Here is a 57,671-nt window from a genome sequence, read left to right as displayed (position 1 = left end):
AATATTGGTAACGGCGACATTCGGGAGACCGTTGATGTGGTGCTGTATCTCTTTGACATGATCGTAGAGGTGGGTCGGGTCCATATCGGGATTGTTGGAATAAAAAGCAACGGAGACAATCGGAATATCGACGTCAATATCCAGCGGTTTGATAATCGGCTGCATGGCCCCTTTGGGGAGGATGCTCATGTTTTGCATGATTTTGTCGTAGATTTTGAGGTTGGAGTCCTCTTTCGCTTCGCCGATGAAAAATGCGGCATTGATGACGGCGACGTTATCCATTGCCATCCCGTGAATATGCTCAATCCCTTTGACCTCTTTGAGTTTACGTTCCAGGGGTTTGACGATAACGTTTTCGACTTCGCTGGCGGTAGCGCCGGGGAGGGCGATAATAACGGTTGAGCCGCTGACGACCATTTGGGGGTTCTCTTCACGGGGCATCAGAATCAGTGCCATATAGCCGATAATGAGGAGAAAAATACCTAAAATAGGGGTGAGAGGATTACGCAAAAAGCCTTTGGCAAGCTTTCCGGCAGAATCGGTGGGCTGGTAGGAGTGGGGAGCGTGCATGGGGCCTCCTAGTTAATTTCGACGGTAGCGTACATTCCGGGATATACGGTTTGTTTGGCACTGAATGAGATTTTGATTTTAAAGGTATGGGTCATCGGATTGGAACTGGGGATGATCGCGCTGACCCGTCCGATACCGACATAACCGACCGAGGGGATAGTCACTTTTACTTTTTGCCCTACAGGGACATATTTGAGACTGTTTTCAGCTACGTCTACTTCTATTTTGAGGGCATTAAGATCGGAGAGGACGATCGCCGGCATCCCCGGCATCGCCATTTCGCCTACTTTGATATTTTTGGACACGACAACACCGTTGTTTGGAGCCGTGATGCGTAGATAGTTGTATTGGTTGTTGACCTCTTTGAGGCGCGCTTTGGCTTGGCTCACCTGACGCTCACTGATATGAATCATATTTTTGAGATTTTTACGGGAGAGTTCGAGGTTTTCGACTTCATATCGGGAGACCATATCTTGTCGCAACAGCCGTTTGTTCCGTTCAAGATTGAGCTCCAGATTGGCGTATTGGTTTTGATACATCTGCAGTGAGAGTTCCGCCTGAGCAATTCCCATTTCCACTTGGGTCTTGGCCGAATCGATCTCTCTGGAATCGATGGTATACAAAAGATCCCCTTTGCGGACGCGGGAACCTTCCGAGACATTGACACTGGTGACGAATCCCATATTGCGGCTGGTAATCATTTTTTGGTTATCGCTGATAACACTGCCTGAGAGGGTAAGTCCTGCGGCACTTAGGGTAGCTCCGAATACGAGTGAGGTGATCCAAAGTTTCATTAGTTAACTCCGTTGCTAAGTTTTTCGAGGGCAAAAATGCGCTCGTTGCGTTGATTTTTAACCATTTGAAGGTTGAGTACTTTTTCGATCTGCTGCGATTGTTTGATGATGACGTCGCTCATCGATGTGAGGTGTTCGTGATAACGTCCCTCATAATTTCGGTAGATTTGATCGGCGAGCTCCAGCTCTTTTTCGAGACTTTTTACCTGGGAGTTCAAACTCTCGATTTCGGTACGGATTTTGTCGTATTGTAACGCAACCCCTTTTTTTGCCAGTTCAATCTGTATCGTTGTTTTGAGCTTTTCAATGCGGGCTTTTTCAAGTCCGTTGTTGTCGATCCCTCCGTTAAACAGGTTCCAGCTCAACTTTGCACCGACGGTAAACGCTTTATGATCGTTAAAATCCCCTAAAAACGTATCGTCTGCACTCGACGCTTCGGCAAATGCGCCGATTTGCGGGAGAAACGGCGCATACGCAACATCAACCATTTTTTCGCGAATCTCTAACCCCTGCGATGCCTTTTTCAGATCGGTATTGTTGGTTAAAACATCGGTTTCGCTGATCGCCGAAGCAGGGTAGTCATGCTCGGGGAGTTCAATTTCGGTGATATTTTCATTGAGCAAAAAGCTGAGATAGTGGTAGAGGAGCTTTTTATTCGCTTCCATCTCGGTGAGGCTCCGCTCAACATTGGCTCTGCGCGCTTCGACTTCGAGAAGATCGACTTTTTTGGCAAATCCCTCTTGGATCATCATCTGCGTGGTCCGTTCCAAGGTCGAGATGTTTTTATGGATCGTTTTGATGTGGTCGATCGAATTTTGCAGGAGTGCCATATCGTAATAGCTTTTGCGTAATTCGTATCGCTTTTCGGTTTTGATCTGATGGGTATCAAGCTGTTTGATCTTCTCCATCTTTTCGGCGATATCGCCGTAAGCACTCAGTTTTCCCCCTGTATAAAGGGGAACCATATAGGTGAGTTTACTCTGGAAATAGTTTTGGTAGCCGGGATAATTTAATCGGTCGGGAGGGGTTACGTAATCACCTGTGCCCGTCGATGTGAAAGTATTCATAAACTCTTCCGCACCGAAATCGCCGAACGTCGCTTCCCGTGAGCTGAGTTTGAAACCGAACACATTTCCCGCATCGTTGGAACGCGTTGCTGTCTGGGTGAAATCGAGGGAGCCGTAGTTATAGCCTTTGGCGATAGCGGTATCGCTTGCGGCGCTTTGGACATCGAAATTGGCGGATTTGATTTCAAGGTTGTTGTTTTCTAAAATTTCCAACGCCGCCGGAAGCGAAAGACCCGCTCCCATAAGATGGCACGAACCGATCAGGAACGATACGGTAAAAATACGTGAAAGAGTTGTCATAAAGATAATCCTTGTGATGTATTTGTGATTATAATCAAACGTATAAGCTTAATTGTACACTTTTACCAATCTATTAGAGTTAAAAATCCTCAAAAGAAGGATAAAATAATTATTACGATCATACCATAAGTTACATCGTGTTTGAAATTCGACGGAGTTTCGGGTAAAATTCGGACAAATAAAGATACAAAAAGGTTTCCTGATGGCAACAATCGGTATGGGTGATATCAAAAAAGGTGTACGTTTGGAGATTACGGGTGTTCCGTACAAAGTAGTCGAGTTCCAACACGTTAAACCGGGTAAAGGGGCGGCATTCGTCCGTTGTAAAGTAAAAAGTTTCCTAAACGGTAAAGTAATCGAGAAAACGATCCACGCGGGGGACAAATTCGAAGTACCTAATTTGGTTCACACAACGATGCAATTCTTGTATGATGATGGCGAAATGCTTCAGTTTATGGACAACGAGAGCTATGAACAGCTTGGTTTGACGTACGATCAATGTGAAGATGCAATGAAATGGATCAAAGACGGCACAAGCGTTCAAATGATCTTCCACAACGGCAACGCGATCAGCGTCGAAGCACCGGAAATCATGGAACTCAAAATCGTTGAAACTCCGCCGAACTTCAAAGGAGATACCTCAAGTGCCTCTAAAAAACCGGCTACTCTTGAAACAGGTGCCGTAGTACAGGTTCCTTACCATGTTCTCGAAGGCGATATTATCCGTGTTAACACCGTTGAGGGTGAATACATGGAAAAAGTAAAATAAGCTTTCTCTTTTCTCCTTTTCTCTCCATCATTCCCGACTAAGTCGGGAATTTGACTCAATGCGGTTTTATTGTTTTACAATCGCTTGAAATCCATTTTCCTGTGTAATTCATCTGTACCGCTTCAGTTCGTCCTTGAGCTTTTGTTTTTACCGTCATTTTCCCTTTATAAGCACTATCTCCGCTAAACGTATATTCTCCTTCTCCGCTGCTTGGAGGGTTTCCTTTGCAGGTAAATTTAAACCAAACACTGTTTCCGCTTTGACGAACAATGGTTTGTCCGCATTGTCCATCCGATGCGGGGATAAACTTTTTAGCAGCATTTTCTTTTGTGACACATACTCTGACACTATTTGCTTTTGAACCTAGAGCAACTCCTTGCGCAGCCATACTCTTTTCCATCATTTTACGTTGTTCTGGCGGGAGTGAAGCCATTTGTTGTTCCATCTGAGCCATCGCTTTTTCTATCTCACCGTTTTGGCTTTTGATAGTAGTGGTGTATTCCCAAACTCCCGGGCGTATGGATGTTCCTTCGACTATTCCTGCGGTTAATAAGAGGGTGATTAAACCGTTATATAAAAATGTGTGTTTCATGGATAACTCCTTTTGTTCTGAGGCTTGGCATCTTTAAAATTTTGAGTCATAAGAGTTGCGCTTACCTCCGATTTTTTGGTAACTTTGTGGCTTTATTGAAAGTCTAACTTTAATCATTGTAGTTTGGTAAGCTTTAAAAATTTATGAAACCTAAATTTAATGTATCTTCAATTATCATAAAGCATAACAAAGTAGTAAATGAAAAGGCGTGCAAATGTCCAAAGTTTTAGTTCCAATTGCCGAAGGATTTGAAGAAATCGAAGCGGTGAGTATCATCGATGTGTTGCGTCGAGCTGGGATTGAGGTTATCATGGGATCGTTGAATGATCAGATGATAGTGAAAGGGGCCAATGGGATCAGTGTCCAATGTGATCGCTCGGTCAAAGGATTGAGTGCCGATGACCTCGATATGATCGTCCTTCCCGGCGGATGGGGCGGTACGAAAGCGTTGGCGCAAGACCCTCACATTCAATCGCTGCTTCAAGAGATGGATGCAAAGAGGAAAAATATCGGTGCAATATGTGCCGCTCCGTACGCTCTTTATACGGCCGGAGTACTCAAAGAGGGGTATACGTGCTATCCCAGCGTTGAAGATGAAATCAAAGTACCCGGCTATCGAGGTTCACAAAGTGCCGTAGTGGAAACGGCCAATATCATGACATCACGCGGTCCGGGGACAGCGATCTGCTTTGGTCTCGCCATCGTTAAGAAACTGGTCGGAACGGAAGCGTATGAAGGGCTTCGAGGCGGATTATTGGCGGATACCTGTGCGCCGCTTTAGTCTGCTTTTCTTTCCTCTTCTCGCCTCGTTGGGATGGGGAGAGGATCGATTCTCTCCTACCGAAACGTATACCCAAGAACAGGCCCATGAATATTGCCGTGCTTTAGGGGCATCGTGGCGGCAAATGTCGATACAAGAATTGTTTGCTTTGCCTTCCAACAGTGCATTGAGCGAGGGATTTAGCTACTGGTCCTATAATCGAGGCCCATCAGATAATACCGAAATCGGGACGGGGAGCGAAGGGGATGGCGGTATTATTGCAATGGTGGGATACAGTTTTTACCCCAAAGAGCGTAATATCACCCTTTCGCCTCCGACGAAAAAAATTGCCGTCGCCTGTACGAATCAGCCCTTAAGTAAACCGGAAAAAGTTTATACGCTTACCCCGCACGGGACGGTATCTAAAGAATCAGGACTTCTTTGGCATTCGCTCGATGCCACCGATAAACGTGCCAAATACACCTATGAACACGCTAAAGAGCAATGCGAGAATCTCACCTTGCATGGACGATCATGGCGTTTGCCGACCACGGAGGAGCTGTACGGTATTGTCGATTATGACCATTTTCGTCCGAGTGTCAATATGCACTATTTCGGGGCAATGATGCACCGCTACTATTGGACACAGGATAGTTTGAATGAGCGTGAAGCGTATGTAGTAGGATTTAAACTCGGTTCTGTCGCAACGGCAAACAAAACCGAACCGGCGTATGTGCGCTGTGTATCAGAATAACTGATCTTAAGCACTTTTTCTAAAAGGGGATAAAAGATCAGTTTTCTCCCGCATCCGAAAGATGCGGGTAGCTTCAGGGGGTTGTACGGGTGAAAAGCGTCAAAAATGCCAACGGCTTGGCTTTTTTAGCTTTGAAACCTATGCCGATGTACGAAGTACCGGTTGGGCGTCTCTGCCACTTTGCGGGCTTTGCCCGAAAAATGTGTAACATTAGTGAATAACAAAGAGAAGGAAGAAATTTGAGTCATGACAGCGAATTAAATAAGAGAGCGTTGGATTACCACGCGTACCCCCATCCGGGAAAAATCGCAACGGAAATCACGAAACCGTTTGCATCGCAGGGTGATCTGAGTTTGGCCTACACCCCCGGAGTAGCGGCGCCGTGTCTGGAGATACAGAAAACTCCCGACGACGCCTACCGTTATACCGCAAAAGGCAATTTGGTTGCGGTGATCTCCAACGGTACGGCCGTATTGGGGCTGGGAAATCTGGGAGCCTTGGCTTCCAAGCCGGTGATGGAAGGAAAAGCGATTCTTTTTAAAAAATTCGGTGGACTCGATTCGTACGATATCGAAGTGGATGAGACCGATATCGACCGTTTTTGCGATGTGGTTGCGGCAATTGCTCCGACGTTCGGGGGGATCAACCTCGAAGACATCAAAGCGCCCGAGTGTTTCGAGATTGAACGGCGTCTGGTTGAGCGGCTTGATATCCCCGTGATGCATGACGATCAGCACGGGACGGCGGTGATCTCTTCGGCGGGAATCATCAACGCGGCTCACATCACCGGGCGTTCTTTGGAAAACATGAGAATCGTTATTGTCGGAGCGGGGGCTGCGGCGATTAGCTGCGGGCGGATTTACCGTTTTATGGGGGTGCGTGAAATCTATATGTCCGATTCCAAAGGGCTGATCCATGCAGGCAGAAGTGATCTCAATCCCCAAAAACGAGAATTTGCGGCACCCGAGGGGATGAGCCTTTCCGAAGCGTTTGAGAATGCCGACGTCGCGGTGGGGCTCTCGGCTCCGGGGAGTTTTACGTGTGATCATATCGCGCGTATGGCTTCCAATCCTATCATCTTTACCCTTGCCAACCCGACCCCCGAACTCTTTCCCGAAGAAGTTCGCAGCGTACGAGACGATGCAATCATTGCGACCGGACGGAGCGATTATCCCAACCAGGTGAACAACGTTTTGGGGTTCCCGTTTATTTTTCGAGGGGCAATGGATGTGCGGGCGAAAACGATCAATATGGAGATGAAAGTGGCGGCATCCCATGCTTTGGCAATGTTGACACGTCAAGAGGTTCCGGCGTATCTTAATGAACTGTACGGAACGCAGTTGGAATTCGGCCCTGAGTACATCATCCCTAAACCGTTTGATAAGCGGCTTATCGTCGAAGTCTCCGCAAGTGTAGCCAATGCGGCGGTAAAAAGCGGTGTGGCACGGGTAAAAGAATTTGATCTTGAAGCCTATAAGCATGAACTCAGCGCGAGATTGGGATAAATGAAAATCCTCGTTGATGCTGATGCGTTCCCCAACGCACTCAAAGAAATTCTCCTTCGAGCCGTACTAAAGAGGCAAATTACGACGATTTTCATCGCCAATAAGCGGATCGGTATTCCGGACGTTCACCATGTTTCGATGGAAGTGGTCGCACAAGGCCCCGACGAAGCGGATCACCGTATTGCCGAACTGTGCGAGGCCGAAGATTTCGTCATTACCGCTGACATTCCCCTAGCTGATCGTATTGTGACGATCGGGGCCGTGGCTCTCGATCCGCGCGGAACGATTTATGATGAGAACAACATCAAACATCTCCTCGCGATGCGCAATCTGATGGAAGAGTTGCGCAATAACGGCGAGATCACGGGCGGCCCCAGTGCTATCGGGGAAAAAACGGTGCGGGCATTTGCAGACGGGCTGAATAAAGTGCTTTCCAAACGGCTGTAAAAGCTCCCCTTTACCGTCGAGATACTATAATCTTTTTACTTTTTTCCAAGGCATTTTTTCATGAGTACAATCCCCCCCTTTACCCACCTCCATCTCCATACCGAATACTCCCTTCTCGACGGTGCAAACAAGATCTCCGCACTGGCCTCTCGCGTCAAAGAGCTGGGGATGACCTCGGTGGCGATGAGCGATCACGGGAATATGTTCGGGGCGATCGATTTTTATCAGCAGATGCGCAAAGAGGGGATCAAACCGATCATCGGGATGGAGGCGTATATCCATAACGGTGAGGAATTAGGGGATAAAACGATCAAACAGCGTTTTCACGTTTGTTTGTTTGCTAAAAACGAAGCGGGTTATAAAAACCTGATGTACCTCTCCTCTCAGGCCTATATCAACGGCTTTTACTATTTTCCCCGCATTAACAAACAGCTTCTCCGTGAGAACTGCGAGGGGATTATCTGTACCTCGGCGTGTTTGCAGGGGGAGGTGAATTGGCATCTCAACACCAACAGCGAACGTAACGTCAAAAACGGGGCGTTAGGGTTTGAAGAGGCGAAGCGGATTGCGTTGGAGTACAAAGAGATATTCGGGGATGATTTTTACATGGAGATCATGCGCCACGGGATCGCCGATCAGCTCTTTATTGACGAGCAGGTGATCCGTATCTCTCAAGAAACGGGGATTAAACTCGTCGCGACCAACGACACCCACTACACCTATGCCGACGATGCGCAGTATCACGAAGCGTTTATGTGTATCGGGATGAATAAACTCTACGACGACCCAAAGCGGATGCGCCACTCCGTTCATGAGTTTTATATCAAATCGCCTGAGCAGATGGCACGCCTTTTTGCCGACATCCCCGAAGCGTTGTATAACACCCAAGAGATTGTCGATAAGTGTCAGCTCGAACTCAAACTCGGTAACCCGACACCCCCAAATTTTAAATTTACGACCGAATACGCTCTCGAAGAGGGGCTTAATATCGAAGAGGATTCGGAGTATTTTATCCACCGCTGCCGTATCGGTCTCGAAGAGCGTCTGATTCACGTTCCTGCCGAACGCCATCAGGAATATCGCGACCGTCTCGAATTTGAGATGCAGGTGATTAACCAGATGAAATTCCCTGGCTATATGCTCATCGTTTGGGATTTCGTCCGTGAAGCGAAACGGATGGGGATCGCCGTAGGACCGGGACGGGGATCGGCTGCAGGGAGCCTTGTCGCCTATAGTCTTGAGATCACCGATATCGACCCGATGAAATACGATTTGCTTTTCGAGCGTTTTCTCAATCCGGAGCGGGTATCGATGCCCGATATCGATATGGACTTTATGCAGGCGCGGCGCGGCGAGATCATCGATTACGTCGTCCGCAAATACGGGCGGGAGCAGGTAGCGCAGATCATTACCTTCGGTTCGCTCCTAGCCAAAGGGGTTATTCGCGACGTTGCGCGGGTTTTAGAGATGCCTCTCTCCCAAGCCGACATGATGGCCAAACTGATCCCCGATGAGCTGGGGATTACCCTAAACGGGAAGACCAAAGGGGGAGAATTCAAACCGGGAGCCTTCCAAAAAGAGCCGAAGATTCAGGAACTCGTCGAATCCGATCCGCAGATCGCGCGGGTGTGGGAGTTTTCTAAAAAGCTCGAAGGGCTTAAACGCAATGCGGGGATGCACGCGGCGGGAGTCGTTATCTCTAACGAACCGCTGTGGAAGAAAACCCCGATCTACAAACCCTCAGGGGAGGAGACGTTTGTCACCCAATATTCTCTGAACTATCTCGAAGACATCGACCTGATCAAATTCGACTTCTTGGGACTCAAAACCCTCGACGTGATCGATAACGCGATCAAACTGATCAAAAAGCGTTACGACGTAGAGGTTAATTGGCATAAAATTGACGAAAATGATCCGAAAGTATACGAGATTATCCAAAGCGGGGATACGATCGGGATGTTCCAGATTGAGAGTTCGGGGATGCAGGATTTGAACAAACGTCTCAAACCCAGCTCTTTCGAAGACTTGATCGCGGTTCTGGCCCTTTACCGTCCGGGACCGATGGAATCGGGGATGCTGGATGATTTTATCGAGCGTAAACACGGCCGTCAGGCGATCAGCTACACGTTTGCATCGATGGAGCCGATCCTCAAACCGACGTATGGGGTCATCGTTTACCAAGAGCAGGTTATGCAGATCGTACAAACGGTCGGGGGAATGAGCCTCGGTGGGGCGGACATCGTTCGCCGTGCGATGGGTAAGAAAAAAATCGAAGAGATGCAAAAATACAATAAAGAGTTCTCGGAAGGGGCAGCCAATCAGGGACTCGATTACAAAAAAGCCTCCGAACTCTTCGATCTGATCGAAAAATTTGCCGGATACGGGTTCAACAAATCCCACTCGGCGGCGTATGCGATGGTTACGTTCCAAACCGCATGGCTCAAGACGTACTATCCGCAGGAGTTTATGGCGGCACTCCTCACCTCGGAGAAAGACAACACCGATAAAGTCGTCAAATACATCGACGAAGCCAAGCGGATGAAAATCTTCCTCGGAGCTCCCGATATCAACCACTCACAGCTCGAATTCTCCGCGATCAACAAAGACGGTCAGGATCAGATCCTTTTCGGTCTTGGGGCGATCAAAGGGGTCGGGGAAGCGGCGGTCGAATCGATTTTGGAAGCGAGAGCCGAGGGGGAGTTTAAAGATATTCAAGACTTCATCAACCGTATCGAGCCTCAAAAAGTGAATAAAAAAGTGATCGAGTGCATCATCAAAGCCGGGGGATTGGATCATTTCGGCTACTCCCGCCGTGCGCTGATCGAGCAGGTCGAAACCCTTGTCGAAACGGCGAAAAAAGGGTCGTCTTTGAAAAAAGATGCCCAATTCAGCCTTTTCGGGGATGATGAAGAGGTAACGGCCGTCGAGCTCAACCTCAAAAACATGGAGGAGTTTGACCTCAAAAGCCTCCTCGATTTCGAGAAAGACACCCTGGGCTTCTACGTCTCTGGTCATCCCCTTGACAACTTCCGCGAGCAAATTGACGCGATCAACTATACCCTCTCCAGTGAAGTTGAAAATATCGAAGATGGATCGAGTGCCATTTTCATTGGTAAGGTCGAAGAGATCACGAAAAAGATGTCGAAAAAAGGGTCGCAGTTCGGATTAGTCAGTCTGATGGACTTTCATGGCAATATCGAGATGATGCTGTTCAGCGATAAACTTGAGCAGCTCGAACAAATGGATTTGGATGAACCGATCGCGTTCAAGGTCAAAGTGACCCACACCGAGATGTTCACCCGCATCAGTGTCACGAAGATTATGACCCTGAACGAAGCGAAAAAAGAGGCGAAAAAGGTGGAGACCAAAATCGTCGAAAACCTTCCGCCGCAGGAGCCGTTGCAGCTGCGACTCCGTCTGAGCGACAACCTTGAGACGTTAGAGAAACTCTATACCCTCGTCCGCCGTCATCCGGGACGCCGTGAGATTAAACTCACCATCGTCTCGAAACTCGCCGATGTCGTCATCGATTCGGCGATACGGGTGGATAATAAGGTGATTGAAGAGTTAAGTGTGCTGGAAGATGTGGATGTTATATAGGAGACAATGATGCGTGAATTTAACGAAGAGATGATCCATTTTATCGATGCTTCCCCGACCCCGTTTCATGCGGTGATGTGGATGGCGAAAACGTTGGAATGCCGGGGGTTTATCCGACTGGCTGAAGATGAGGAATGGGAACTGGAGATCGGGTCTGATTATTACGTCACCCGCAACGATTCCTCGATTATCGCCTTTACCTATCCTCCGTGTGCCGAAAAAGGGTATACCATTGTCGGAGCCCATACCGATTCTCCCCATCTGCGTCTCAAACCGACTCCTCTGACGACCTCTGCGGGGGTAAAACGGTTGGGGGTGGAGCCTTATGGCGGAGTGTTGCTGAACCCGTGGTTTGATCGGGATTTGGGGCTTGCCGGGCGTGTCGTCTATTTGGAAGGGGAAGTGCGCAAAGAGGCATTGATCAATATCAATCTTCCCATCGCCGTTATCCCCTCGCTGGCCATCCATCTCGATCGGGATGCCAACAGCTCCCGCTCCATCAACGCCCAATCCGATATTGTCCCCCTCATTGCGACGGGGGATGTCGATTTTGAGTCGTTTATCCTTTCACATATCCAGGAGGATAGCAGCCATTTGACCCTTTTGGCGCATGAACTCAGTTTCTATGATTGTCAAAAAGGGGGATTTGTAGGGATTAATCAAGAGTTTATAACCTCCGCGCGGCTGGACAACCTCCTCAGCTGTTATGTGGGGCTGCAGGCGTTGCTGGAGAGCTCTTATCCCATGATGCTCGCGTGCATGGATCACGAAGAGGTGGGGAGTGATTCGCACGTAGGGGCAGGGGGGACGTTTGTGGAAGAGACGCTGCGCCGCATTGCGGGTGAAGAGTTCGGGACGCTGATGCGCCGTTCACTGATGGTATCGTGCGATAATGCCCACGCACAGCACCCCAATTTCCCGAGTAAGCATGAGAGCGAGCATGCCCCGATTCTGAATCAGGGGGTTGCGATCAAGATCAACTCCAATCAGCGTTACGCAACGAGCTCACGGACACAGGGACGATTCGTCCAGTGTGCCAGAGCCCTCCATATCCCGACCCAAATTTTTGTGACTCGCAGTGATATGGGATGCGGTTCGACCATCGGCCCCATCAGTGCTACCCACTTAGGAATCGAGACCATCGATGTGGGTGTCCCGACGCTCGGGATGCACTCGATTCGTGAACTCTCAGGGATCAGCGATGCGTATGGACTGTATCGTATTTTGATGCACTTGGGTGATTATTAATGTCAGAATCGATCTCCCCCGCAGAGCTCAAAGCCCTCATCGATCAAACCTATAAGGTTGAAGAGGAGTACGTAGCTCTGCGCCAATCGTATAATCATCTGCAAAGTACGATTGAACAGGTCATCGAGTTTTTGCCCAACGCGATATGGATCGTGGAGTCGGATGGGTCCATTTTTTTGCAAAATTCGCAAGGGAAGGATCTGGAGAAACTTTTTGAAACCCTTCATCTGGACGATGAAGATTACGAGATAACGTTTAATGAACGCTCCTATTTGATCAAATCAGCCCATCATAATGAAAAACGTTTGTTGAGCGCTACCGATATTACGGAGCAAAAGCGAAAAGAAAATCTTGCTACGATGGGGCAGATGGCGGCGCATCTCTCCCATGAAATCCGTAATCCTGTTGGCTCCATCGCTTTGCTCGCCTCCACACTGATGAAGCGGGTAATACCCGAAAATCGTCCGATCGTCGAAGAGATTCAAAAATCGCTTTATCGGATTGAGAGGATCATTAAAGCGACATTGATGTTTTCCAAAGGGGTGAGTGCTCAAAAAAATCCCATAAGATGGTGGCAGATACGCGAAGCGCTGTTGAGCGCTATCGGGTATTACAGTTATGGCAAAAATATTGAGTTTGTTTTTCCGGAAGAGGATTTTGAACTCATCGGGGATCTGGATTTGTTGACGATGCTGTTTAGCAATTTTGTTTTTAATGCGATCGATGCGATTGAACTGGATGAAGAAGAGGAGGGGAAAATCGAAATCACCCACTCTTTCAAGGGGCTTGTCCATACGTTTGAGATTTACGATACGGGGATTGCGATTGAAAATAAAAAGTGGCTCTTTGAAGCGTTTAAAAGTACCAAAGAGCGCGGAAACGGTTTAGGACTGGTACTTTCCAAAAACATTGTTGAATCGCACGGCGGAGAGGTCGGAGTGTGTGAAGGAAACCGCAAAGGATTTCGGTTCACCCTTTCATCCTAGAGGGGCTTAGGTTCCCCCAAATAATACCCTTGCAGATAGTCTACACCCAGCTCTTTACATTTTGCATAGACCGCTTCGGAATGGACAAACTCAGCTACGGTCTGAAAACCTAAATGTTTCGAGAATTCGGTGACGGCGGTTACAATGGTTTGGGCATTGGTATCGGTATCGATATTGCGGATCAAGGAACCGTCGATTTTTAGGATATCCACGTCGAGTTTGATAATATGGGCGAAATTGGAATAGCCGGTACCAAAATCGTCGATCGCGATACGGCATCCGAATTGTTTCATTTCGGCGATAAAGGCAGAGACCTCTTGGTAATTTTCGATCCCCTCACTCTCTAAAAGCTCAATAATGATACGGTCGCTATGGACGGAATCACGGAGTTTGTAAGTTAAAAACTCTTTGGTCGGTTTATCGAAAATATCATCCACCGAAAGATTGATCGAATAGGTATGGGGTGTACTCTCCAACATTTTAAACACGCCGTCAATGACAAACTGAGAGAGTAACGGATAGAGACGGGATTGTTTTGCCGCAGGGAGAAAATAACCCGGGGAGACTATGGACCCATTCTCATCGATCATCCGAACAAGGGCTTCGTATTCCATCAACTCTCCGTTTTTTGCATTAAAAACCGGCTGATAGTGGAGGCAAAAGCGTTTTTCTTCAATGGCCTCTTTGAGCTTTTTGTTCCACAAAATATTGTGTTGGTACTCTTGTTTAATTTGCATGCTTTCATCGTAAAGGAGATAACTCAGGTGTCTTTTTTTAGCCGATTTGAGTGCCATATCGGCATTGGCAAGGAGGTTTTGGGTATGCGTGCGTCTAAGCGCGATGTCCATCCCCATGGTTAGGGTAACATAGATACTGGCCCCGTGCAAATCGTAGTACTGAGACTGAAGATGATGAATGATGCTGAGGCGAGATGCTTCTAACTGGGTGATCCCCATCGGTTCATTGAGGGTAATGGCATATTCATCCGAGGGCATTTTATAAAGCTGCATCGGTAAATCGACAATGGCTTCTTGAATCGATTGGGTTAGGGCTAACAGAGTCTCATCCCCGATCGCATGACCGTAAAAATCGTTAATTTCTTTGAAATTATCGATATTCAGAAGCATAAGAGCGTAGAAATTATTCTTTTCGATGTCTCGAATCAAGGCATTCCGATTGGGAAGAGAGGTGAGATAATCGGTGTAGAGCTGATGTTCGAGTTTTTGATTTAGTTCACGCGTAATTTGGGCATCTTTGTCAATTCGACGAATCAAAATTCGAAAACCGTAATGCAATATAATGCCGATGATGGTCAGTAAAAGCAAACTGATTACAAGAAGATTGCGAATCTCTTTATGATACTCATTGACGTCATTGGTGATGTCAAATGCACACGTCATCATCGCAATCGTGTCATTTTTATAATCGCTTAAGGGACGGGAAGCAATGACATACGTAGCGTTACCGATTTCATAACGGTTGCTTTTGTCAAATCTAAAACCGGCGGGGAGGTGATCGAAGAGGGGATCATTCGAAGAGACGAGAGAATAGCCGCTATACTGAGTTTTAACCACATCCGGCAACAAAACTTTGAGCCGTTTGGAATCAAAGGCAATGGCACTTTTAATGCCGGAGTGGGAATTAAGCCGTTCTTGGACACGGTCGATTTTAGCTACGGTCTGCAGAATACCGACGAAGGTCTGATTGTTAAAGATCGGGATGATGGTCACTACTGCGACATCATAGATCGTGACATCCAACGTTGTAATCGCTTGTCGGGTTTTGATTGCATGCGCCAATACAGGGCGTTTGTGAAGAATATTGTCACCAAATTTGTGAGGATCTTGGATACGGAGGAAATGGACACCATCCGCACCGATAAATCCGCTTAAATCAACCTCTCCGCGCTTTTTTGCCTCACTAAAATAAGGGAGTGCCAGCTGATAGAGCTTCTGGCGATCGTGTGAGGCAAAAGCGTCCACGAGCTCACGGTTTCCCGCCATTTGGCAGGCCAGTTCGGTTAACCCTTTTTGGGTATCCAGCATTGCCAAATCAAAAGAGTTGCGCAATAAGGCACGATGGGAGGATGTTTTTTCATCCAATACTTTTTTTTTGTCTTGGGCAATCGTGATAATAAAAATGATGATGAGTAAGGTAACGAGCGCCATAGCATAGAGTATTGCCCTCTGTTTGATTCTATTCACTACTTTACCCTTCTTCGCCTATTCAATCTTATTATAACATAGGAAACAGGCGATTGTAGCGAAAGAAGGGGGGAAAAGGGGAAAAGTTACCCTTTTGGAAACAGAATAGAGCCTAGTCGGATCAGGTTGGAACCCGATTCGATCGCCAGTTCAAAATCACCGCTCATCCCCATGGAACAAACCGTAGCGTTCGGAAGTGTTTCAAAAATACGGCGGGTTGTTTCAAAGCTTTTGCGAACAATGGTCGGATCATCGACATGCGCTCCGATAGACATCACCCCTTGCAGATGAAGTCTCGGGCACTCTTCGTGTATTTGAGCGTATTTTTCGTTGATCTCTTCAGGGAGAAAACCGCTTTTACTCTCTTCATACGCCGAATTGATTTGAATCAAAGCACGCAAAGTCATATTCTCCCGCTCCAGCCTCTCATTGAGTGCGTGGGCAAGCTCTACAGAGTCGATGGAATGAAGAAGATGGGGACGTACGCTCAAGAGATGATTGATCTTGTTTTTTTGCAGTGTTCCGATGAAATGCCATTCGATGGGGAGATCTTTCAAGGCTTCGCTTTTGGCGATAAGGTCTTGAACTTTGTTCTCTCCAAATGCTCTTTGCCCGATAGCATAAAGAGCGGCAATCGCCTCAGCATCGACGTATTTGCTTGCGGCGACAATCTTGACAATGTGATGATCGTTTACCCGTAAACGGGCTTTTTCAACCCGTTCGATAATCCGGTCAAAGTGAAGTTTTTGTTCCAGTGTAGTCATTGCATCAACCTTGTTATATCGTTATAAAGTCCCAAACTCATGAGAGCGAGTAATAGGATCCATCCACCAATGGTGAGTTGTGCTATCACCGCTTCGCTCGGTGCTTTGCGGCGGATCATTTCATAAAGATTAAACATAATGTGCCCCCCGTCAAGGGCAGGGATCGGAAGGAGATTGAGAACACCCAGATTGACGGAAATCAAAGCGGCAAAGAAACAGAGACTCATCCATCCGTATTCGGCGGCGTCGGCAGTGATTTTTGTGATACTGACGACTCCTCCTACCTCGGAAGCGGGTACGATTCCGGTAAGAAGTTTCTGAACACTTTGAAAAATAAGAAAAGAGGTTTCATACGTTTGCTTGGACGCATAGGCGATGGTTTCGCTAAAACTCAGATCGAGGGTATGGGTGACACCTGCGGGGGCGATCCCGACCATCCGTTGTTGAACCGTCTCTTTAAAAATATTTTGCGTTTCGGTGATTTTTGGGGTAATACTCAGAAGATGAACCATGTTTTGGCGCTCAATCTGCAGTGTCAGTGTCCCGACGGAGGATTTGACCGCATCGGAAAGTTCATTCCATTCGGTAATTCTTTCTCCGTTGATCGAGCGGACGATGTCCCCCTTTTGAAGTCCTGCGGCAGCTGCCGGAGACTCTTTTGCCACACTCCCGATGATAGGAGAGAGAGCTTGCGGCCCCCCTAGGGCGATGGCATAAAAAAAGACCCATGCGAGGGCAAAGTTAGCGAGCGGCCCGGCGAGGAGGATTATGATCCGCTGCCACGGCTTTTTCGTCGTATAGCTGTCATTGTCACTGCTGATCGCGGTAGGATCGGAGTCGTCTTGTCCCTTCATCTTGACGTAACCGCCTAAGGGGATGGCGGAGATTTGCCACTGGGTACCGAGCCACTGAAAGGAGAGAAGTTTTTTACCGAAACCGATGCTGAATACTTCGACGTAAACGCCGAAAAAACGGGCGGCGCTGTAGTGCCCGAGTTCATGGAAAAAAATGAGGGCCGAGAGGACGGCAAGGGCGATTAACCACGACATATTAGAGTTTTCCTTTATAAGCTTTGGCAAATCCGACGAGGTATTCCGCTCCTGAATAGACGGTTAGGGCTACGGCGATCCAGAGGAGTGTATCCCCAAACGGCCAGTGCATCAGCAAAATTCCAATGGCAATCATTTGGGCAACGGTTTTTACTTTACCTGCCCACGAAGCGCTGATATCGATCCCCTCGGATAAGGAAAGGGTGCGCAACCCCGTAATAAAGAGTTCCCGTACAATGATGATATAGATGGCCCATGCAGAAGCATCCCCGCTCATCATAAGACCTAAAAAAGCGGCCAAGGTCAACATCTTATCGGCGAGCGGATCGAGAATCTGTCCGACAATGGTGATTTGATCCAGTTCACGTGCGACGTAACCGTCAAAAAAGTCGGTAATACTGGCGATAACAAAGAGCAAGGAGGCGGTATAGTAGCTCCAACTGATATGCCATCCCATATCGGTGAAGATTTGAGGATTAAGGATGATCCAAAACATCACCGGGGCGATGAGGAGGCGGATAAATGCTAAGATATTGGGAATGTTAAACACCAAGTTTACCTTTAAGGCAGGTTATGTAAAGCGCGGTTAACTGCGCGTGGGCTTTGCGCCGAGCAAAACTCAGCGTTAGCATGAGAACCGTTATGAATGTGAGAAACCTCACATTCATAGGTTCGGAACCAAAGGCGAAGGTTTTAACCCGCCGTCGGCAAAAGGGCTTTGCTCTTTTGGTGTATATAATTAACGAAAAGTAGTTCCACCGTCAACGATGATCGTTTGCCCGGTGATCCAGCTTGCTTCTTCGGTGCAGAGGAAATAGACAGCGCCGGCGATGTCGTTCGGGCTTCCCATGCGATTGAGAGCGGAGCGTTTGATCGTTTCGGCTTTGACCTCTTCGTAGTTCGTGAACGCTTTGAGTGCATCGGTATCAATCGGTCCGCCGGATACGGCATTGACACGAATATTCATTTCACCGAGTTCGACTGCTGCGTAACGGCTCATCGCTTCGACGGCCGCTTTGTTGGTTCCATGTCCAGCATAGTTTTCAATGTAGATCAGGTTTCCGGTACTCGACATCGTCACCACGGCACCGCCGCCTACTTTTTCCATCCGTTTTGCCGCTTCTTGGGTTCCTACAACAAACGCGTTGACGGTTGCGGTATAGATGTTGTTGAGTCCGCGGGGTTTAAGACGCATAAATTTACCGTATCCGCCGACAACGGGACGGCCATAAATCATTGCGTTGCTGACGAAAAAATCGACGCGGTCGAAATCGGCATCAATGGCTTCGAAGAGGGGCTTGAATTCATCGGTTTCTAAAATATTGAGGGGATAGGCTCGTGCTTTAATACCGTATTTGCTCTCCCATTCCTGTGCCAAAATACTGGCTGTCTCCGCATTGGAGTTGTAGGTGAAGGCAATATTGACACCCTTTTGCGCAAATTTTTCAGCAATAGCCTGACCTATCCCTTTGGTAGCTCCGGTGATAACGAGTGTTTTACCTTGCATATTTGTCATTCTTTTATACTCCTACAATGTTGTAATTTTTCATAACGGCTTCGAGCTTTTTCATGTTTTCACTGCTTGGGGGAACCAGTGGAAGGCGATATTCGAGGGTATCAATGAGTCCGGCAATAAACATTGCCGCTTTGATCATGACCGGATTGGATTCGAGAAAGAGGACCTTGTTGATGGGAAATAGAGCGTCATTGATTGCTTTTGAACCGATAAAGTCGCCGGAGAGGGCTTTGGAAACAAGAGCGCTTTTCATATCCGGCAAGAGGTTGGAGGTAACGGAGGTGATTCCGGCACCGCCGCAGGAGAGGATGGCGTAATCGATGGCATCATCCCCTGAAAAGACTTTGAGTTCCGGCCGGCGGGAAAGGAGCTCGATGGATCGCTCGATACTCCCTGTCGCCTCTTTGATACCGTAGATGTTCGGAACATCATCAAAGAGTCGGATGACGGTATCGGCACTGATGTCGACAACGGTTCGCCCCGGCACGTTGTAGAGCATAAACGGAAGTTCCGGAACCGACTCGGCAATCGCTTTATAGTGCTGATAGAGCCCCTCTTGCGAAGGTTTGTTGTAATACGGAGCCACCGAAAAGATAGCATCGACACCGCATTTTTGAGCTGTGCGAGCCGCTTCGATCGCTTCAGCCGTTGAGTTGCTTCCTGCCCCTGCGAGTACTTTGGTTTTGGTCCCCTTGCAAACGCTTACCGCAATTTCCATACAGATGCGGTCTTCATCATAACTGAGGGTTGCACTTTCTCCCGTCGTTCCGACAGGACAAACCGCATCTATCCCGTTGTTGATTTGGCGTTGAACCAGATCAGCGTATTTTTGCTCATCCAATTTTCCGTTTTTAAAAGGGGTTATCAAGGCGGTTGTTGAGCCTGTTACTAGATTCATTTTTGACCTTTTCGTAGGATTATCGTCGTTGATTTTTCAGGGACAAGATAGCGTTTGGCGACCGTTTGAATTTCATCGGGTTTCAGGGCTTCGATCGCCGATTCATACCGCATCAACGGAGAAATGTCTCCGCGGGCGAGATAACTGCCAAACAAATCGGCCACCGACGTCGAACTCTCGAGGGAGTAGATGAAATCGGCTCGGGTATTAATCTTGATTTTGTTCAGTTCAGCCTCTTCTACCGGTTTGTTTTGGAGGCTTCGGATAACGTCCCAGATCTCTTTTTCGACGCTTTCGGCTTGAATGCCGTTATTGCAAACGGCCAAAAATAAAAAGACGCCCGGATCGATATTTTCCATGTTGTAGGCATAGATTTGATTGACAAGCCGTTTTTCATCGACCAAAATACGGTTGAGACGTGAACTTTTCCCCGTACTGAGCATTTCGCTGAGGGCTGAGAGTTTCGGTTGATCGGCATGCTGAAAGTTCGGAATCGGGAAAGAGATGGCTAACATCTCCACTTCCGATTCTTTATTGACGATGACACGGCGTTCACCGTCTTGCTCCGGTTCAATGATTTTTTTCTCAGGGATATCGACCGTATTAGGGACGTTTCCGAAGTGTTTTTGCGCCTCTTCGAAAACTCTATCGGCCGTTATGTCTCCCGTAACGACTAAAATAGCGTTTTTCGGCTGATAATAGGTTTTGTGAAAACTCCGAATATCCTCCAGTGTCCAGGTTTGAATATCGTTCATAAAGCCGATCGGGGTCCAGTGATACGGGTGGTAGACATAGGCGCTGTTAAAGAGGCGGAAATAGAGATACCCCATCGGATTGTTATCGGTTCTCCACCGCCGCTCTTCGGCAACGACGTTACGCTCGGGCTGAAACTCATCGTCTTTGAGATTGAGATTTTGCATCAGCTCCGCAAAAAGGGAGAGTGATTTGGGGAGATTTTCGGTACTGGATTTGATGTAGTAGTGGGTATAGTCAAATCCGGTCGAGGCGTTGTTCAATCCGCCGACACTTTTCACCTCTTCGTCAAATTCACCCGCTTTGAGGTTTTTCGTCGATTTGAAGTTCATGTGTTCGAGCATATGGGCAATACCGCTTTTGCCCATCACTTCGTTTCGGCTTCCTACCTGATAAAAAATATCGGTAGAGATCACCTGCGAGCCGTTATCCATCGGAATGGCAACAACTTGTAATCCGTTGGAGAGGGTTGACGTTTCATAGTGAGGCAGTGATGAGGCCATAAGGGTTCCTAAACTCAAAATTGTAGCGGCGAGAATTTTCATCGCCGATCAGCGCCGATTGCTTCGGTAATGGAGGTATAGCCATCGGATGCCAAGAGATCGATAAGGCCGCTGTTGATCTCTTCGATCACTTCGGGACCTTTGAAAATCAGCGAGGTGTAGATTTGTACGAGTGAAGCTCCTGCACGTATGCGTCGGTACGCTTCTTCGGGGGTACTGATGCCGCCGACACTGATCAAGGTCGTTTTTCCGTAGAGTTCGCGTGCAATCGCATCGAAGATGTAAAAACTCCGTTCGCGCAATACTTCACCGCTGAGCCCTCCCATATCTTCGGGTTCGGAGACGAGGGAATAATCGATCGTCGTATTGGTCGCAATAATTCCGTCCGCTCCGCTTTCCACAGCATGTACACAGAGGGCAACGGCTTGATCTTCAGTCATGTCGGGGGCGATTTTCAACAAAATCGGCTTATGCGTGATCGCTTTGGCTTCGGCGAAAAGCTGACTGATAAACGCTTCGTTTTGCAAATCGCGCAGCCCCGGAGTGTTCGGGGAGGAGATGTTGATAACCATGTAGTCGGCGTATTCATGAAGCGCTTTGATCAACGTTGTGTAGTCTTTGATCGCTTTATCTTCAGGGGTGATTTTATTTTTTCCGATATTGACGCCGATAGGGGTACTGAAAGGGTAGATGTTTTTAAGACGGTGAGAGATGCGGAAGAGTCCGTCATTGTTGAATCCCATCGCATTTTGAAGCGATTCTTCTTCGATGTGTCTCCACAAACGAGGACGGGGATTTCCCTCTTGGGGTTTTGGGGTGAGGGTACCGATTTCACTAAAACCGAATCCCATCGACATCACCCCGTGAAACATCGTCGCATTTTTATCGAACCCTGCCGCCAGTCCGACGGGGTTCAAAAAGGTACGTCCGAAAAGTTCCTGGGTGAGGGAAGGGTGGCTAATAAAATGTTTGGCCATCCAGCCGTTTACAAGCGGGGGACAAAAACTCGCACTGCGCAATACTGCAGCGGCAAGGGTATGGGCACTTTCGGGTTGAAGTTTAAAAAGCCAGGGTTTTAACGATTCGTAATCAAACATACCATCCGCCTCATCAGGATTAAAGTTGACGCGATTATACTCAAAAAAGGTTGAATGGTTTGTTAATAGACTTCAGCATAACAAAGCGTTATGAAAGAACTCTAACGCGCCGAAGCTTCCCCCACTGCAGGAAGAGAAGCGAGGTGTTCCGTGATTTGCAATGCAATCCTTTCGGGTGTAGAACCGCTCAGGGTGAGTGAACGATCATGGATACCCAACGTTCCGTACAAAGCAGGAGCGCTTGCTTTAAAGAGTGCAATCGTCGGAACGCCTGAAGCACTCGCCAAGTGCATCGGACCCGTATCCCCGCAGACAAAAGCATCCATCTGTGAAAGGATTGCTCCGAGCTGCCGAAGATTGGATTCCATAAGGGTATAGAGATCCTCGCTTAATTTTTCGGTAACATCGGGAGAGAGAATATCGATAAAGAGGGTGTCGGGATTGAGGTGTTTCATCTGGGCATACCAAGCTTCCCACCATTCATTATCAATCTTTTTTTCAAATCGGGCATCGCGAAACATACCGATAATTTTTTTCTGATTTCCCCACACATATCCTTGCGCCAAAAGCCGTTTTTTGAGCTCTTCGAGCCCCTGTTTTTTTTCGGATTCACTGAGGGCAATATCCATTTTTTGAGGAAAATCGGTGGGTTGGTTTCCGAATGCCTGCATCAAATACAAAGGTTTGAGCGCTTCATGGACAATGCCTGCAGGAACGGGTACGACATGGGTGGAAGGAGACCAATTTCCTTTTGCATCAAACCCAAGTTTATAGGTTCCTCTGGCCAAGAGGGTTGCCCCTCGATCGCTGGCCGATCCGGTATTGAGATTAATGACCAAATCATAATGATTGGCCCGTAAGTGCTGAATATATTGGTATGCCGCATAAGGATTTTTGAGAAGTTTTCGAGGAAAATCAAAAACATTGCGAACGGTAGAAAAACCTTTCAACAAGGGAGCCGGATAGGCTGCTCCGATAAGGATATCCATCGAAGCTTCCGGAAAACGTTGCTCCAGTGCACGCAGCAAGGGGGTAGTAAAGAGGATGTTCCCGATACGGTAGTTGATTCGAATGACGAGAATGCGTTTGATCTCATCCGCGGGAATCGGCTCGCGTCTGGCCTCTTTTTGAAAAAGAGATACCAGAAGGGTGTTAAGTCCGTTTTTTATTTTTTGTCGCATGCGTGAATGAAGGGGCAATCCCATAAAAATCCTTTTTATTCTTCTGCTAATGTTCGGCTGAGACGCTGGTATGCACTGGAGTGTTCCAAAAGTTGTTCATGGGTCCCTTGGGCGATGATACGACCTTTTTCAAAATATAAAATGAGATCGGCATGAACAATAGTACTGAGCCGATGGGCAATCGTAATGGTGATTTTGTCTTTGGTATACAGCTCAAGTGCGCTTTGAATTTTTCTTTCACTCTCGTTGTCAAGAGCACTGGTTGCTTCATCCAGAATGAGAAGGGAAGATTGGCGATAAATAGCTCTGGCGATGGCAATCCGCTGACGCTGTCCGCCGGAGAGATTGGCACCGAACTCTTGCATGAGTGTGTGAATCCCCTCCGGAAGATTCAGTGCAAATTCTAAAGCATCTGCCATCTGAAGCGCTTCTTTGACCCGTTCATCATCGATAGTTTCACCGTAGGCAACATTGGCGGCCAGGGTGTCTTGAAAGATATACACTCGCTGCGAAACGACAGAAATTTGATGGCGAAGCGAATTTTGGGTGTACTCGGTGAGTGAATGATTATTGATGGATACTTCCCCCTCATCGGGATCGTAAAAACGTAAGAGGAGATTGACCAACGAACTTTTACCGCCGCCGCTTTGCCCGACAAGGGCGATACTTTGCCCGGCATGGATCGAAAGATTCAAATTTTCAAGAGCGGTTTTTTCACCGAATTTTAAGGTAACATTTTTAAAATCGATGGATTGTACACTCTGGTTGAGGCTCAGCGCACCGTCTTGAATTTTGTTTTTCAAATCAAAAATATGAAAGACCCGTTCACTGGCGGCAATGGCGTCTTGAATTCTGCTGTAGATGTTGCTAATCCCTCGCAAAGGTTGGAATACCAATCCGATGGCTGTCAAAAACGCGGTGAATTCACCGACACTCATTTTTCCTTCATAGACTTCATGTCCACCGATAAAAATAACCGTAGCCAATCCGACGGCGGCGATCATTTCCATGATCGGCGAGACCAATTCGCCGGTATAGGTAGATTTCATGTTGATGGCAAAGAAATGTTCGTTTTCCGCCGAAAAGCGTCTCATTTCATGTTTCTCTGTCGCGTTTGCTTTAATGATTTCGCTGTTGTTGAATACTTCCGTCAAACGGGTCATGATATCGGCATTTTTTTCTTGGGAACGGTGCGAGAGACGTTTGAGCCGTTTGGTGATTTTTAGGAGGGGAAGGATGATGAGCGGCATAACGATTAATGCCCAAAATGCCAACGTCATATTCAGGTAGATGACATATCCTATCAATGCAATAACGGTTAAGGTTTCGCGAATAAGTTCAGGAAGCATCGACGAGACAAAATATTGGACCCGGGCGATGTCATTGGTGATCCGTGAGATCAGTTCGCCGCTGCGGTTAACATACAGAAACTGCATATCCAGATGAAGCATTTTCGTGAGTAAATCTTCCCGCAAGCGGGTGATGATGTGAAGACCGATATAAGTCGTAAAGACCGATTGGATATAACGGCCCAGCGATTTAAGGGCATAGATTCCTACCAAAAGAATCGGAATCAGATAGAGCATATCCGGATCACGTTTGATGAACATATTGTCCATTAACGGCTGCATAATATGGGCGGTCGCGGCGGTTGCGGTGACCGTCAGGATAATCCCGATAAAGACGAGGATAAAATAAAATTTATACCCTTTGATATACGGCCAAAATCGTTTGTATATTTCGCTGAATTTCACTCGCGCATCTCCCAAAAGGTTCCGTCGGCAGTATCCATGATAGCGACTCCCATGGAGGTCAGCTCATCGCGCAGAGAATCGGACAAGCCGAAATTTTTGGCGCGTTTGGCTTCAGAACGTTTGGCGACCAAGTCATTGATTTTGATTTTTGTCGTATCATCCAATCCGAATTGAAAATACTCGAAGGGATTTTGTCCACCGAATCCCAATACCGTTTCGACGGTTGCCAAAGCGCTCAGGAGACTCTGGCGATAGGCTTTGTCTTTGGGATTGGTATCCAGCGCTTCATTCGCCTGAGAAATCAGCTCATCGATCAAGGCATAGGCTTTGGAGACGTTCAGATCATCCCCCAGCGCTTCAAGAAGATTTTTTTTGAATTCGGTATCGATGTACTCGGCAGTGAGGCCGAAAAGGCGCTTTTTGAGGCGGTAAAGACGGTCGAGTCGCCGTTTGGAGGAAATGAGATCCTCTTCGTTAAAGTTGAAATCCCCGCGATAGTGGGTGCTGAGGAGGTAAAACCGGAGCACTTCGCCATGATAGGCTTTGAGGGCGTCTTTGAGAAAAAAGCTGTTTCCCAGACTCTTCGACATCTTTTCACCGCCGATGGTGACAAAGCCGTTGTGCATCCAGTATTTTGCGAGTTCACGGTTGGTCGCACAGCGGGTTTGCGCCGCTTCGTTTTCGTGGTGGGGGAAGAGGAGATCGGCACCGCCGCCGTGGATATCGATAGCGTATTCTCCCTCTCCCGAGGTAACATAGCGCTCGATCATCGCCGAGCACTCCAAATGCCATCCCGGGCGACCCCGTCCGAACGGAGAATCAAACGCGACACCCTCACCCGGCACCGCTTTCCAGAGAGCAAAATCGGCCTCGTTACGTTTTTCGGAAACTTTTTCAACCCGGCTGACATTCTCTGAACTTTGGCGGTTGGAGAGGGAGAGGTAGTTTTTGTCGCTAGAGGTATCGAAATAGATATCTCCGTTGCTGATACGGTAGGCATGGCCGCGATCGAGGAGCTTTTGAATCATTTCCGCCATGGCGTCGATCGATTCGGTCGCTTTGGGTTCCAATGTCGGAGCTCTCACTCCGATGGCTGCCATATCGCGGTGATAGGCTGCGGTATAGCGCTCGGCGATTTCAGCGGTACTGATCCCTGAATCCTGTGCTTTGTTGATGATTTTATCATCGATGTCCGTGATGTTACGGGCAAAGAGGACATCGTATCCCTCGGCTTCTAAAACACGGCGGAGAAGATCGAAAACCAACGCACTTTTAGCATGCCCCAAATGGGCATCGTCATAAACCGTCGGTCCGCAGACGTAAAGAGATACTTTCCCTTCTCTTAGGGATTCAAATTTTTGTTTGCTTTTTTTGACGCTGTCATAAATATACATGTATTTCCTATCGTTTTAACGTATCAAGTGTATCAAAAATTGATTTAAAGCGTAAAACGCCGCTCCAAATCCTCCGATACCGAGGATAAAATAGAGGCTGAAACGGGTTTTTAGAAGATCAAAAAAGATTTTCCAACCTACCTCTTTGACCGTGAGGATCAGTTGTACCGCTCCTCCGATACTTCCTGCCAATGCCAAACCTGCCGCCCCCATGGATTGCATTAAAATGACAGAGAAGATGAGGTTAACAACGAGGGATATGACGGCAATTTTTGCCGCTTTAAGATGTTTATGCTGAGCATAGAGATACATCGAAAACAGTTTGGCGAGGCCGAAAGGGATAAGCCCGACCATATACATTTGCAGTACGCCGGCGGTATTAAGGGTATCTCCCTGATCAAAGGCTCCCCGCTCGAACAGGAGCCAGATGATCGGTTCGGCTAAGAGGATTCCCCCCAGTACCGATATTCCGAGCAGTGCGTTTAACAGCCAAAACGATTTGTGGAGGTTCTTGAATGCGAGATCGTTATTGTTGTTATTGATCGCTTTGGCAATGGTAGGAAACAGTGCGGTGGTGATGGCGAGGGCAATAATGGCAAACGGGAGCTGAAAAATACGGTTGGCGTAAAAGAGATACGAGACCGATCCCGCCGCCAAAAACGAGGCCAGAGAGGTATCGATAAACGAAGCGATCTGGGCGGTGGAATTCCCGACGACCGAAGGGAGAAAGAGCGATTTAAATTTCGATTCTTCTTCTTTGACATCTTTGCTTTTACGGTATTTCCATCCCCCTATGAGGATTTTCATCAGTCCTTGCTGACGGATCGCATAGAGATGGGTGGCTACCTGGAGCACCCCTCCGATGAGGATCGAAAAACTGAGGGCATAGACAATCGTTTTCGGATCAGAGTTCGTGAAGAGTATGAGGGCAACGATCATCGCGATATTGAGCCAAACCGTCGAAAAAGCGGTCGTGAAAAAATGCTCTTTGTGCTGCAGCAGCGTCCCTAGAAAAGTGACGATAAAAATGAGGTCCAAATACCAGAAATTGATCGCGGTAAGTGGGGCGGTTTGCGAGATCAGATCATGTCCCCAGTCCCACGCCAGCATTTTCGTAAAAAATCCCGGAAAGAGGGTGACTAAAAAAGAGAGGGCAACGATAAAAGCCATAAAACGGATAAAGATGGCAACGGCAAAGACACTCTTTTGATTGGAGGCGATGTAAGAGGGCATAAAGCTTTGGGTGAATGACCCCTCCGCGAAGATACGGCGGAAGAGATTTGGAAATTTGAACGCCATTAAAAAGATATCACTCCACACATTGGCACCCAAAGCGGACGTCATTAAAATATCTCTTGCAAGCCCTGTAACACGGGAGATGAGGATACCAAAAGAGTTGGAAAATATCGATTTAAACATAGTGTATAGCAAGTCCAAAGATAAATTTTACGCAATTTTAACCGATATGTGATTAAAATAGGGGCACTGATGTAAAGGATCACACAATGGGGTTGTTTAACAAAGAAGACGAGCACAAAGAGATAAAGGCATCGATAAAGCCTATTGTTGTTCGTACTTCCAATGTTGCCAAAGAGCTTTTGCAAGCTTCTACCAATTTTAAAGTATCGGTCCGCTCCCTTGATTTTAATCTCCTCGACACTCAAACCTTTTGCAAAACAACGAAAGAAGGGACTGCGGAAGAGTGGATTGAGCTCTCTTCAGATGAGATGAGAGATTTGGATGAAGCCCTTTTTTTAAACCCCCGTTTTGAACTCAAACAGGTTTATGAAATTGAAATTTTTTCGATCACGGAACCGACTCCGTTTGATACGATGGATATTTCAATAGGGGGGAATTCAACCCTGTGTAAAATTTATCTGACGATCAAAGCCGGGAGTATCGCTCGTTATTACGATCGCTTCCAAGAAGATTTTCTGCAACTCGTCAATAAGAAAAAACTTCGTGCCAATATGATGATCGGATTATTTGATTCCGTGATGCTTTCGAATCTTAGTGCACTTTTGGCAAAAATCAGAGTTCAAGAGGTGTATCGGTTTGAAACGCAAGAACGCTATCTAATCGCACAAGGGTACGAACCGGTTCCAACCGTTAATGATACTTTAATCCTCCATTATGATGCCAAACGCAAAAATATGGATGAACACGGACGGATCGATTACGCAAAACGGGGGTATGTGATCAGTACGGTTGCGGATGAATTGTTGATTGAGTACATCAAACCCCATCCGGGAGAAAACGGGCGTAATTGCCGCGGGGAGTTTATTGCTCCAACAGAGCCGGTTGTCAAATTTGAACCTACGTTTACAATCGGAGAAAAGATAAAAGTCATCGATACCCCTAAAAGTATCGAATACCGAGCGGGAACGGGAGGATACGTCACCTTTGAGGGGGGGATGTACGATATAAAAACCGAAGTGGACGTAAAGGAAATCAGTTTTAAAACAACCGGCTCGATTGATACGCAGCTGGATGCCGATGTCTCCATCAATGTGACGGAAAAAGATTCCATGAAAGATGCAATCGGAATTGGAATGGAGGTTACCGTCAACGTCATCAATATTGACGGTAATATCGGTTCCAATGCTAAAGTGACCGCTAAAAAAGCGACCGTAGAGGGACAGGTCCATCAAAGCGCTACGATTAGTGCCGATGAATTGACCATAAATATCCATAAAGGGACAGCCTACGGTAAAATCGTCAATATCACCCGGCTGGAACAAGGGACCGTCGAAGCAGAAAAAGTTTTTATCCGTCAAGCCACAGGGGGAAAAATTCGGGCACGTGAGATTACCATCGAGTTGTTGGGCTCCCATGTGAAAATGACGGCATCGCATAAGATTGAGATTACAAATCTTCACGGGGGTGAAAATTTATTCGTGATTGATCCGCTGCTGGATGAATCTATCGATGTTCTCTCAAAGCAGACAAAGCTGATGGAAGAAACGAAGCATGCAATACAAGAGATCAAAAGAGAACTTGTCGGATATGAACACACATGGCAAGAAAATGCTTCTTTGATGGAAGATATCAAGCGTAAACTTGTCCATTACAAGCAAAATGGAATTAAAATGCCGAGTGCATTTGTCGAAAAATACCAACAACATCTACAGTTTAAAGAAAAGCTCGATGAACTTCGCGCGTCATTAAAAACAAAAGAGGATCACTATAGCGGGCTGAGCGAAAAGCGTGCGGCTCTTCAAAGCGGGATTTTTGAAGCCCGTATCATTAACCATGACAGTTGGCGCAATCACAATGAAATTATTTTCAAACTGATTGATCCCCCTGTCAATATAATGTATATCCCCGGCCAGCATGAAGAGGAACATATATTGGGGCTGCATGAAGACGAAGAAGGGGAATTTTCAATTAAGGTGTTATCGAAATGATTATCGGATTAGAGGGAATTATTGATTTTAAAGAACCGACATCGGTTCATCTGAATGTAAACAGTGTTATTTATGAGGTTTTTATCTCGTTGCATACCTACAGCACGATCGGTTCTGAGAAAGCGCGATTGCATATCCATCATGTTATTCGTGAAGACGCTCAACAGTTGTACGGTTTTGCCCAAAAAAGCGAAAAGATTTTGTTTGAGGGGATGCTCAAAATCAACGGAATAGGACCAAAAGCAGCACTTGCGATCTGTTCGACCTTTACGCCGGAGCAGTTTGCGGGTATTATTTCATCTAAAGATGTCAATGCGTTGAAAAAAGTTCCGGGGATCGGACCTAAAAGTGCGGCACGGATTATGGTGGAATTGGCCGGTTTTGATGCCGTTCTACTCAATACGGCTCCATCGGTCAATTCTGCTACAACCGAAGCCATGATGGCGCTAGAGTCACTCGGATTCAAAAAAGAGCAGATTGCCAAGGCGCTCAGCCAGTCCCATGCAACCGATACGCCAGCACTCGTTAAAGAGGCGTTGAAACAACTTCAAAAACTTTAAAGGATATTCATTGAAATTAGCCATTTTATTCGGCGGAGCCAGTTATGAACACGAAATCAGTATCGTCAGTGCGATTACCGTCAAAGGAAAACTTGAATCAAAATTTGATTTGAGTTTTATCTTCTGCGATCAGGATCACCAGTTTTATCTGATCGAGCCGTCAAAAATGAAAGCGGTGACGTTTTCACGCGGAGAACACCGCAAGATGGCTAAACTCGGTTTGATAAACGGCGGGTTTGAGCAGCGTGGGCTGTTTGGAACCAAAAGACATGAGATGCCGGTTCTCAACCTGATTCACGGCGGAGACGGAGAAGACGGTTCGATCGCATCGCTGTTCGATTTCTTTCATATCCCTTTTATCGGCCCACGCAAAGAGGCGTCGATGTTCAGCTTTGACAAACACTATACCAAATGGCTTGCCGCATCTCTCGGCGTCAAAACACTGCCGTATGAGATTGTTCGTAAAGACGAAAAAAGAGCCGTTGCTACAGCGTATCCTTTTATCGTTAAACCGGCCCGTTTGGGAAGCTCGATCGGGGTAAGCATCGTCCGCGAAGCCGGTGAACTCGATTATGCCCTCGATGTGGCGTTCGAATTCGATGAGGTCGTAGTGATCGAACCGTTTATGGCAGGGGTCAAAGAGTATAATTTGGCAGGATTCAGCGCACGCGGCGAGATCACCTACTCGATCGTCGAAGAGCCGCAAAAAGCGGAATTTCTCGATTTTGAGAAAAAATATCTCGATTTTTCCCGTTCGGGACATGTCGCCGAAGCGGCGGTGAGCGAAGCGTTGGTAGGGCAGCTGCGTGATGCGTTTAAAGCCATCTACGCTCCGCTGTTCGAAGGGGCTTTGATCCGATGCGATTTCTTCGAGATCGAGGGGGAGGTCTATCTGAATGAGATCAATCCGATCCCGGGATCAATGGCAAACTATCTTTTTGAAGATTTCAGCGCCTCGATCCAAAAGCTTCTCGGATCCTTGCCTGACAAAAAAGCGATTCGGGTCAATTACGATTACATCCACTCTATCTCCCAAGCCAAAGGGAAATAAACGTGGCAGTCAAAACGGTTCAATACCAGCACCATACCTTCTCGATCAGCTATGAAATCGTGAATCCGAATGCCCATTACGACATTATTTTTTTACACGGCTGGGGTTCTCATAAAAACCTGATGAAACACGCTTTCGCTGCACATCTCAGGCAGTTTCGCCATATTTACATTGATATGCCAGGGTTTGGCAACAGCACGTGCAATATGGCTCTGTGTACGGAAGATTATGCGAATATATTGGAATCTTTCATTTCCCAAATCGATGCTGCCAAAACAATCATTTTAGGACATTCGTTCGGAGGCAAAGTTGCGACCCTTCTGAATCCTGATCTCTTGGTATTAGTCGGTTCGGCGGGTATTTTAGTTCCCAAGCCTCTCAAAATACGGGCAAAAATCTTACTTTTCAAAGTATTGAAATTCACGGGACTCACCTCTTTGCGCCGTTTTTTCGTAGCTCCCGATGCACAGGGACTCTCTCAGCCGATGTACGAGACGTTCAAGCAGGTTGTGAATGAAGATTTCACCGAAAAATTTCGTCTGTTTAAAGGGAAAGCCCTTCTCTGCTTCGGTCGCCAGGATACGGCAACGCCGATGTGGACGGCGTATAAAATCGCGGAGCTCATACCGGAATCGAAAGTGGTCGAATTTGACGGCGATCACTATTTCTTTTTGGAACAGAGCGCTTCGCTCGCCAAAGAGATTGAAAAAACCGTTTTACAAAGTTTGGAACACTAAGGAAAAAATATGGAATTAGGACAATTGGCCGCATTTCTTGCAAATGTCGTATTTGTAATGGCTCTAGGATGGTATTTGATTACCAATCTTCAGTGGTATGATTATCGGATTGAGCGTGTGGTATTGCGTCATCATAAAAAATGGTGGCACGTTCTTTATTTTATTGCCCCGTTTATCCTCTATTATGGGAGCGGAGCCTATGCCTCTTATGTCGTCCTCATCTATCTTCCCCTTCTTTTGGTGTGGATCAAACGTCTCGATAAAAAGCTGGTTCTGACGTGGCGCGTAAAACGGTTTTTGATTCTTCTGGGTTCCGTTACGGTGTTTCTGAACTTGCTTATGGCGTTAAAAGGGTGGGGAAATACCTACAGTGTCATCTTTCCTCTTGTTTTGACGTATCTTTTGTCCTGGGGGATTGAGAAGTTTTTATTCGAAGCCTATAAGCGTCAGGCGAAAACCAAAATCGCCTCGATGCACGATCTCACCATCATTTGTGTAACCGGAAGCTACGGAAAAACCTCGATGAAAAATTTTATTGCTCAGGTGTTGGCTCATAAATACAACGTCTATGCAACCCCTCGAAGTGTCAATACCCTCGGCGGTATTATCCGCGATGTCAATGAATCGCTTCCGACCAATGCGCAAGTCTATATTTGTGAAGCGGGAGCGCGTGAAATCGGAGATATATATGCGATTGCGCAGCTCCTTCACCCTCAAATCGTTGTTGTGGGAAAAGTAGGACCGCAGCATTTGGAGTATTTTAAAACGCTGGAACGTATTCAGCGTACCAAACTTGAAATCATCCATTCAGATCGTCTTAAACGGGCTTTCATCCATACCTCAGTGACCGATGAACCGCATGAAAAAGTGACTTTCTTCGGGGATGATATCCAAAACCTCCAAGCGACCTTAGAGGGAATCGATTTTGATCTGAACATGAACGGCGAAGATCGTCATTTTCATACCTCTGTTCTCGGCGGGTTTCAGACGATCAACATCAATGCCGCCATCTTGATCGCTCAGGAGATGGGGATGAAGACGGATGAAATTGTTTCAGCAGTCGAAAAACTCAAAAGCGTCGAACACCGTCTTGAGCGGATCGATGCCGGGGGTAAAATCATCCTTGATGACGGTTACAACGGCAATATTGACGGTATGCTGGAAGGGGTACGTTTGTGTTCTCTCCACAGCGGCCGTAAGGTAATCGTGACACCGGGATTGGTTGAGAGTACTGAAGAGCTTAACAGCGAGCTTATCCGTGCAATCAATGGCGTTTTTGATATTGCGATTATCACGGGGCAACTTAATGCAGCGCAGTTTGACAAAGAGTTGAACGTCCCTCAGAAAATCATGCTGAGTGATAAATCGCAGATGGTAAAAACGCTGGGTGAAGTGACAAAAGCAGGTGACATCATTCTCTTTGCCAACGACGCACCGAATTTTATTTAAGCACTCCCGTTCATGGTGAGCTTGTCGAACCATGGGTTAGTTACCCTTCGACAGGCTCAGGGCGAACGGACTTGAAAGGTCTATAATGGAAAATATCCTTTACGCCCCGTGGCGAAACGATTACGTAACGGGTGAAAAGATTGAGGGGTGTGTGTTTTGCCATATCAGTACCCACCCTCAGGATGATGAGACATTGCATGTATTGCATCGTGATGAGCACTGCTTTATCGTGATGAACCGCTACCCTTATACTCCCGGTCACTTTATGATTATCCCTCATCACCATACCGATGCCCTAGAGATGCTTGATTCCGACACATGGCTCCATATGAGTGGCTTGGCGCAAAAAGGGGTCGCTCTTCTCAAAGAGAATTTCGGTGCCCATGGTGTGAATATCGGAATGAATTTGGGCAAAGCGGGCGGGGCGGGGATAGCCGAACATATTCATCTCCATTTGGTCCCGAGATGGGAGAGGGATACCAACTTTATCACCTCTATAGCGCAAACGCGGGTCTACTCGACCGATTTTGAAACCATTTATCGGAAATTGAAAAAAATATTTTTAGATTCGCTCTCCTGAAGCGAGTTAAATGGATTTTGAAAAAAGTCTAATGTTAATTACGATATACTATTGTCAAATTGTTCCGTGACTTAGAATTTTTTAATTTACCTTAACATAAGGATTTGCTCTGATGTTTTTTTCAGATTCCGCTTTTTCTCTGTGGCGCCTTTCTGTCGTCAGTATCGCATTGTCGGCCGTTCTTCTCGCAGCCCCGTTTGAAGATGGGTTAAAAGCTTTTGACAAAAAAGATTATGCAAGCGCAATCAAAATTTGGCAACCTTTAGCTGAAAAAGGGAACATGGCCGCCCAACACAATTTGGGTATTTTGTACGAAAACGGGTACGGAGTCAAACGGAGCGATACGGAAGCGTTCAAATGGTATGCAAAAGCCGCAGAGCAGGGGCACGTTGATTCCCAATACAATTTGGGATTAATGTACGGTGCAGGAATCGGTACTGAAAAAAATGACCAATTGGCGGCTAAATGGTTTTCCAAAGCAGCTGCACAAGGGGATCAAGAAGCCCAAAAAATTCTTCAAATGAATTATGCCAATGTCACCTCTGCCAAAGAGGGCTCTTCAAAGGGAGAAAAAGCACAGCTCCAATCGGTCGCACAACCTTCAGCAGTTGCTCAAGCGGAAGAGAAAGTCACTAAGAAAGTCAAGAAAAATGGCAAAAAAAGTAGTAAGAAAAAAGCGATTCAATCCGGGCTAAGTGAAGAGGTTAAAAGTGCACCGATAGCCCCGAAAGCATCGGTTCCTGTTTATGCAATTCCTCCGGTTCAGGCAGAAAATCAGATCTCCTCATCGAATCCGGAAACGGTTTCTGAAGCGGCAAAATGGCTCATGAAATCAGCGAAGCAGGGGGAACCTCGCGCACAATACTCTCTTGCACTGTTTTACGCTGAAGGAAACGGCGTCACCAAAAATGATACGGAAGCGGCTCGCTGGTACAGTGAAGCGGCACGTCAAGGGTATGCCGACGCTCAGTATAATCTTGCTTTGGCCTATCTCTCAGGACGGGGTGTTTCCAAAAACGATTCTCAATCAGCCTCTCTTTTCGCTCAGGCAGCGCAGCAAGGACATCCAAGCGCACAGTTTAATCTGGGTCTCCTCTATTCCGAAGGGCGCGGCATTGCCAAAAATGAGGCAGAAGCAGTCCGATGGTATATGCAAGCGGCTAAGCAGGGACATGCAGATGCCCAATTCTATTTGGGACTGGCCTACGCTGAAGGGACAGGGATTGCAAAAAATCCGGATGAAGCGATCAAATGGTATCGTAAAGCAGCAGAGCAAGGGCACAGCCGTGCTCAGTATAATCTTGCTATTGCCCTCTCTAACCGCTAAGTCCGTATGACGTTGGATAGTGCCTCTGTTATGATTGTTGTGGGATGATGCGTGCAAGATTGTTTTTCTTCTCAAACCACGCCAGAATGCAGAAGAGAACATTATATTCCATTAGAATCGATGAGGCAATCGCGTCTTAGTCATTTTTTCTTTCGCCCCCTCACACTATTGCTCGTCGCTACTTCCCTCTACGCAAAATACCCTTTGTTGATTTACTACGGCAGCAGTTACGAGCCTAAAACATTTGAACGGTATGAAACGGTTGTCCTGGATCCTGATCTCTACAAAGATGTGCATCATGTGCGCAGCCGAACTTTTGCCTATGTAAGTCTGGGAGAAGTGGGAAGCTGCCGGCGCTATTTTGCACAGATGCAAAAAAACGGGTTGCTTGCCGGCCAGAATCAGGCATGGGGAAGTTATCACATCAACATTGCGGACGGGAGGTGGGAACAGTTGCTGCTGCAAGAGGTCATTCCTCCGATTATAAAAAGCGGTTATAACGGATTGTTTCTGGACACCGTGGATTCATTAATCGCACGCGATGAATCAACCATAAAAATTATCGCTCTTATCAAAGCGATTAAAAAACGGTATCCGACTCTGAAACTGATGCTTAACCGTGGATTTGAAATCGCCGACAGAGTCCCTATCGATGCGCTCTTGTATGAGTCAACGATTTCAGGGTATAATTATAAGAAAAAAGAATTTTCATTGTTTTCCTATGACTTTCGATTTCTCCCCAAAAAACCGATAGAGCGTTACAGTGTCGATTACTGGAACCCGCAAGAGCCTGAAGAGATGGCTCGTATTTATAAAATCGCTTTGATGAAAGGGTATAAACCGTTAGTCACCACGATGTCGTTGACCGAATTGCCCAATGTACGATTTGATATCAACAAAACTATGATTGAATATCATTAAAAGGAGAGAGAGTGTTCCAGAAAAATAGTAAATCGCCTCTCTTGATCGTAGTGGGAATGGCGCTCCTTTTGTCAGCGGCTGAGAGTCATGCGATTAATTCTAGAAACACAATTGTGCGAAAACCGATCCTATCGGATACACTTCAAAATACTGCAGAAGCTGCTAAAATCAATCTTTTATCACCGCCGGAATTGCTCGTGTCCCACGATAAAGCAGTAGCAACGCTTCCGCTAAAAAATTCTTTGCGTAACGTCATTGTTGCGACACCGACGAATTTTGCATTATCCCAAGGAGATTTGACCCTTCCAACGTATATCGATTTGATTTTACAGGATAATTTTACTGTTTCGAATGGAAACTATGAAGCAAAACTCGATCAGCTTCAAAATCTTATGGATCAAAGCCGATACGATTTTGATCTTTCCTTTCAGGCACTTCTTTCTGCAAATCAGCTTCCTACTCCCACAGAGGGGATGGGGACAACCCTCACCGGTCGGATTGGATTTCAGGCCAATAAACTCTTATACGATGGCAGCCGTCATTATTATAGGAATGAGAATGTATCCCTGAATGAACGGCTTGCAAAGTTTAAAAAATTATCGGCTAAAGACCAGGTTGCGCTGTACGGCGCCGAACTTTACCTGCAATTATTGGAATTGCAGGGGCGTAAGAACTACATGCAGCGGTATCAGGAATTGACAGATAAGCTCTATCGCATGACCATGCAAAAGGTTGAGAACGGGGTCAGTGATAATGTTTACGACCAGATTAATGTGAAAATCGACAAACTTGCCTTTGAAAAATTGTTTTTGGGGCTGCAATTTGACCTTTACAATGCAACGGTTTCTTTTAAACATGCGGCAAATATGACAACCAATGAGGAGCTTGTCTTGGCCTGGCCGCACATAACGCCGCCGGTAGATTCGATAGAAACACTTCAGAAAAAAGCCATGGAAAAAAATCCTCAGATTGAGGTCGCCGACCTCCTTTTCCGCCTTAAAAAAGGGGAAATTTTGACCGAAGAGGGGCGAAACGATTGGCTGGTCAACTTAAACTCGTTTGCCGGTGTCGGTTACTCCAATACCGTAACCGATATTACCGATTCTGAGTCACAGGGGATAAATTGGGCGGTTACGCTGCAAGCGGCCTACCCGCTGGATACCGGAAATAAACACTTAGCCGTCGAAAAAAAGATGGTCGAAGCGTTGAAAGAAAAAAACAATCGTTCGATCCTTCAGCATAATACGATCCTTCGCGTGAACAAGCTTTTTGTTGAAAGTGAACGCGAAACACAGATGCTGCAGCTGCTCTCGGTACAAAAAGAGATTGTTGAACGGCAGTTGAAGATCGCTCGATACCGTTTTGAAGGGGGTGTGGACCCTTATGCCGCGTATGCGGTCGCTATGAAAAGAATGATTGAGGTGGAAGAAGGGATTTTATCGGCAAAAATACGGCAGGCACGGAATGTATTTGAACTTCGCATATTAACCGGCGGTTCGGAGCAATGAGTGAAAACTCCGAGAAGATACGTATCGTCTTAGCGGGAGAGGGGACATACCCTTACGAAGTGGGGGGGGTGAGCGTCTGGGCCCATTTGCTGATACAAAATCTTAAAGAGATCGATTTTATCTTGATGCCGATTATGATGCACCCTTATGTCAAGTTAAAATACGAAATCCCGGAAAATGTCATCGATGTATTGAAAGTTCCCCTGTGGGGGACGGAAGAGCCTACGGAATACGTTCGTTCCATCCCTTTTTCATCGATCATTTATTCTAAAATCAGAACAACCGACAATGCTATCCGGGAAAAATTTATTCCGATCTTTGATAATCTGATCGACCATATTTACAGCCTTCGAAATGACATGGACGAGCTGGGGGATACCCTTTTCCAGTTCTATTCCTTTTTTCAAATGTACGATTATCATACCACGTTTCGTTCCAAACTGGTGTGGGATACCTTCAAGCAGAAGATAGCTCAAATTTATGCGGATGCTCAAGAGGTTCCTTCGGTCTATGATACGGTTGAAGCGTTGCGGTATATGTTCCGATTTTTTATAACTCTTCTACCTCCGGTTCCGTATGCCGATATCTATCACTCTTCCGCTGCCGCGTTTTGCGGCTTGCCGTGTATCATTGCCAAAAAACTGCACGGAAGCCGTTTTTTGCTGACCGAACACGGGATTTATATCCGCGAACAGATGCTTCAGGCGTCACGTGTCAAAATGCCGCTCCGAACCAAAGAGTTTTTGATGAACCTGATTACGATGGTTGCAAGGATGAATTATCATCATGCCGATGTGATTTCTCCGGTATGCGATTACAATAAGCGATGGGAAATAAAATGGGGGGCGATCCCCTCGCGTATTTCTACGATCTACAACGGGATTGATACAGATCGCTTTAAACGGCTGGATGTCCCCCGTTCACCTCGTCCGACCGTAGTGATGATCGCGAGAATTGACCCGCTGAAAGATATCGAGACCTTCATCCATACCTGCGCTCTGGTGGCGAAGGAGATTCCGGAGGTATGGTTTAAAATGTACGGACCGAAGCTTGATCCTGATTATTACGAACGGTGCGAACGTTTGGTCGATTCGTTGGGGGTACAGAAGAATTTCGTCTTTGCGGGATTGACGTCCAATCCCGCAGAAGCCTACAATGAAGGGGATGTTGTGATGCTGACAAGCATATCCGAAGCCTTCCCTTTTGTCGTTATTGAAGCGATGGCGTGTGAAAGGGTTATGGTCTCTTCCGATGTCGGCGGGACAAAAGAGGTTCTGGAAGGGTTCGGATTTGTCGTGAAACCCAAAGACTATGAGCAGTTTGCCGAAAAAGTTCTTTTGGTTTTAAACGACAGGGTTATGGCCGAAGAGATGGGAATTGCCGCGCGGGAACATATCCTAAACGGTTTTCGGATTGAAGACATGGTATACAACTATCGCAACATGTATCAGCATTTGTATGCCATCCCTGCATCCGTAGAGATCGCTTCACATGTGAGAGCGCCGGAAGATGAATTGAGCGATGATGAACTCGAAGCGGAACTCTCTAATATGTTTAAGAATGAAGACGAATAATGGTATCTGAAGCGATCTATCCGGGCCCGGACCCTAAAATATTTCAGCAAGTCCGAGAATGGCGGGCCTTGTATGAGACATTGACGGAAGGAAAAGGAAAACCGCTCAATCATTGGGAGATCACTGCCCTTTTGGAAATTTACGGTTTACGCGATATCGATGCTCATGAGCAATACGGTTTCAACGATTTGTTTGAGTTTGCGAAGATGCTGGTCGTCTTCATCGATGATTACAAATACGAAGTGAAAACGTATGAACTGGAAGCTCCTCCCTCAAAAGTAAAGCGAATCATCGTCAACTATTTTGAAGGGATGGCATTTGCCCTCCCGATGCTTCTTCAGGTTTTTTTTACCTTGGTTATCGGTTATGGATTGTGGTCGAGTCTGGATTTGGATGTTCGGACGGCAACGGCGATTGCCATGGGAACTTTTGCCGCCTTGGTGGCTACCGGGGGGCCGGCTCAGGCCATCGGGCGAAAAGGACTTTTTTACATCAAAATGGAAGAGTACAATCTCGCCTATAAAATCACCCGAAAGCTTTTTAAAATTTTTTTTATTCAAGCGTTTATTATCGGATTGCTCATGATCCTCTTTAATCTTTTTTTTGAATATATTCCCGGTACTATGCTTCTTTACATGGTCGTCTATTATTTTCTGCTGGCATTTTTGTTTACCTCTTTTGCGGTTTTTTACATGATGGAATTGTACGGGTCGATTGCTCTGTATGTCCTTCTCGGGGTTGTTTTGGTCTATCTTTTGCATGTTTTCTTTCATTTCGGCATCATAGTTTCCCAAGTGGCATCGTTGGTGATAACCAATATTGTTGTTTTTGTGGACGCTTTTCGAAGAGTCAAAAAACTGACCGATAAAAGTCGCGAAAAAGAGGGGGATGCGGAACCCAGGTTATCGCTTCTGTTTTATTCCCTCAACCCCTATATGATGTACGGGACCTTTTACTTTATGTTTTTGGTGACCGATCGGATTCTTGCGTGGAGTGCTATCCCTTTGCAACCCTATTTTATTTGGTTTAACGTTCGTGATGAACTGGGACTGGATTGGGCTTTGATTGTTTTGATTTTGCTGATCGGGATGAGTGAAGTGATTATTTATGAATTCATGTATCGGGTGAATGATGATATTATTGCCCATCGTTACGATGAAGCGGATAAATTTAACAGCAGTTATCGTCGTTTTTTCCTAAAATACAATATCGTTTTTTTTGTGGCATCGTTTTTTGTTATCCTTTTTGTCTATTATGGTATTTATTTATTGGCTAAATATACCGATTGGGAATTTTTGGATATCTTTTTCATTGCGCCTACCCCATGGATTTTTGCTTTCGCCGCGGTGAGTTATGCTTTTTTATCCAATGCGCTGACCAATATCCTTTTCTTTTTCTCCTATTCACGTTACAAAGCCGTTTTAAAAGGGATAATGGCCGGCCTTATTGTGAATGTGGTTGTCGGGTTGATTCTAAGTCGTTTGATGGGATATGAATATGCGGTCATCGGTCTTTTGGCGGGATCGATTGTGTTTTGGATGTTTGTCGTTTTTTTTGGAAACCGTTTTTTCAAAAATCTCGATTATTATTATTATTCAGCTTATTAAAGGAGACGGGAATGAAGAAAAGTATGGCTATAGGGATGATTGCGGCAATGATCATGTTTACCGGATGTGCATCTAAAAACAATACGCTTGAAGATCTGAAAACAGAGCTGATGAACGATAAGCCGATAGCCGTTTACAGCGTACCGGCAAGCGGTATTTATTCTCCCGACAAATGGATTGATCGAACGGTGCTGAGAGAATTTCCTTTTATCGCTCCTGTATCACCGTTTGATTTTCAGGGGAAATTTCAAAGCAATTTTTACGATGAACTTAAGGTCTCATGGAAAGCCGTTTCTTTGGATAAAGTAGACTGGAATGCCCTCTCTCAAAATCCTGCCTATTACGACATCATCTATATCCAAAGTGTCGGCATTGCCGATTCGGGTGTAATGGCCGATGATTTCATGACCAACATCGCCAAAGCCTATAATATTGCCCCTTCAAAAATAGGCAATTTAAAGCAGTGGATTGAAAAAGGGGGTGTTTTGTGGAGTGAAGCGGGAATTCGGGCGAGCCGGTTTGAAACGTTTTACCCTTACGGCGGTATCAACGACGCGAAAACAATCAGCCTTTTTTCACGGGAGCATGGGACGTTGTTCGGTCTTCCGCTGCGCTATCGTGTGATGAAAAGCAATTCCGTCGATATGGTGAATTATACGACCCAATCCGTAGCCTTAAAAGCGCATCCTTCTGCAACGCAAATAAAGGGGGTTTCAAAAGTCACTTTTGAACCGACAAGTTTTATTGAATCGTATCCGATTCTGCAATCCAATACCTTGCTGATGGATGAGAGAGGGGTAAATTATGCCAGTTACGGGGTGCTGGGCAAAGGGATGATTGTCACGACGGTTCCAACGATCTATTGGCATGCCGATGATGACGGCGAGCTTTATCGATGGAAGCTCCTTTCATGGATTTTGCAGCGTAAAGGGGATGAAAATGCAAAATGGATTGAAAATCCGAAACTGAAGCCATAACCGTGTCAACACATTAACGGAAAAGAGTATGTATGCCTGATTATATTGACTTTATCGCGCTTCCCTGGGTCTTTGAAGTACTGATTCCTGAATTCATCAAACTGATTTTCATGATGGTACTTTTTTTCTATTGGATTCCCTCCAAAGTGTTTCCGCAAATCGGGATACGGGATAGCTATGACAAAGTGATGTTCAATATTCTCTATATGGTTCTTTATATAGAAATCGTTATTCCTCTGATGCTGATTTCGAAAATCTACAGTTTTCCCCTCTTTATTTTAACCCTCTTTATGTCCAAGCTTTTGGTGATGAAGTATTATCAGAAAATTGCGCTGAGGCTTTATTTTATAAAGCTCCAAAATAGGATCATGATCACGGTACTCGATATGCTGGATGATTTTTCCGGCTTTAAAGGGCGAATTAAAAAAGCGGTTTCTGAAAAAATAGAGGCAAAGAAACGGGCTTTTTCGTGGATTTTGGCCCTGCAAACGGTTGTGGTCACTTTGATCTTTCTCTATCCCGCTTTTTTAATCACATTGCGCGGATTTTTCACCTTTACCTACGGGGCGTCGGATACGGCACAATTTTTTGAATGGGTCTCCTTTTTGTACCGCGGTGAACTTTTTTATGAGGGGAAAACGTTTGGTGCCGATTTTTACGGAATGACGATCCTCGCTTTTTTAATAGCCAACCTTTCGAATGCGCCTCTCCATGTCGTTTTTAGTCTCTATCCGTTTTTTACCGTACTGTTTCTCCTTTTCGGCCTATTTTATTTTGTTCGGAAAATGACCGGTTCCATGCCGGCCGGGCTATTCGCGGTGTTTGTTTTCGGTGTCGTATTGATGACACCGTTAATCGATTTTTTTGCGGGTCGTTCGTATACGACAACGAACCCTACGATTACGAATTTTTTTGGTTTTGAACTGTATCTTCCCTGGCCTCCAGACCCTTCAAAACTTCCCTCAGGCTCCGTCGGGATGACCCCCTATACCCGTAATTCCTGCGGCCTCCCGTATGAACTGGGCTATACCTTTTTTCTTCCTAACCTCTATTTTTTGATTAAATCGTTTGCGTCTGACGAGCGGAAGTATATCTGGTGGTATGGGGTAACCTTGCTTTTGATGTTTACCTTCCATGGAGGGATCGCTTTTTATCTGGTTGCGGCAAGTGTTCCGATTGCACTATGGGCCGCGTTAAATGGCAAGTTTACCAAAGCAAAGCTCGGTTGGGGATTTTTAGCCGTTCTCGGAGGGGCGATTGTCGGAAATGCCTGGCTTCTTTCCATTTTCAAATACGGCGGATTGGGGCCCATCGGTGCCGCGGCACCGATCATTGATGCTACCCTTCAGAGGCTGGGTATCGTCCAAAAATCGGCGGAACAGTCCGAACAGTTTGTTGCCGCTGCCGATTTTGATTTTGAAGAGATGCGTATTTTACTCCCCTCCATGACCCTGTTGGCCTTTGTTGCCGCTGTATTTCTTTTTTTTCTCCTTGCACAGTTTGCACGGCGCCGTTTTGAATGGAGTTCATCGGCCCTGGTGGCACTGGGGGTATTGTTTATCTACATGGCGACCATTTTCGGAATCCCACAGCTGGTGGACGCAACCCGGGCAGCGGAAGCACTGCTGCTCTCATGGTCTTTGATCGGGGCTTTTTATTTTTACATCCTGATCGCCGCGCCGCTTTCTCGTTTTGCGAAGTACGGTTCGGTTCGTGTTTTCTATTCTTTGGTTGCTTTGGCGGCAGCGGTAGCGATTGCCTGGGTCACTCCGAAATGGGTTGAAAAAGAGAATTTTTGGAAAGAACTGAACAATATCGAATACTCGGATTTTGGCTATTGCGCCTATAAAATCAAGAAGGATTTTCAGCCGTTTACCTGGACGATTATCTCCTACAACCCTGAATATGCGGAAATTTTAACGAAAGGGTATCACTACAATACCCATGATTTTATCAATGAATACGATCCGGAAGACCGTTATTTGCGGGTGCCGACACCGATCGTTTTTTTGTTCTTGGAAAATCGCCCCCATACCTACAAGGGGATGGGGGAGTGGTATTACCGGTGGCGTGAGACCGTTCAGGAAAATTTTCAAGAGTGGATACTGGTCTATCAGCTTCATCATCCGGGACGGTTGAAAGTGTGGTATCAGTCCGATCATGCCACCGTGTATATTTTGGATAACCAAGATTACATGGATGAGCTGTTTCGGGAAGAAAAACGAAAAAATGAGCCGCCCAAGGTCAAAGAAATATTCTACCGCGACAATAATTTTGCCGATGAGAAGAAATGAACACAATTAAGTTAGGGGTACGTATAATGGGCAATGAATTATGAAGAGGGATGCTACGGGGATGAGTGAGAGAAATACAAAAAAATTGGATGCTCTTTTGACGCCTGCTTTTGTCAAGGGGTGGCGTGAAGCGTATCAAAAATTTTACCGCTATTCTGCATCGGGAGATTTTTTGGCCGTTCCCTCATTGGGCGGTTCAGAAACATGGTGCTATCTGCCCGGATTGACCTATTCGGATGTGGCGCGTGAAGATGCGGGAGAGTTGCTTGCTCAGGTCAGCGGAAAGCACTTCAATATCCGCACGTTGGATCCTCATAAAACCTCTTTCACCTCTGATGAGCCGGTAACCATGCGCCTTTGGATCAAAAATGAGAGCCGTGAAACGGTTTTTGGCCGGTTTCATTCGACCAAACGGCGGAACCTGCGCCGAGCCGATGAAAGCGGTGTGATCTGCATGATCGGAAACAATCCGGTATTGATGGACGATTTCTATCATCTCTATACCATGACGATGCATCGGCTCGGAACACCGCCGTTGGCCAAAAAATTGTTTGAAACGGTGGGGGAATATATTGAGCTGGAAGTGGCGGTAGCGTATGTGAATCAAGAGCCCGCTGCCGCTTTGATCGTAGTCTATGATGATCTAATCGCTTGGAACCCTTACGCCGCATCGGATCGCAAATATGCCGAGACTTTTGCCAATGAAGCGATCTATCGCGACGCCATTTACCGTGCTATGGAGAAAGAAAAAGAGATATTCGATTGCGGACGGAGCCCTTATGGCGGCGGTACCTATCAATTTAAAAAAAAGATGGGGGCGCAGCCGGTCGGGCTGGCGATTCTTCGCCACAAAGAGGAGAATATTTATGCGAAGTATTCACTGGTGTCCAAAGTGTGGAAGAAACTTCCTAAATGGATCGCCGATTTTGCAGGTCCGAAACTTCGCCGCTACTTGGCGGATTCCTGAAAATGTTTCGAGTTTATTTGTCGAGCTCTAATAAGAAGGTATAATAATACTATTTTTTTCCATGATTGATTGTGCACTCTATCATGGTGGTGTCGGGATTTTTTGAATTTAGTGAGAGAGGGAGTGTGGATTATAATGGACGTACAGCAAAATGAGGAATGTATCAACAACTTTTCCATTGTGATTCCGGTTTACAATGAAGGGAAAACGATCCGATCGGTTTTGGAAAATCTCCGTCGGGACTTGGACAGCTTCGGTTTCTCGGGACGGTATGAAATCGTATGTGTCAATGACGCATCACGCGACAACAGCGGCGAAATATTGCGCAGTATCGATTTTATCCATATGGTTGAGCACAAAATAAACAAGGGATACGGTGCAGCGCTCAAGAGCGGCATCCGCGCTGCGAAACATGATACGGTGATCATCATGGATTCTGACGGACAGCATCTGGCGGAGGATATCCCCACACTGCTTCAGAATTACGAAACGGGGGGTATGGTCGTCGGAGCCCGGGGAATCACGCAGACGCAATCCAAGCGCATCCTCGGAAAGATCGTACTGAGTGCATTGGCCAATAACCTCTTCAGCTACGATATCAAAGATCTCAACTCCGGTTTCCGTGTTTTTAACCGCTTTGATGCCATGCGCTATTTTCATGTCTGCTCGGATCGTTTTAGCTTTACGACCTCCCAAACACTGGCCTACATTTCAGATGAAAAGCCCATCGTTTATGTTCCCATCAATATTCAAATGCGTAAAGAAGGGAAAAGCATGGTGAACATGAAAGCGGGCTTCCGGGCGATCTTGAAAGTATTGCAAATGGGGATGATTTTCAAACCGCTCCGTGTTATTCTTCCGATCGTCTTCTTCTTTGCCTTGTTGACGATGGTATCTCTTGGACGGGATCTGATTATGTTCAATATGACCGATACGACGCTTGCTCTGTTTATCGCAACCGTCATGCTGTTTGTCTTTGCCCTCATTTCCGATCAGCTGAGTACGGTTCGTCGAGAGATGTGGAGTTTAAACTGCGTAACGAAAGAGAGTTGATGATTAACATTAGCATCGATTACGAATTCGATTGGGGCGGCCGTGTCAAAACCGCCAAAGCGATTGAACACGTTACCCTCCCTTTACTGGAGTGCCTTGAGAGGGCAGGAGCGAAGGGGACTTTTTTTGTTTCGGCCGAAACGGTTGCGGCCACAACGCCGATGCTCCGATCGATTGCCGATGCGGGACATGAAATTGCGTCACACGGGTTTCATCATGATCTCCGATACGACACACTGTCGCGTGGTGAGCTGGAAGAAGAGATACGCTCTTCCAAGGAGACCCTCGAAGATGCGCTGGGAGTCAACGTGGTAGGTTTTCGGACCCCGCAGTTTCGAAAAAACCGTTACACCGAAGAGGTTCTTGCCTCGATGGGTTTTGTCTACGATTCAAGCTCGGTAAACACATCCTTAAAAGGGCGCTATGAACATCGGCAGCATGAATACGGTCTCTTGCCCGAAATTCCGGTCTCGACCATCTATGGCCGTTTTCCCGCCGGGATCAAATGGATCAATCTGCTCGGAGCAAAATTTGATCCGGATGAGATTCGTGTCATTTACGTACATCCGTTCGATCTTTTGAGTATGACAGAAACGGTGCAAAGCTATGTAAAAGGGATATCCCCGGTTGTGTTGGCCTTTTATTTGGCCCGCTTCGGTTCTCCTTTAGGGACAATTGAACACGTTGCGCAAGGATCACAAACTTTGGCCTCCATCGTTGCGGAAAGAGCCATCGGATGAGAACATCACCATCGTTTCACAAAGGGGAAAAAGCGTTTCGCATCGCCAAACCGGTGCTGATGAGCGTTGCGTATTTTTTATACCTATTGCCGCGTCCTATTGCGATGGGATTGTTTGGATGGATGCGAGGAATTCCCGGATATCTAGGAGTAGCGCTGAGATACGCTTTCATCCAACGTCTTTTCGGCCATTGCGGGGAGAACATTGCGGTGATGCCGGGGGCCTATTTTATCGGTGATCTTTCCACCGCTACCTTCGGATCGCATATCAGTGTCTGGAACAATACCTGGATTGACTGTGACGGATTGCGGATGGGGAATCATGTAATGCTTTCCCATAACGCCTCGATCATATCGGGAACGCACTGCTATGATGAAGAGGGGGTGATGATGCGAGACGCAGTAGATCCTGCTCCCGTCAGAATCGGGGACAATGTATGGATCGGTGCGGGGGCCCGGATTATCGGCCCAGTAACCATCGGCAGTAATGTTGTGATCGCGGCCAATGCCGTTGTAACCAAGGATGTCGAAAATAACAGCATCGTCGGAGGGGTTCCGGCACGATTGTTGAAAAAGATCGATGCGAACCGTATCGAGAGTGAGACAACAGCATGAGTGCCCAACGCTATAAAAAATGGTTTTTTACCGTCATTAAAATTATTTTGATCGTAGCGATTGTCCGTTATCTGGTATTGGGGATCGACTGGAACTCGGTTCGGGTCTCTTTGGCTGGATACAGCGCCGTTTTCCTGGCAGCGGGGGTTCTTTTGATTATTGCCAATGACGCTGTTCAGGCGATCCGCTGGCGCTTTTTGACCCGTTTGCGGTGTTCGTTTCAGGCCTCGTTTGAGTCGATTGTGGTGGGGGGGCTGCTCAATGTGATTTTGCCGGCAAAATTGGGGGAAATATCCCGCTTGATCTATCTGCGTAATATGTACCATTACCCTGTCAATTACGGTGTCGGTGCAATGGTGATTGAACGGGGTGCCGACATTTTTATGGTGGCATGTTTTTTGGCCGCCGGTGCCGGGATTGTAACGGGAAATACCCTTTTGCAGGGGATTTCGGCCTTGCTGGTCGCTGTGATGATCGGAACGGTTTTTGCATTAAAAATGAAAAAGGGGAGAGTGGTCCGCTCCGTGATCGCGCGAATACCGGTCCGTTTTCTTCGGATCTACTCCCAAAAGATTATTCGATCGATTTCTCGCGATTTCGGGGCGAACCGTACACTGATGGTTTTGGGTTATACCTTGGCACTTCGTATCGTTTATTTTTTGACCGTAGCATTTTTCCTGAAGGTCGTCGCGTCATTTGACCTTTCATGGGGAGAAATGTTTGTCATTTATTTGGTGAGTTCGATCGCGTGGTCCATACCGCTGACACCCGGAGGGACGGGCACCTTTCATGCCGGAATGGTTTTGGCGATGGGATGGTATGGCATTGCGAAAGAGGAAGCGTTGGCCGTGGCCGTTGTTTTCCATTTGCTTTTGAATCTGGTTCCGATGGTATTGGCTATGGCGGTTATTTTCTATAAAGATATTCCGTTGATGAAAATGGTGCGTATGGAAGAGAGGAACAAGGATATTACTATGTCGGAAATAACAATATACGAGGGGAAAAGATGAGGGGATTCACGCTTGCTGCAGTCGTCACTGCGACTGCGATACTTCTTTCAGGGTGTGTAAAATCTGCCGAAGAGAAGCAGATCAAAGAGGTTAATAATGAAACGGTTCTCCGGTTGGAAGGATTTGTCCGGCCGATCGATGAAGCCAAAGTTCTGACAACGAATGAAGGGGAGATTCTTCAGGTGTTGAAGCGAAACGGGGATCGTGTTCAGAAAGGGGACGTGATTGCGGTCTATGACAAAGAGCCGATTTTGATTGAAATCGAAAAAGTTCGTGCAAAAATTAGAGCCAAAGAGAGATCGCTGGGGTATTTCAAAAAAAGCGGCGGAGGGCCCGAGAATGAGGCCGTTATCGACAACGCAAAACTTCAGCTGCAAAAAATTGCCCAGCTTTATCACATGGGAGCTGCAAGTAAAATCGAGTTCGATAATGCCGAAGACCGTTATCTGACACTGTTGGTCAGTGAAGAAGAACGGCGTACGACTGAATTGGAACGCAATAAAGTGCAAGCTGTCGATCGAGGAATGCTGGAAGAGTATTACGGTGAATTGGCTCAGCTGAAACATAAGCTGGAGCGGACCAACATTTTGGCGGCAACCGACGGTTTCCTGACCAATTTCAAACTGCAACCGGGTCAGCGGGTCTCGGGAAATGACGAAATGGGGCAAATTGTCAATATTGAACGGATCGTAGTGTACGGAGCATTAGCTGCAGGACTCTATCAATATGTCAAAGAGGGGCAGAAAGTTAAAATTTCGTTTATGACCATGCCGCAAATCCAGCGTGTGGGAATTGTCGATCGTATTGTTCCCGTTGTGGATCCTCAAATAGGGAGAATGATCATTCAGATTCCTCTAAAAAATCCTGATTATGCGATACAGCCATCCACCAAAGCCTTGATTGAAGTGACCCTTAACAAAGCGGATCAGGGGAAAGTGCGAAAAACCTATTATGAATCGGATAAACGCTCAAAATATATTGATGATAAAAGCAATATAGAAGGTGATTATTCAAAGTATCAAAAATATTAAGGAGCAATCCCATGGCGACATTGGAAGAAACGCGTTATATTGCCAATACCGTGATCCCGGATGCCGTGACCTCTTCAGCCGGGGGGGCGGGATCAATGCTGGAGAGCATACCTGCATTGTTTTGGCTTGCAGTTATTGTTGCGTTGATTGGTTTTATTGTTAAACTCAGGTTGGAAAATCGAAAAAGTACCCAAAATTTCCACACAAATGTGGAAATTATTGAAAAATTTTCCCATGCAGCGAATGGAACGGAAATCGAAAAAGTATTTAAAGAGATTTGCAAAGCAGCGAAGGGTGAATATCTCGCGATGTATACCCACCGTGATGAATGGTACGGATTGACATTTGAACTGAATGTAACGGAGGGTGAAAAGCATGTCTGTATGCCGCTTTTGATCAGTACAAAAGACATTTTTAGAGAAGGGGAAAAATCGGGTAATTTTTTTATTACCTCTTTTGTCGAAAACAACCAATCGAATATTGTCCGAATCTATACACGCGATAATCCCCTTCAGCCCGATACCGATTTATACCGACAAATCCACGTATTATGCGAAAACGGGATCAAACTGCACGGTTTGGTTTCGATGGAACTTTCAAGTGAACGACAGGCCCGCATTGCTGCGATTACGACAAAATTATCCTCCTCATTCTTATCGTGGCAATATGACCGTGAACGCTTTTTCTTTTTTATCTCGAACATCATTATGAAAGCGATACGGGCTCTTGAAGTGGTGATTCATGATGAAAAAAACAATCACTCCTTTCATTATGGGAAAAAAGATTCCCAAGGGGTTTCAAAAGAGTTTTATATCCACCATTCCGGATGCCGGATGAGTGTTGTGACCTCAAAACCTTTGGAACCGGGTCAATTAAACACAATTGGGGGGTTTGTTGACTCCTCTTATTCTTTATTCGTGCAGGAAGAAGACAATCTGAAAAATGCAGAGCAGTTCTTACAATTTTTGATTCATTCGAATGAGGCGATGGAATTGGAATTTCCCTATTTTAATCATCACTCGGATTTGGTGGGTGCCGTTGCACTGCGTCTTGCGCAAACTCTGCAAATCGAGAGCAAGACGGTCAAGAGTATTGAAATAGCGGCAAAAATTCACGATATCGGAATGATTGCCGATGTGAGTTTCTCCTTAGGCAAGGAGGATAAACTCACCGAAAGCGAAATGGATACGATCCGCAATCATCCTCTTTACGGCAGCATTATCGTTGAACCGCTCAATCAAATCTATCCGATCGGAGATTTGATTAAATATCATCACGAACGTTATGACGGTCAAGGGTACCCTTTGGGACTTTTGGGAGATGAAATTCCCCTTGCAGCCTATATCCTCGGTTTTGCAGAACACTTTATCGGCTTAATCAGCGATCGATCGTATCGACCGGGGAAACCGTTCGGAAAAGCTGCAGATGAAGTCAAAAAATTGAGCGGCCAGGCATTCCATCCGGTGGTGATCCGTGCTTTTGAAGAAAATGAAAATGACGTTTTTGCCGATTTGTCTTTCTACAAACCCAATCTAGTACGCTAGTTTTGGAGATATCAGGCGGCTGGCGGTTAGTGGTCGTATGAACTTTGTTTCTAGCATTAAAATCATTTGCCTCTGTTTCTCCTTGCTTGTTTTTTCGGCATGTGAGGATACCCCTTCGATTGAGATCCTTGCACCGGCTTCACCGCTCTCCGAAGATTCCGATACAGTAGAGATAACGGTCGATTCGGAGAGAACGGATTCCATCACAATCGCGGGACGGATTACACCTCCTAATGCGACGTTAAGCGTCGTATACGGAGGAGAATGCGGCAAATCGTATTACCGTGATATAGAGACACTCAACGGGACATTCAGCCATAGGGTTCCTATCTCTTTCATACGGGAAATCGATTTCTTTTTGTACACGCCGAAAGGCTCGGAGAGTTCCAAAACGCTCTTTTTTATCAATCAGGGGGATACGCGAAAATCTGGGGAAGAGGAGTGTGATTATTTGAAGGTACGCAAAGCAGAGGATACCCGCCCTTCTGCGTACATCGTCGAAGAGAGTTGTTATGAGATCGGCTACAAATACGGCTCCTGCGTATCCCGAGCCCATCTGGATATGGCGTGTAAGCCGGGAACGGACGTCTCTATTCCGTTTCGGTGCCGGGAGAGGGCTGAAACCGAAGCCGGTATCAAAGCCGGTAGAATTTAGTTAGAGTCTTCCATCCGCATTGTCAATGATGGACTTGATATCAAACACCACCTGATTTTTATTGTCGAAACGCAGATGTTTGTATTGATCATGAGCCACGGCCAAAATAACGGCTTCGTATTCCTCTTTATTCGGCTCTTCGGTCAGGGTTAACCCGTATTCATGCTCTACTTCCGTATTGTCCGCCCAATAATCGGAGACATCGACATTGCATCCGAACTCTTTGAGTTCATGGATGACATCGATCACTTTTGAATTTCGGATATCGGGGCAGTTCTCTTTGAACGTGATCCCCAGTACGAGCACTTTCGACCCCTCAATCTTGTGCCCTTTTTTAATCATCAGTTTGATCACCTGATTGGCAACGTAGATTCCCATATTGTCATTGAGCCGTCGACCCGCCAGGATGATTTCGGGGTTATAGCCCAGCTCCTGAGCTTTGTGGGTAAGGTAGTACGGGTCTACTCCGATGCAGTGTCCCCCGACCAGTCCCGGTTTGAATTTAAGGAAATTCCATTTGGTTCCCGCCGCATCGAGGACGGCATTGGTATCGATCCCCATCCGGTTGAAGATCATCGAAAGTTCATTGACAAAAGCGATGTTGATATCGCGTTGAGAGTTTTCGATTACTTTGGCCGCTTCGGCCACTTTCATCGTAGGGGCGAGATGGGTTCCCGCCGTGATAATGGAAGCGTACAGTTCATTGACTTTTTTTCCGATTTGAGGGGTGCTTCCGGAGGTAACTTTGAGGATTTTGGTGACGGTATGCTCTTTGTCTCCCGGATTGATCCGCTCGGGGCTGTATCCGCAGAAAAAATCGACATTAAATTTTAATCCGCTGAACTTCTCCAGTACCGGGACGCAGTCCTCTTCGGTTGCTCCGGGATAGACCGTCGATTCATAAATGACGATATCCTCTTTTTTCAGCACTTTACCGACCGTTTCGGAGGCTTTGATCAGCGGGGTCAGATCGGGGCGTTTGTTTTTGTCGATGGGGGTCGGGACGGTGACGATATAGACGTTGCAGTCGCGTATATCGTCGAGGTTGAGGGTAAACTCCATACCGTTTGCTAGCGCTTCCGCGAGTTGGGCTGCATTTAGCTCCAGTGTCCGGTCGTGGCCGCTTCTGAGTTCATCGATCCGCCACTGGGCGATGTCAAACCCGACGACTTTGTATTTTGACGAAAAGGCATGGGCCAGCGGAAGCCCTACATATCCCAAACCGATTACAGCAATTTTATCCATCAATTTTTTCCTTTTATGTCGTTGATATACCACGCGATCGATTCTTTTAACCCATCTTCGAGCGTATGTGTCGGTTCATACCGGAGCAATTCTTTCAGTTTATCGATATTTGCGTTGGAGTGGCGAATGTCACCCGCGCGAAAATCGCGGTAAACGGGTTCTCTCATTTCAAAATCGCTGAGGTGGGTTTTTAAACCGGTTATGATGGCGTTATAAAGGTTATTAAGGGTCTCACGACCCCCGACCGCCGTATTGAATGCTTGACCGAAGGCTTTTTCATTTTGCGTCATGCCGGCTAAAATATTGGCTTGCACGACGTTGTCGATAAAGGTAAAGTCTCTGCTCGTCTCACCGTCGCCGTTGATGTAGACATCTTCCCCATTGAGTAATTGGCCGATCCATTTGGGGATAACGGCCGCATAGGCACCGTTAGGGTCTTGTCTCTTTCCGAAAACATTGAAATAGCGCAGGCCAATCGGTTCCATCCCATAACATTTTTGAAAGACGCCGGCATAGAGCTCATTGACATATTTTGTCACAGCATAGGGGGAGAGGAGGTTACCGGTTCTCGCTTCGACTTTTGGAAGTTCCTGCGAGTCGCCATACACCGAAGAGGAGGAAGCATAGACGAAACGTTTGACGCCGTTCTCTTTGGCGGCACTCAGCATATTCAAAAATCCGGTGACATTCGAATTGTTGGAAACAACCGGATCATCGATCGACCTTGGTACCGATCCCAGCGCCGCTTGATGAAGAACGACATCCACGTCTTTGGTGATGGCCTTACAGGTGTCATAATGGGAAATATCCCCTTCCACAAAGGTAAAATTTTCCCATTGCTCCGGTGTCACCGATTTCTTGATGTGTTCCAGGTTGTATCGGTGGCCTGTCGAAAAATTATCCAGTGATATCACTTTTTGATTTAGTTTTAACAGCTCTTCTGCCAGGTTTGAACCGATAAAACCCGCTACCCCCGTTACGAGCCACGTCCGTTGCTCTCTTAATAACTGTTGTTTGACCTTTACATATTCCATTCTACTTCTTCACCTATCTTGATCTCATGTTCGTGTATTATACACTGATGTTACGCACTTTCTGGGCAAAGCCCATAAAAGTGGCAGGGACAAATGTCCCTACAACCCCCTAAAGCTACCCGTATCGTTCACGATACGGGAAAAACTCCCCTTAATACACTTGTACAATTTAAGTGCGTAAGGTCAGTTATACACTCTATTTCTTTCGGGTAAGGACAAATAGAAAAATCGCGACAACTGCCAACAGTATAAAAATATTTCCTTGTTCTTCCATTACATTTCCTTAAGTAGTTTTTTCATAATTTCAATGTGATAGCTCTCTTGAAAATTGATAAACTCAAAAAAACTGGAGAGCTTTTCATCCGTGATGGAGGAGGAGAGTTTGCGGCACTCCTCTTTGGCATTTTCCTCTTCGAGTATCCCGGAGCGGAGAAATCTCCCCATGTCGGTGATCTTATATGTCCGTGGATGGAGAGGTCTGGGGAGGGCTAAGATTCCCATCTTCGCCATCATTTCGCCGAAGGAACGGAGATGAAAGTGCGATTCATCGATTAGGTCCTGAAAATGGCTCACTTGAGAGGGGGTAGCAGCACGTATTTGCCGGTAAAAATAGACCATGATCAGTTCGTACTCTTTGTAAAGCTCTTCAAATAAAAACAGTGTCAGAGCGTCAATCTCAGCAGCACTTAGAAGGGCATCCGGCCAATGACGGGAGCGGTCAAAGGCTTTGATAGGTTCATCCAGCGAGAGTTTTTCGAGATACGCGTTGAGTGTGGAGAGGATATAGTTCTCATCATGGCGCATCCGTTCACACAACGGTGTTGCTCCATACAAAAGATGGAGCGTTTTAATCTCATTGATCGTTGTGTGAACAAGGGTAAAAAAAGATTCGCTTTCAATATTGAATGCCGGATCACGTTCATAATCGTAGGCGGAATGGTTTTCATATAGTGACTGCGCAAGCCATTTGAGATGGCGAAATTCAATTTGGGAAAATTCATACAGACGATTTTTGACCCATGGGTCACTGACCGAGAAGGAGAGAAATGCGATCCGGAGCCAGAGCTGATGTTTACGTTTAAAGAGGGTTGCATCGATCATTATTCTACCTCACATTCCATGCCGATTTCAATCGTATGCATTTCTTGCTTTGAGCCTTCATTGCGTTGGCGTTCATGAATTTCGGCCGCTTCAAACGCGCTAAGAACCATTTTGGCGCATGCTTGCTGTTTTACGGGGCCTTGCGCGACTTTTTCACGAAGCTTTTCTGCCGCACTTTTTGCATATTCCAAGGATTCGCCTTTGATCATTTCGGTAAACATTGATCCGAGTACGACGGTATCGTGACATCCGTTTGTGGCATATCCGACATTTTCGAGAATGTTATCTTTGGTGCTGAGATAAAAAATGACGAATTCGCCGCTTTGTTCACTGTGCCCGACGCCGACTCCGCTAGGGCTTTCGATCGGACCGTAATTGCGAGGGTGCATGAGATGCTCAATGATCTCTTGATTTAGATTATTTTCCATGAAACTATTATAACGCAGGTTTCTTGTCATTCCCGCGAAGGCGGGCATTGTGCCCCCTGCGGGTAAATCCAGCTAAAGGAATGGTAATCTTAAGTAAAGAAGATGGATCCCCGGATCAAGTCCGAGGATGACGAACGTATGTTACAATCGCGTTATGAAAACAATTACCCCCGAACACCTGAAATATCTTCCTACTACCCGTGCCGAAATGGATGAACGAGGATGGGATCAATGTGATGTTATCCTCGTTTCCGGCGATGCCTATATCGATTCCCCCTTTATCGGCGTTGCCGTCGTGGGGCGGATATTGGAACGGGAGGGGTACCGTGTCGGTATCATCGGACAACCCGAGATCACGACGGACGATGTGATGCGTTTGGGGGAACCGAGGCTGTTTTGGGGGGTAAGCGGCGGGAGTGTCGATTCGATGGTTTCCAACTACACGGCAACCAAAAAATTTCGTAAAAGCGACGACTACACCCCCGGCGGTGTCAATAACGCCCGTCCTGATCGCGCAGTTCTCGTTTACACCAATCTCATCCGTAAACATTTCAAAAACACCGTCCCCATTGTCTTGGGGGGGATCGAAGCGAGTCTGCGCCGCGTCACCCATTACGACTATTGGAGCAACAAACTGCGCAAACCGATCTTGTTTGATTCCAAAGCCGACTATCTGATCTACGGGATGGGGGAGGGGGCGATTATTGCTCTTCCCAAAGCGCTGGAAAAGGGGGAATCACCCTATAACATTCGAGGGGTATGTTATATTTCCAAAGAGGCGCGTGAAGGGTATTTGAGGCTCCCTTCCCATCAGGAGTGTTTGGACGAGAAAGAGAAATACATCGATCTGTTTGACCTGTTTTACAATAATAACGATCCTATTTCGGCCCACGGGCTTTGCCAAGAGGTGGATGGACGTTACAGTATCCAAAATCCTCCCGCCGATTATCTCGATGAAAACGAGATGGACGCCGTATCCGCACTGCCGTTTACCCGTGAACTTCACCCCTACCATCGACCAAAAGGCGCTGTGAAGTGTCTTGAGACGATCAAATTTTCGATTATGACCCATCAGGGGTGCTGGGGGGAGTGCAACTTTTGCGCGATCGGTGTCCATCAGGGGAGAACGATTCGTACCCGCAGCGAAGCATCGATTTTAGCCGAGGCGGCACAGTTTACCGAATACAAAGATTTCAAAGGGATCATCTCCGATGTCGGCGGTCCGACGGCAAACATGTACGGGTATGAGTGCAATAAAAAACTGAAACACGGGACGTGCGATCATCAGCGGTGTGTCGATGATACCCATCTGTGCAAATCGATGAAAGTGGATCACACCCGTGTTATTAATCTTTTGCGGCGGTTGCGCGAAGTGCGGGGGATTAAAAAAGCGTTTGTCGCTTCGGGTGTCCGTTACGATCTGATCAACGAGGACAAACGCAACGGTTATGAGTACCTCAAAGAGATGGTGCGTCACCATATCTCCGGACAGATGAAAGTGGCTCCCGAACATACGTCGCCGCATGTTCTGCATCTGATGAACAAACCGGGCAAACAGACCCTCGTCGATTTTAAAAAGCTTTACGACAGATTGAACAAAGAAGAGGGTAAAAATCAGTTTCTGACCTACTATCTGATCGCCGCCCATCCCGGATGCACCGAGAAAGATATGCACGATCTGAAACGGTTTACCTCTGAAGAGCTTAAAATGAACCCGGAACAGGCACAGGTCTTTACCCCGACTCCGGGGAC

At 46.6% G+C, this 57,671-nt stretch carries 51 protein-coding genes (2 of these 51 cut by a window edge); 31 read left to right on the top strand and 20 right to left on the bottom strand.

The genetic code is table 11. From position 1 onward, the window contains the following. The 3 genes in view from WB308_RS08135 to WB308_RS08125 are tightly spaced (at most 8 nt apart) and all read right to left on the bottom strand, a layout consistent with a single transcriptional unit that may run on beyond the window. A protein-coding gene (locus tag WB308_RS08135; RefSeq protein ID WP_424190753.1) for an efflux RND transporter permease subunit crosses the window boundary here: on the bottom strand, positions 1 to 570 show its 5' portion. Its footprint begins 1,020 nt before the window's first position; the window shows 570 of its 1,590 coding nt (coding positions 1-570); the start codon lies at positions 568 to 570; its stop codon lies beyond the left edge, outside the window. 8 nt (positions 571 to 578) lie between these two features. Next, entirely contained in the window at positions 579 to 1,364 is a 786-nt protein-coding gene (locus tag WB308_RS08130; protein WP_424190752.1) for an efflux RND transporter periplasmic adaptor subunit, read from the bottom strand. Continuing rightward, complete coding sequence (locus WB308_RS08125; RefSeq protein ID WP_424190751.1) at positions 1,364 to 2,731, bottom strand: TolC family protein; 1,368 nt, start codon at positions 2,729 to 2,731, stop codon at positions 1,364 to 1,366. The genes WB308_RS08130 and WB308_RS08125 overlap by 1 nt, the downstream gene beginning before the upstream one ends. A 202-nt stretch (positions 2,732 to 2,933) precedes the next feature. On the opposite strand from WB308_RS08125, the gene efp reads away from it, so the two are divergent. Beyond that, positions 2,934 to 3,500 carry an elongation factor P gene (gene efp / locus WB308_RS08120; protein WP_424190750.1) on the top strand — a complete coding sequence of 189 codons (567 nt, stop codon included), beginning with the start codon at positions 2,934 to 2,936 and terminating at the stop codon, positions 3,498 to 3,500. Between the two features lie 55 nt (positions 3,501 to 3,555). Here the strand turns inward: efp and WB308_RS08115 are convergent, their stop codons facing one another. Further along, a complete protein-coding gene (locus WB308_RS08115) occupies positions 3,556 to 4,092 on the bottom strand; it encodes a DUF3617 domain-containing protein (protein ID WP_424190749.1) in 537 nt (178 codons plus the stop codon). A gap of 214 nt (positions 4,093 to 4,306) precedes the next feature. Here WB308_RS08115 and WB308_RS08110 point away from each other — a divergent pair, with 214 nt between their 5' ends. The 8 genes from WB308_RS08110 (at position 4,307) to WB308_RS08075 (ending at position 13,392) form a co-directional block, all read left to right on the top strand. After that, positions 4,307 to 4,873, top strand: coding sequence for a DJ-1 family glyoxalase III (locus WB308_RS08110; protein ID WP_424190748.1), 567 nt, complete (start codon positions 4,307 to 4,309; stop codon positions 4,871 to 4,873). Beyond that, complete coding sequence (locus WB308_RS08105) at positions 4,824 to 5,606, top strand: DUF1566 domain-containing protein (RefSeq protein ID WP_424190747.1); 783 nt, start codon at positions 4,824 to 4,826, stop codon at positions 5,604 to 5,606. The genes WB308_RS08110 and WB308_RS08105 overlap by 50 nt, the downstream gene beginning before the upstream one ends. A gap of 89 nt (positions 5,607 to 5,695) precedes the next feature. After that, positions 5,696 to 5,827 (top strand): hypothetical protein, encoded by a 132-nt coding sequence (locus WB308_RS08100; RefSeq protein ID WP_424190746.1) that lies wholly within the window; start codon positions 5,696 to 5,698, stop codon positions 5,825 to 5,827. An 18-nt stretch (positions 5,828 to 5,845) separates the two neighbouring features. After that, positions 5,846 to 7,111, top strand: a complete 1,266-nt coding sequence (locus tag WB308_RS08095; protein ID WP_424190745.1) for a malic enzyme-like NAD(P)-binding protein — start codon at positions 5,846 to 5,848, stop codon at positions 7,109 to 7,111. Next, on the top strand, positions 7,112 to 7,558 hold the full coding sequence (locus tag WB308_RS08090; protein ID WP_424190744.1) for a YaiI/YqxD family protein: 447 nt from the start codon (positions 7,112 to 7,114) through the stop codon (positions 7,556 to 7,558). It abuts the gene before it with no gap. A 60-nt stretch (positions 7,559 to 7,618) separates the two neighbouring features. After that, positions 7,619 to 11,158 carry a DNA polymerase III subunit alpha gene (gene dnaE, locus WB308_RS08085; protein WP_424190743.1) on the top strand — a complete coding sequence of 1,180 codons (3,540 nt, stop codon included), beginning with the start codon at positions 7,619 to 7,621 and terminating at the stop codon, positions 11,156 to 11,158. A 6-nt stretch (positions 11,159 to 11,164) separates the two neighbouring features. Continuing rightward, positions 11,165 to 12,406: a M18 family aminopeptidase gene (locus tag WB308_RS08080; RefSeq protein WP_424190742.1), complete on the top strand. Its 1,242-nt coding sequence runs from the start codon at positions 11,165 to 11,167 to the stop codon at positions 12,404 to 12,406. Next, positions 12,406 to 13,392 carry a sensor histidine kinase gene (locus WB308_RS08075; protein WP_424190741.1) on the top strand — a complete coding sequence of 329 codons (987 nt, stop codon included), beginning with the start codon at positions 12,406 to 12,408 and terminating at the stop codon, positions 13,390 to 13,392. The genes WB308_RS08080 and WB308_RS08075 overlap by 1 nt, the downstream gene beginning before the upstream one ends. Here WB308_RS08075 and WB308_RS08070 read toward each other — a convergent pair. The 12 genes from WB308_RS08070 to murJ all read right to left on the bottom strand — a co-directional run bounded on the left by WB308_RS08070 (position 13,389) and on the right by murJ (position 27,924). Further along, the gene (locus WB308_RS08070; protein ID WP_424190740.1) at positions 13,389 to 15,596 is read right to left on the bottom strand and encodes an EAL domain-containing protein; all 2,208 of its coding nucleotides are present in this window, start codon (positions 15,594 to 15,596) and stop codon (positions 13,389 to 13,391) included. The two genes, WB308_RS08075 and WB308_RS08070, sit on opposite strands and share 4 nt — an antisense overlap. An 86-nt stretch (positions 15,597 to 15,682) precedes the next feature. Next, the gene (locus WB308_RS08065; RefSeq protein ID WP_424190738.1) at positions 15,683 to 16,360 is read right to left on the bottom strand and encodes a YggS family pyridoxal phosphate-dependent enzyme; all 678 of its coding nucleotides are present in this window, start codon (positions 16,358 to 16,360) and stop codon (positions 15,683 to 15,685) included. Beyond that, complete coding sequence (gene rseP, locus WB308_RS08060; RefSeq protein WP_424190736.1) at positions 16,357 to 17,409, bottom strand: RIP metalloprotease RseP; 1,053 nt, start codon at positions 17,407 to 17,409, stop codon at positions 16,357 to 16,359. The genes WB308_RS08065 and rseP overlap by 4 nt, the downstream gene beginning before the upstream one ends. 1 nt (position 17,410) lies before the next feature. Continuing rightward, positions 17,411 to 17,959 (bottom strand): CDP-diacylglycerol--glycerol-3-phosphate 3-phosphatidyltransferase, encoded by a 549-nt coding sequence (gene pgsA, locus WB308_RS08055; RefSeq protein ID WP_424190733.1) that lies wholly within the window; start codon positions 17,957 to 17,959, stop codon positions 17,411 to 17,413. A 189-nt stretch (positions 17,960 to 18,148) separates the two neighbouring features. Then, entirely contained in the window at positions 18,149 to 18,925 is a 777-nt protein-coding gene (locus tag WB308_RS08050) for an enoyl-ACP reductase (protein WP_424190731.1), read from the bottom strand. 4 nt (positions 18,926 to 18,929) lie between these two features. Beyond that, complete coding sequence (gene dapA, locus WB308_RS08045) at positions 18,930 to 19,823, bottom strand: 4-hydroxy-tetrahydrodipicolinate synthase (protein WP_424190729.1); 894 nt, start codon at positions 19,821 to 19,823, stop codon at positions 18,930 to 18,932. Then, positions 19,820 to 21,079 (bottom strand): M16 family metallopeptidase, encoded by a 1,260-nt coding sequence (locus WB308_RS08040; RefSeq protein WP_424190727.1) that lies wholly within the window; start codon positions 21,077 to 21,079, stop codon positions 19,820 to 19,822. The genes dapA and WB308_RS08040 overlap by 4 nt, the downstream gene beginning before the upstream one ends. 38 nt (positions 21,080 to 21,117) lie before the next feature. Next, positions 21,118 to 22,176: a quinone-dependent dihydroorotate dehydrogenase gene (locus WB308_RS08035; protein ID WP_424190725.1), complete on the bottom strand. Its 1,059-nt coding sequence runs from the start codon at positions 22,174 to 22,176 to the stop codon at positions 21,118 to 21,120. Positions 22,177 to 22,277: 101 nt separating this feature from the next. Further along, complete coding sequence (locus tag WB308_RS08030; protein ID WP_424190723.1) at positions 22,278 to 23,381, bottom strand: glycosyltransferase family 9 protein; 1,104 nt, start codon at positions 23,379 to 23,381, stop codon at positions 22,278 to 22,280. Between the two features lie 11 nt (positions 23,382 to 23,392). Further along, a complete protein-coding gene (locus WB308_RS08025) occupies positions 23,393 to 25,111 on the bottom strand; it encodes an ABC transporter ATP-binding protein (protein WP_424190721.1) in 1,719 nt (572 codons plus the stop codon). Next, the gene (gene cysS / locus WB308_RS08020; RefSeq protein WP_424190719.1) at positions 25,108 to 26,505 is read right to left on the bottom strand and encodes a cysteine--tRNA ligase; all 1,398 of its coding nucleotides are present in this window, start codon (positions 26,503 to 26,505) and stop codon (positions 25,108 to 25,110) included. The genes WB308_RS08025 and cysS overlap by 4 nt, the downstream gene beginning before the upstream one ends. A gap of 15 nt (positions 26,506 to 26,520) precedes the next feature. Continuing rightward, positions 26,521 to 27,924: a murein biosynthesis integral membrane protein MurJ gene (murJ, locus tag WB308_RS08015; protein WP_424190717.1), complete on the bottom strand. Its 1,404-nt coding sequence runs from the start codon at positions 27,922 to 27,924 to the stop codon at positions 26,521 to 26,523. Between the two features lie 86 nt (positions 27,925 to 28,010). Here murJ and WB308_RS08010 point away from each other — a divergent pair, with 86 nt between their 5' ends. From WB308_RS08010 to WB308_RS07910, 21 genes are all read left to right on the top strand, one after another. Further along, the gene (locus WB308_RS08010; RefSeq protein ID WP_424190715.1) at positions 28,011 to 29,912 is read left to right on the top strand and encodes a flagellar assembly protein A; all 1,902 of its coding nucleotides are present in this window, start codon (positions 28,011 to 28,013) and stop codon (positions 29,910 to 29,912) included. Next, positions 29,909 to 30,472: a Holliday junction branch migration protein RuvA gene (ruvA, locus tag WB308_RS08005; RefSeq protein WP_424190713.1), complete on the top strand. Its 564-nt coding sequence runs from the start codon at positions 29,909 to 29,911 to the stop codon at positions 30,470 to 30,472. Before WB308_RS08010 ends, ruvA begins: the two co-directional genes overlap by 4 nt. 10 nt (positions 30,473 to 30,482) lie before the next feature. Next, positions 30,483 to 31,523, top strand: coding sequence for a D-alanine--D-alanine ligase (locus WB308_RS08000; RefSeq protein ID WP_424190711.1), 1,041 nt, complete (start codon positions 30,483 to 30,485; stop codon positions 31,521 to 31,523). A gap of 2 nt (positions 31,524 to 31,525) precedes the next feature. After that, a complete protein-coding gene (locus WB308_RS07995; RefSeq protein ID WP_424190709.1) occupies positions 31,526 to 32,260 on the top strand; it encodes an alpha/beta fold hydrolase in 735 nt (244 codons plus the stop codon). A 9-nt stretch (positions 32,261 to 32,269) separates the two neighbouring features. Then, entirely contained in the window at positions 32,270 to 33,709 is a 1,440-nt protein-coding gene (locus WB308_RS07990) for a Mur ligase family protein (RefSeq protein ID WP_424190707.1), read from the top strand. 85 nt (positions 33,710 to 33,794) lie between these two features. Further along, the gene (locus WB308_RS07985; RefSeq protein WP_424190705.1) at positions 33,795 to 34,289 is read left to right on the top strand and encodes an HIT family protein; all 495 of its coding nucleotides are present in this window, start codon (positions 33,795 to 33,797) and stop codon (positions 34,287 to 34,289) included. A gap of 112 nt (positions 34,290 to 34,401) precedes the next feature. After that, positions 34,402 to 35,616 carry an SEL1-like repeat protein gene (locus WB308_RS07980; protein WP_424190703.1) on the top strand — a complete coding sequence of 405 codons (1,215 nt, stop codon included), beginning with the start codon at positions 34,402 to 34,404 and terminating at the stop codon, positions 35,614 to 35,616. A 120-nt stretch (positions 35,617 to 35,736) separates the two neighbouring features. Then, positions 35,737 to 36,537, top strand: coding sequence for an endo alpha-1,4 polygalactosaminidase (locus tag WB308_RS07975; RefSeq protein ID WP_424190701.1), 801 nt, complete (start codon positions 35,737 to 35,739; stop codon positions 36,535 to 36,537). Positions 36,538 to 36,548: 11 nt separating this feature from the next. Next, complete coding sequence (locus WB308_RS07970; RefSeq protein WP_424190699.1) at positions 36,549 to 38,045, top strand: TolC family protein; 1,497 nt, start codon at positions 36,549 to 36,551, stop codon at positions 38,043 to 38,045. Next, complete coding sequence (gene pelF / locus WB308_RS07965; protein WP_424190697.1) at positions 38,042 to 39,619, top strand: GT4 family glycosyltransferase PelF; 1,578 nt, start codon at positions 38,042 to 38,044, stop codon at positions 39,617 to 39,619. Before WB308_RS07970 ends, pelF begins: the two co-directional genes overlap by 4 nt. After that, positions 39,619 to 41,226: a hypothetical protein gene (locus WB308_RS07960; RefSeq protein WP_424190695.1), complete on the top strand. Its 1,608-nt coding sequence runs from the start codon at positions 39,619 to 39,621 to the stop codon at positions 41,224 to 41,226. The genes pelF and WB308_RS07960 overlap by 1 nt, the downstream gene beginning before the upstream one ends. Before the next feature lie 11 nt (positions 41,227 to 41,237). Beyond that, on the top strand, positions 41,238 to 42,203 hold the full coding sequence (locus WB308_RS07955; RefSeq protein WP_424190693.1) for a hypothetical protein: 966 nt from the start codon (positions 41,238 to 41,240) through the stop codon (positions 42,201 to 42,203). 32 nt (positions 42,204 to 42,235) lie between these two features. Beyond that, on the top strand, positions 42,236 to 44,497 hold the full coding sequence (locus WB308_RS07950) for a hypothetical protein (protein ID WP_424190691.1): 2,262 nt from the start codon (positions 42,236 to 42,238) through the stop codon (positions 44,495 to 44,497). Positions 44,498 to 44,558: 61 nt separating this feature from the next. Next, positions 44,559 to 45,464: a GNAT family N-acetyltransferase gene (locus WB308_RS07945; RefSeq protein ID WP_424190689.1), complete on the top strand. Its 906-nt coding sequence runs from the start codon at positions 44,559 to 44,561 to the stop codon at positions 45,462 to 45,464. Between the two features lie 135 nt (positions 45,465 to 45,599). Then, positions 45,600 to 46,517: a glycosyltransferase family 2 protein gene (locus tag WB308_RS07940; protein ID WP_424190687.1), complete on the top strand. Its 918-nt coding sequence runs from the start codon at positions 45,600 to 45,602 to the stop codon at positions 46,515 to 46,517. After that, positions 46,517 to 47,257 carry a polysaccharide deacetylase family protein gene (locus tag WB308_RS07935; RefSeq protein ID WP_424190685.1) on the top strand — a complete coding sequence of 247 codons (741 nt, stop codon included), beginning with the start codon at positions 46,517 to 46,519 and terminating at the stop codon, positions 47,255 to 47,257. The genes WB308_RS07940 and WB308_RS07935 overlap by 1 nt, the downstream gene beginning before the upstream one ends. Continuing rightward, complete coding sequence (locus WB308_RS07930) at positions 47,254 to 47,871, top strand: acyltransferase (RefSeq protein ID WP_424190683.1); 618 nt, start codon at positions 47,254 to 47,256, stop codon at positions 47,869 to 47,871. The genes WB308_RS07935 and WB308_RS07930 overlap by 4 nt, the downstream gene beginning before the upstream one ends. After that, entirely contained in the window at positions 47,868 to 48,881 is a 1,014-nt protein-coding gene (locus WB308_RS07925; RefSeq protein ID WP_424190681.1) for a lysylphosphatidylglycerol synthase transmembrane domain-containing protein, read from the top strand. The genes WB308_RS07930 and WB308_RS07925 overlap by 4 nt, the downstream gene beginning before the upstream one ends. Next, a complete protein-coding gene (locus WB308_RS07920) occupies positions 48,878 to 49,912 on the top strand; it encodes an efflux RND transporter periplasmic adaptor subunit (RefSeq protein WP_424190679.1) in 1,035 nt (344 codons plus the stop codon). The genes WB308_RS07925 and WB308_RS07920 overlap by 4 nt, the downstream gene beginning before the upstream one ends. An 11-nt stretch (positions 49,913 to 49,923) precedes the next feature. Further along, on the top strand, positions 49,924 to 51,456 hold the full coding sequence (locus WB308_RS07915; protein ID WP_424190677.1) for an HD-GYP domain-containing protein: 1,533 nt from the start codon (positions 49,924 to 49,926) through the stop codon (positions 51,454 to 51,456). A 37-nt stretch (positions 51,457 to 51,493) separates the two neighbouring features. Then, entirely contained in the window at positions 51,494 to 52,111 is a 618-nt protein-coding gene (locus tag WB308_RS07910; RefSeq protein WP_424190675.1) for a hypothetical protein, read from the top strand. On the opposite strand, the gene WB308_RS07905 is transcribed toward WB308_RS07910, so the two are convergent. From WB308_RS07905 to WB308_RS07890, 4 genes are all read right to left on the bottom strand, one after another. After that, positions 52,112 to 53,356: a nucleotide sugar dehydrogenase gene (locus tag WB308_RS07905; RefSeq protein WP_424190673.1), complete on the bottom strand. Its 1,245-nt coding sequence runs from the start codon at positions 53,354 to 53,356 to the stop codon at positions 52,112 to 52,114. It lies immediately after the preceding gene. Next, positions 53,356 to 54,390 carry an SDR family oxidoreductase gene (locus WB308_RS07900; RefSeq protein WP_424190671.1) on the bottom strand — a complete coding sequence of 345 codons (1,035 nt, stop codon included), beginning with the start codon at positions 54,388 to 54,390 and terminating at the stop codon, positions 53,356 to 53,358. The genes WB308_RS07905 and WB308_RS07900 overlap by 1 nt, the downstream gene beginning before the upstream one ends. A gap of 273 nt (positions 54,391 to 54,663) precedes the next feature. Then, on the bottom strand, positions 54,664 to 55,491 hold the full coding sequence (locus tag WB308_RS07895) for an iron-binding protein (RefSeq protein ID WP_424190669.1): 828 nt from the start codon (positions 55,489 to 55,491) through the stop codon (positions 54,664 to 54,666). Continuing rightward, positions 55,491 to 55,919 carry an iron-sulfur cluster assembly scaffold protein gene (locus WB308_RS07890; protein ID WP_424190667.1) on the bottom strand — a complete coding sequence of 143 codons (429 nt, stop codon included), beginning with the start codon at positions 55,917 to 55,919 and terminating at the stop codon, positions 55,491 to 55,493. Before WB308_RS07890 ends, WB308_RS07895 begins: the two co-directional genes overlap by 1 nt. Before the next feature lie 154 nt (positions 55,920 to 56,073). Between WB308_RS07890 and WB308_RS07885 the strand changes: the two genes are divergently transcribed. Continuing rightward, a protein-coding gene (locus WB308_RS07885) for a YgiQ family radical SAM protein (protein WP_424190665.1) crosses the window boundary here: on the top strand, positions 56,074 to 57,671 show its 5' portion. 142 nt of this gene lie beyond the right edge of the window; the window shows 1,598 of its 1,740 coding nt (coding positions 1-1,598); its start codon is at positions 56,074 to 56,076; its stop codon lies beyond the right edge, outside the window.

Source organism: Sulfuricurvum sp., assembly GCF_049587615.1.
In the GTDB taxonomy this organism is placed as follows: domain Bacteria; phylum Campylobacterota; class Campylobacteria; order Campylobacterales; family Sulfurimonadaceae; genus Sulfuricurvum.
The sequence above is the reverse complement of the archived record's forward strand: the minus strand, read 5'-3'. Positions and strand labels throughout refer to the sequence as shown.

Coding starts and splice junctions, on each gene's coding strand:
- WB308_RS08130 (WP_424190752.1), bottom strand. CDS start 1,364: ATGAAACTTTGGATCACCTCACTCGTATTCGGAGCTACCCTAAGTGCC.
- WB308_RS08125 (WP_424190751.1), bottom strand. CDS start 2,731: ATGACAACTCTTTCACGTATTTTTACCGTATCGTTCCTGATCGGTTCG.
- efp (WP_424190750.1), top strand. CDS start 2,934: ATGGCAACAATCGGTATGGGTGATATCAAAAAAGGTGTACGTTTGGAG.
- WB308_RS08115 (WP_424190749.1), bottom strand. CDS start 4,092: ATGAAACACACATTTTTATATAACGGTTTAATCACCCTCTTATTAACC.
- WB308_RS08110 (WP_424190748.1), top strand. CDS start 4,307: ATGTCCAAAGTTTTAGTTCCAATTGCCGAAGGATTTGAAGAAATCGAA.
- WB308_RS08105 (WP_424190747.1), top strand. CDS start 4,824: ATGAAGGGCTTCGAGGCGGATTATTGGCGGATACCTGTGCGCCGCTTT.
- WB308_RS08090 (WP_424190744.1), top strand. CDS start 7,112: ATGAAAATCCTCGTTGATGCTGATGCGTTCCCCAACGCACTCAAAGAA.
- dnaE (WP_424190743.1), top strand. CDS start 7,619: ATGAGTACAATCCCCCCCTTTACCCACCTCCATCTCCATACCGAATAC.
- WB308_RS08080 (WP_424190742.1), top strand. CDS start 11,165: ATGATGCGTGAATTTAACGAAGAGATGATCCATTTTATCGATGCTTCC.
- WB308_RS08075 (WP_424190741.1), top strand. CDS start 12,406: ATGTCAGAATCGATCTCCCCCGCAGAGCTCAAAGCCCTCATCGATCAA.
- WB308_RS08065 (WP_424190738.1), bottom strand. CDS start 16,360: ATGACTACACTGGAACAAAAACTTCACTTTGACCGGATTATCGAACGG.
- rseP (WP_424190736.1), bottom strand. CDS start 17,409: ATGTCGTGGTTAATCGCCCTTGCCGTCCTCTCGGCCCTCATTTTTTTC.
- WB308_RS08050 (WP_424190731.1), bottom strand. CDS start 18,925: ATGACAAATATGCAAGGTAAAACACTCGTTATCACCGGAGCTACCAAA.
- dapA (WP_424190729.1), bottom strand. CDS start 19,823: ATGAATCTAGTAACAGGCTCAACAACCGCCTTGATAACCCCTTTTAAA.
- WB308_RS08040 (WP_424190727.1), bottom strand. CDS start 21,079: ATGGCCTCATCACTGCCTCACTATGAAACGTCAACCCTCTCCAACGGA.
- WB308_RS08035 (WP_424190725.1), bottom strand. CDS start 22,176: ATGTTTGATTACGAATCGTTAAAACCCTGGCTTTTTAAACTTCAACCC.
- WB308_RS08030 (WP_424190723.1), bottom strand. CDS start 23,381: ATGGGATTGCCCCTTCATTCACGCATGCGACAAAAAATAAAAAACGGA.
- cysS (WP_424190719.1), bottom strand. CDS start 26,505: ATGTATATTTATGACAGCGTCAAAAAAAGCAAACAAAAATTTGAATCC.
- murJ (WP_424190717.1), bottom strand. CDS start 27,924: ATGTTTAAATCGATATTTTCCAACTCTTTTGGTATCCTCATCTCCCGT.
- WB308_RS08010 (WP_424190715.1), top strand. CDS start 28,011: ATGGGGTTGTTTAACAAAGAAGACGAGCACAAAGAGATAAAGGCATCG.
- ruvA (WP_424190713.1), top strand. CDS start 29,909: ATGATTATCGGATTAGAGGGAATTATTGATTTTAAAGAACCGACATCG.
- WB308_RS07990 (WP_424190707.1), top strand. CDS start 32,270: ATGGAATTAGGACAATTGGCCGCATTTCTTGCAAATGTCGTATTTGTA.
- WB308_RS07985 (WP_424190705.1), top strand. CDS start 33,795: ATGGAAAATATCCTTTACGCCCCGTGGCGAAACGATTACGTAACGGGT.
- WB308_RS07980 (WP_424190703.1), top strand. CDS start 34,402: ATGTTTTTTTCAGATTCCGCTTTTTCTCTGTGGCGCCTTTCTGTCGTC.
- WB308_RS07975 (WP_424190701.1), top strand. CDS start 35,737: ATGAGGCAATCGCGTCTTAGTCATTTTTTCTTTCGCCCCCTCACACTA.
- pelF (WP_424190697.1), top strand. CDS start 38,042: ATGAGTGAAAACTCCGAGAAGATACGTATCGTCTTAGCGGGAGAGGGG.
- WB308_RS07960 (WP_424190695.1), top strand. CDS start 39,619: ATGGTATCTGAAGCGATCTATCCGGGCCCGGACCCTAAAATATTTCAG.
- WB308_RS07955 (WP_424190693.1), top strand. CDS start 41,238: ATGAAGAAAAGTATGGCTATAGGGATGATTGCGGCAATGATCATGTTT.
- WB308_RS07950 (WP_424190691.1), top strand. CDS start 42,236: ATGCCTGATTATATTGACTTTATCGCGCTTCCCTGGGTCTTTGAAGTA.
- WB308_RS07945 (WP_424190689.1), top strand. CDS start 44,559: ATGAGTGAGAGAAATACAAAAAAATTGGATGCTCTTTTGACGCCTGCT.
- WB308_RS07940 (WP_424190687.1), top strand. CDS start 45,600: ATGGACGTACAGCAAAATGAGGAATGTATCAACAACTTTTCCATTGTG.
- WB308_RS07935 (WP_424190685.1), top strand. CDS start 46,517: ATGATTAACATTAGCATCGATTACGAATTCGATTGGGGCGGCCGTGTC.
- WB308_RS07930 (WP_424190683.1), top strand. CDS start 47,254: ATGAGAACATCACCATCGTTTCACAAAGGGGAAAAAGCGTTTCGCATC.
- WB308_RS07925 (WP_424190681.1), top strand. CDS start 47,868: ATGAGTGCCCAACGCTATAAAAAATGGTTTTTTACCGTCATTAAAATT.
- WB308_RS07920 (WP_424190679.1), top strand. CDS start 48,878: ATGAGGGGATTCACGCTTGCTGCAGTCGTCACTGCGACTGCGATACTT.
- WB308_RS07915 (WP_424190677.1), top strand. CDS start 49,924: ATGGCGACATTGGAAGAAACGCGTTATATTGCCAATACCGTGATCCCG.
- WB308_RS07910 (WP_424190675.1), top strand. CDS start 51,494: ATGAACTTTGTTTCTAGCATTAAAATCATTTGCCTCTGTTTCTCCTTG.
- WB308_RS07905 (WP_424190673.1), bottom strand. CDS start 53,356: ATGGATAAAATTGCTGTAATCGGTTTGGGATATGTAGGGCTTCCGCTG.
- WB308_RS07900 (WP_424190671.1), bottom strand. CDS start 54,390: ATGGAATATGTAAAGGTCAAACAACAGTTATTAAGAGAGCAACGGACG.
- WB308_RS07895 (WP_424190669.1), bottom strand. CDS start 55,491: ATGATCGATGCAACCCTCTTTAAACGTAAACATCAGCTCTGGCTCCGG.
- WB308_RS07890 (WP_424190667.1), bottom strand. CDS start 55,919: ATGGAAAATAATCTAAATCAAGAGATCATTGAGCATCTCATGCACCCT.